Source organism: Xenorhabdus mauleonii (assembly GCF_900113945.1).
Lineage (GTDB): Bacteria > Pseudomonadota > Gammaproteobacteria > Enterobacterales > Enterobacteriaceae > Xenorhabdus > Xenorhabdus mauleonii.
Window position 1 is genome coordinate 1 of sequence record NZ_FORG01000024.1, and the last position, 56,760, is coordinate 56,760.

The window sequence follows — 56,760 nt, forward strand, 5'->3', positions numbered from 1 at the left end:
CGTTGAGTTATCGGAAGAGGCCGAAGAATGGCTACCCTCAGTGCCTGAGTGTCGAGATTTTAAATCGCCTATATAAAACTTTGGGCTTTAGGTCTGCATTTCATACATCACTTCAATTATCTGTCTGTATTTAAAAGAAAATAATAGATGTATAGTTATTTTTTAGCTATACATCAACTCTACATTCTCTTCATGAGTGTAAAAAGTGGGTGAACAGATGATACAGTCAGTGAATATCATATTAATTGCATCAAACCCAGATGTAGTAAGGCTTTCAGGGGATTGTGCAGAGGGTGCATAACTAAGGGGGTGAAAAAGATTTTCAGGGGGGCTTCTGGCAGGCAAATGAAATCAGAAGCAAATACCGTACTCAATCCGGTTTTTATTTTCTGGTACTACCTCAAATTAAAATGATGTAATCATCTGATTTTATTTAAGAATAGAAGTTAATCACAATTTCATTGATGGACTTTTATTCACACTGGTATAGATAAATAATTCTGTTATATCCTGTTTCATTACGCATTTATCAGAAGTGCTGTTACAGGAGACAAGAATGTCACACATCATTTACTTGTCGTTAAAGGGCAAGAAGCAGGGTTTAATTTCAGCAGGCTGTTCAACGCCTGAATCAATTGGAAATCGGTATCAAAAAGGGCGTGAAGATCAAATACAGGTATTGAGCCTGAATCATTCGATGAGCCGTGACCAGAACGTCAATCATCAACCTGTTAGCTTTGTGAAACCCATTGATAAATCCTCTCCCCTGTTAGCGATGGCAATCGACGGAAACGAATTGCTGGATGCCAGTTTTGTGCATTACAGGACAAGCCAGATGGGGCAACTGGAGTTCTTTTATGAAATTAAGTTGACCAGTGCCACTATTGTGGATATTTCCTATAATTATCCGCATTCAATCAATGACAACGGAGCAATACCGCATGAAGTTGTAATGCTCGATTACAAATCCATTTCATGTAACCACATCGCCGCAGGAACTTCGGGCTACAGCATTTCACAATTAGCGGGGCGTGAAGAAGCAAAACCACTTTTATCCGGATTCTCTAATATTAAGCCACTGGTTAATGAGGAACCGGTGAAAAATTCACAACACCATGCGCGCTATCGTTGTACGGATGATGAAGGCAATCTTTTAATTGAGCGTAAATATCGGGTTTGCCTGCCGGATGGCCAGATAAAAACAGGGACGACTGATAAACAGGGTTTTACCCAATGGCATCTCACGGATGACAAAAAGAACCTTATTTTTCATATTTTAAAGGATTAATACCATGCCAACCTATACCGTTCAGACAAAAATAGAATCCAACGTACCTGTTGAAAACCTGCTTTATGACTTAACCATTTATCGTAAGGATGCAAAAGGCAATTTCCATGTATTGCTTGATGTTTTTCAGGAGAAACTACAGAGTAATTATGAAACTCAACAGCATATCACGCAGGAAACAGACGACGATCTTTCTGTAATTTATATCATGCAAATTATGCTTCACCGCAAACATGGCTCAAATATATTTCCGGCACTGCAAACCCATTTTAAGAAAATGTATACACTCGGTGAATTAACATCTGGTAAAGCCTGTTCGGAGAAAAAACGGGAAAATGCCTGTTATTTTGAAAGTACGGTTGAAACAAAACCGGTCAGCGACGGGGATAATACCGTCGAATTAAAAATCACCATTCCTGAACGACCTTTTATTGCGAAAGAATATCCCATTGGTCATGAAAAAGATCCGTTCGAGAAAAACAAAATTGAATCGGAAATTCAAGGTAGACTATCTAAAAGCACTTATCCGGATCAACGTGGTGCTAGTCTGTGTGGCCCTGCCGCTTTTTTCTATTGTTTGCAAATAGACAGGCCTGATATTTATGAGCAGGCTGCCCGTGAGTTATGGCAATATGGACGAACTAAAATCGGTCAGTTGGAAATAAAACCAGGTGAGGGTTGTCGACATCCGAAGGGTTCATTTTATAAGACATCTCCTCGTGGCGAATATCAAACAATTTTAGGTTTAGATTGGGTAACATTAGCGAGTCTAAGAGATTCAGAAAATATGATTTTTAGCTACGATGAGGTAGATGATGAAGTAGCAGGTATTACAATGTGGGAAAAATTAACAGAATGGTTTGAAAAAGCAGGGTATGAGAAGGTTTTTGACAATATAAGTGTATTCTCACATAGTAATGTGAACGATATAATAAAGTTAAATCAATATATAAAAAAAGGATATAGAGTTGTAAGTTTAATATCTGCCGGAATGCTAGATAGTATCTATGGTGACACTTCAATGAAAAACCACTGGGTTGTATGGGAAGGCGAAGTTAGCTCAAAAGGAATACCAATAAATTTAGATGATGTAAATAATGATAATATGGTTAATTTAAATATGTTTTCTTGGGGTAAAATTTATCAACAAGTTAAAGGAGGAAATGATTTGAATTATTTTCTTAAGCATACATTTGGAGGGTTGGTTTTCAAACCAATAAAATAAATATGGGTAGATTGTTTTTAATTATATCTTTTTTATTTGTTTCCGCTTGTTCAAAGCAAACTGTCCATATCTATCCTCATGGGGATTATCTAAAAAATGCTAAGGTTGGTCAGCCATATAATGAGTTAATAAAAATACCAGGCGTTATAGATATTAGCTTTTTTGCAGAGATAACACCTTCAAATTCAGGTTTAACATGGACTCCTAGTGACTATACTGTCCCTGTAAAACCAATAACAGCAAAGGATTATAGTCGTATTAAAATACAAGGAACTCCTACACATGCCGGAGAAATACGAATAAAGGTAGCAGGTGGAATTTATGGAACAATGCTGAATGGGGCAAATGAATTTGAAAAGACATACACTATAAAAGTGAATGAATAACAATCAGTAAATAATGGCGATCTAAATCGTCATTATTTATTTTAAAATATTATCCTCTCATTACTTGTATGCTCGCCCAACATAATAAGAACTATTTATTATTGTTTTTCATGATGTTAAAAGATTTATTGAAAAAATAAATTAACTACAAAACACCATGAAAAAATTACTCGAATTACGCCAACAAAAATCCGATTTAACCCAACAAATGCGTTCTCTTCTCACCAAAGCCGAAAACGAAAAACGCTCACTCAATATCGACGAAGCCAAACAGTTCGACGAATTTCGCAGCCAGTCTGACACGCTGAATACTGAAATTGCCCGTTATGAATCACTGGCGAATGAAGAACGCAATCAGGCAGAAATCCAGCCAACCCGTGAAAAACTCAGCAATGATGAACTGCGCCACTATGTTCTGACAGGTGAAACCCGCTCCCTATCCACGAGTGTTCCGTCTGAGGGTGGCTATACCGTTATTCCTGAACTGAACAAACAAATCATGCAACAACTGACTGATGAGTCAGTCATGCGCCGGATTTGTACAATTAAGACCACACGCAGTAACGAATACAAACAGTTAGTTTCAGTCGGTGGTGCAGCCGTGGCACACGGAGAGGAAAGCAAAGCACGCAGTGAGACTGCCACGCCGAAGATGGAGGAGGTCAGCATTAAGCTGTTTCCCATCTACGCCTATCCTAAAACAACCCAAGAGATTATCGACTTTAGCGACGTGGATATCTTAGGTTGGCTGACTTCCGAAATTGCCGACACATTCATTGATACCGAAGAAACGGATCTCGTCAGCGGTGACGGCAGTAAAAAAGCGAAAGGCTTCCTGTCTTATCCCCGTGATACCCAAGCTGATAAGATTCGCGCGTTTGGTACATTACAAAAATTGGAAGTTACCGCGCTTTCAGCGGATAACCTGATTGACCTGAAATTCTTACTCAAAAACAAATACCGTAAAAATGCCGTCTGGGTGATGAATTCCACAACTGCCGCCCAAGTACAAAAACTGAAAAATGGCAATGGCGATTATATCTGGCGGGAACGCTTGCAAGCGGGTGATCCGGATATGCTGCTGGGCTTGCCTGTCCACTACCTCGAATTTATGCCGGAGGGTGTGATCGGTCTGGGTGACTTCAAGCGTGGCTATTTCATTGTTGATCATGAAACCGGCATTCGTACCCGTCCTGACAATATCACTGAGCCGGGATTTTATAAGGTACATACCGATAAATATCTGGGTGGCGGGCTGGTGGATTCCAACGCAATTAAGGTACTGGAAGTGAAAGCGTCCAGCAACTAAGCAGAAGGGGGTTGCGCCCCTTTCCAAGTCTTGGAGTCCATCAATGAAGAATGATTTTGAAATCCGCACCGCCTCACTTTCTGCCAGCAATAAGACGCTGACAGGCTATGTGATTAAGTGGAACAGCCGATCACACGTGCTGTGGGATGAATTTATCGAACAGTTTGCCCCGAATGCGTTTAATGCCAGTTTAGCGGCAGGGACTGATATCAGGGCGTTGTACGAGCATGACCCGATAAACCTGTTAGGCCGTACCACGTCCGGCACGTTGCGACTTAGCGAAGATGCCACCGGATTACGTTTCGAACTAACCCCGCCAGATACTCAATTGGGGCACGATGTACTCACGTTGGTTGAACGGGGCGATATACAAGGGATGTCCTTTGGTTTTCGTGCCATTAAAGATGAGTGGGATACCAATCAGACACCCTATATCAGAACCGTATTAGAAGCCGAATTACGGGAAATTACGATCACCAGCTTACCCGCCTATCCTGAAAGTGGCATAGAGATTGCCAAACGCTCACTGAATGCCGCTAAGCCCTGCCCTGTGGACTTGCGTCATTACTGGCTGCAACTGTCTGAGGTGTAATGATGTGGCCTTTTACACGCAAAGCCCCTGAAACCCGCAGCATGACGCTGGATGAATTTCTTTCTCTGGCAGGCATGGCTAATACTAAATCGGGCGAGCATGTTTCTCCGTCTACAGCGGAAGGCTTACCCGCTGTGATGAACGCCGTTACCGTGATTAGTGAAGCGGTGGCCTCCATGCCTTGCTACCTCTATCGGGTTGCGCACCAGAACGGCAAGGAATCCCGCGAATGGTTGAGCGATCACCCCGTTGATTACTTGCTGAATGAATGCCCGAATGACTGCCAAACACCGTACCAGTTTAAGCGAACCCTGATGCGTCATTGCTTATTGAATGGCAATGCGTATGCGGTGATTGTCTGGGGGCGGGATGGTCAGCCACAGTCATTACACCCTTACCCGCCGTCAGCGGTTGTACCACAACGATTATCTGATCACCGGTTCGCCTACACCATCACCGAGCCTTATAGCAGCAAGGTAAAAACCTATTTACAAGAAGAAGTGCTGCATCTGCGTTATGCCACCGAAGACGGCTTTCTTGGGCGCTCGCCTGTCACAGTTTGCCGTGAAACACTGGGCTTGGGGCTGGCACAACAACGCCACGGCGCAAGCATTATGAAAGATGGCATGATGGCGGCGGGGGTGATTAAAGCCGCTGACTGGCTGGACGGAATCAAGGGAAACAAAGCACTGGAAGCCCTCGAACGTTATAAAGGTGCGCGTAATGCCGGAAAAACGCCGATCCTTGAAGGCGGGATGGAATACCAGCAATTAGGCATGAGTAACCAAGATGCCGAATGGCTGGCCTCCCGTCGCTTCACCATTGATGATATCGCCCGTATGTTCAATGTCAGCCCGATCTTTCTGCAAGAGTATTCAAACAGCACCTACAGTAACTTTAGCGAGGCATCTCGCGCCTTTCTGACTATCACCATGCGCCCGTGGCTTGCCAACTTTGAGCAGCAAATCAAAGCCGCCTTGCTGATGACCTCGCCAAAACGGGGGATTCGTTATCAGGTGGAATTTGATACTGCCGATTTGCTGCGCGCCAACCCGAAAGAACGTTTCCAGAGTTATGAGACGGCGATTAAATCCGGTGTCATGTCACCGAACGAAGCCCGCGAACGCGAGGGTTTATCGCCCCGTGACGGTGGTGATGAATTCAGTCAGACATGGAAGCAAACCGTAGAAGTGAAAAAACAAACGGAGAACAAGGAATGAGAGCAGGCAGATTGAGACACCGGATCACCCTTCAAAAAAACAAAAGTACACGGGATAAGTTTGGTGGAGTGATAAACAATTGGGAAGATGTTGCCGATGTTTGGGCGGAAGTCATCGCAATTAGTGGCCGGGAACTGGTGGCTTCTGGTGCCGTGTTATCCGAAGCCACGGTGCGTATCTGGCTACGTTACCGTGATGATATCACCACAACAAACCGCATTGTCTATCAAGGTGCCAGCACCCACGGCAAGACCTTTGGCATCGTTGCCGTTATTCCTGATCCGAAACACTCCCGTCTGGAACTGCTTTGCAAGGGGGGCGTGAAATATGCCTAATATTGAAATTCCCCTAAATGAAATAAAACAACACTGTCGGATTGATGAAAGCGATGCCCTTGATGATGCGTTATTAATGGCTTACGCCGAAGCCGCACTGGAAGTCTGCCAGCAACATATCGATAAGCGGTTTGATAATGGTCTGGTTTTCACGCCAGCAATCAAGGTGGGTTGTCTGCTTTATATCGGCTTGCTGTATGAAAATCGGGAAATGGCAACGGACATTGAGCTTAAAGAAGTCCCGTTCACCATTAAATCATTATGGTCTGTCTATCGTGACGTGGGAATTTACTGATGCCGTGGCAGCCATTAAAGCGCTGTAGCTATCCGAATTGCCGTGAGCGGGTGAAATCAGGCCGCTGTGAGCAGCACCAACGGGAAGCCAGACGAGCGCAGGATAAGCAACGCGGCACCCGAACCCAGCGCGGCTATAGTAATCGATGGGGACGCTATCGGCTGCACTACCTGAAAGCTAATCCGTTATGTGTGATTTGCCTGAAAGCCAATATCTATACGTTTGCAATAATTGTAGATCACATTATCCCGATACAGGGTAACGCTGATGTGCTGTTCTGGCCTGCCTCCAATCATCAAGCATTATGCCAGACCTGCCATAACCGTAAGACCGTACAGACTGACCCCATAACCAAAGCAAAGCGCAAACAGGGGATCTATCGGCAGCAGGAAACCGCAGCGGCAAGGTATCGTGACTGGTTATCAAAAGAATAATAACGAAACGAAATAACGGGGTGGGGGTATCAAAAATGACAAATGTCCCTCCCAGCGGAACCGCCCCCTCCTTCAATTTTTGCGCACGGTACTTTTTTTGAAAATAAAACAACAAGGAAAAAAATCATGGCAAGAGCGCCAAAACCGCCAACCTACCTTAATGATATCGCTGCCAGTCAATGGAAGGCCAAAGGTAAAATTTTAAGTGAGCGAGAAGACCTGAATGCCGCTGACTGGAACAATTTAGAACTGTATTGCGTGAACTATGCCATTTACCGAAAAGCGGTGGCAGACCTTGATATCAGGGGCTTTAGCATCGTTAACAGTCAGGGCAGCGAGAGCCGAAATCCGTCATTGAGCGCTAAAGCCGATGCTGAAAAAATCATGATAAAAATGTCGTCATTGCTGGGTTTTGACCCCGTATCACGGCGTAAAAATCCGGTGGAAACCGAGGAAGAAGACGAGCTGGATCGCTTATGAACGCATGGGAACAGTACGCATTTGATATCGAAAACGACAAAATTCCGGCCTGTAAACGGGTAAAACAGGCTGTGAAACGCTACTATAATGACCTGAATAACCCGCTTTATGTGTTTGATTCGGCAATAGTCGAGCGTTTTATTGTCTTTTCCCGTGTCTGTCCCCATGTCAAAGGCCATTTGCGCGGTAAACCTATCATTCTTGAGCCGTGGCAACAATTCGCCTTTGCGAATCTGTTCGGCTTCAAAGTGAAAGCGACCGGACGCCGAAAATATCGCAGTGCTTATATCCAAGTACCACGCAAAAATGCGAAATCGACGGTGGCTGCGATATTGGCTAACTGGTTTTTGGTAATGGAACAAGGGCAGCAGGATATTTACACTGCCGCTGTGAGCCGTGATCAGGCGCGGATTGTATTTGATGATGCCCGCCAAATGAGCCTGTTATCTAAACCACTCAAAAAACGGGTGACTATTCAGCAACACAAAATCACTTATCCGAAAACTAACAGCCTGTTAAAACCGCTGGCCGCCAAAGCTGCCACGATTGAGGGTACAAACCCCAGTCTGGCGATTGTCGATGAATATCACTTACACCCTGATAATGCGGTTTACTCTGCACTGGAGCTGGGAATGGGTGCCCGTCCCGAAGGTATTCTGTTTGCCATTACCACAGCGGGCAGTAATGTTATTTCGGCCTGTAAGCAGCATTATGATTATTGCTGTCAGATATTGGATGGTGAAGAACAAAACGAATCGTTGTTTGCCCTGATTTACGAATTGGATGACGAGCACGAGATTGATGATGAATCCCTTTGGATTAAAGCCAATCCCAATCTGAATGTATCCGTAGACAGTGCCGCTTTGCATGACACTATCCAGAAAGCGCGGGGCATTCCCTCCCAATGGACGGAAATGCTAACCAAACGTTTTAATATCTGGTGTCAGGGTGAAACGCCGTGGATGGGGGAAGGCGCGTGGAAAGCCTGCCAACTCGATTATGATGAAAACGACCTCAAAGGGCTGGAGTGTTACGCCGGACTGGATTTATCTTCAACAGGCGATATCACCAGTATTTGCTACATGTTCCCTGTGGATAATGAACTGTTATTACTGACCCGCCATTACTTACCCGAAGCGCAATTGCAGAACCCCGCCAATAAGAATCGGGCGGTTTATCGGCAGTGGGCACAAGCGGGCTGGATACGTACCACTGCGGGTGACTGTATTGATTATGACCGTATTCGTGATGATATTCTCAACGACAGTCAGCAGTTTGATATCAAGCTGGTGGGTTTTGATACATGGAACGCCACGCATCTGCGTACACAATTACAAGGTGCAGGGCTGGACGTTGAACCATTCCCGCAAACCTATATGCGCTTTAGTCCTGTGGCTAAATCTGCTGAGGTATTCGTGAATCGTAAAGTCATTCGTCACAATGGCGATCCAGTGCTCGCGTGGGCAATGTCCAATGTGGTGATGGAAACCGATGCAAATGCCAATATTAAACCAAACAAGAAGAAATCTGCGAACAAAATTGACCCCGCAATTGCGTTTTTGATGAGCTTTGGCACATGGCAGGTAGAGCATGAAGAATTTGCGTTTAGCTTAAGTAAAGAGCAGCAACTGCGCCTGAACGCGTTCAATGGGATATAACGTAAAAAGTTAAGCTGTTTTACTGATTCGCTTATTGAACCAGATAAAACAATTCGTTAAAGTGGCGTTGCCATTGGCAAATACCAATGGTCAAGGCGTCGCGGCCTTGTGCGCTTATACACTGGTAAGAATCTTTACCAGTGTGCCTGCTATCGCCTCTTCTATGGTGGTTCAGGCAGGGGAGGCTATGCCTCGCCGGAGTAAGCGCCGGTCCGCGAACCCTGTCTGAATCGCCACCATCAATATTAATTAATGGAAGGGGTAGCAGGAATGAATAACGTTAGAAATGACTGGCATCAAGCCGATATTATTGCTGCATTACGTAAGCGCGGTACAACTTTAGCGGCTGTTTCCCGTGAAGCAGGACTCAGTTCATCTACACTGGCAAATACTCTCAGCCGTCCGTGGCCTAAAGGCGAATGGATAATTGCTGATTACCTCGGAATCCATCCTTCGGAGATTTGGCCTAGTCGATATTTTGATGGCGATGGTCAGCCTATTGAACGGACAGTACGTAAAGTTTCCATTGAATAGTTCTATTTCAGTGAAATCAGCCATGAGATAAAATGATACTTGTAATTATAATTTGATACTCATGGCTAAGTATCTTTATATTTATTTCTTGATTTTTTGTGTTCTGTATTGGTCGGGGAGAAAAGCAGCAGCATGTATTATGGTATCTTAGGTAACTCCGCCTTGTGTATATTATTGTTCATTCATTTACAATTAGACGAAAATAGTATTTAGGCCACAAGATAAGTTAATCAGGTAATTTATCTGATTAACTTAACATAATTAATCATAAGAATGATCTATAATTTAGAAAGTTTCACTTTTATTTGAAAATAAGATAATTTTATGCAGGTAATGAATTTATAACCTGTGATGCAGTGATTTGAAATTATAGGAGTTAATATGCTAATGGGTAGCATAACTATCAGAAAAATAAGAGAGATATAATATATTGCGTCAGGCTGTTGTATTATGCTTACTATAAAAAGAATAAAAATACAAATTAGCATCATTCTTGATGATGAAAAAGAAGCATCGGAATCTATTATTATCCAGGCAAGAAAATTTCCATCAGTTGTTTCTCTTTCAAAAGAAAAAGTTCTAATTAAAGCCAATTGTTCTTTAAATGTAAACGTTTTTATAATTAATTCTCTTAGTTTAGGGTTTTTCTCTATATGGATTTTTTTTCTTTTTTTATTTATCGGTTTACTAGAATTGTGTTCTGATCGAGGCTTGAAAAATATTCTGTTAGTGAGAGCGAACAAAAACAGTTTTATACCTATGGAATAACTGTAACCGATGTTTTTAGCTTGTTCTAATATTCTCAAAAAGGAAACGGATAAATAGATAAAGAAAAGGTAATTTAACCAATTAGTTTTGGAGGTCATTATATATAATGCAATGGCGATTATAATAAAAAATAGAGTGGCTCGTTTTACAGATTCCATATTTTCATAGGCCAGCCATTTTATCCAAGCGGTAAAATCATCGGATGTTTCATTTTTTACTAATGCAAAACTTTTGAGTAAGGTAACTTGTTCTGTAAGTGTAAATAGTTTAATTATTGACTTCCTGATTTTTTTGTCATGAGTAAATCGCATAGCTATCCCAAATTTATCAGATTAAATCGAAATTTATTTTTAATTCAGAATATTAAAATAAGTAGTGGTACTTACTCAAGTATGACAATTAAATGGACTTAAAAACAGAATTTAGTCACGCATTAAACCCATTGATTAGCACTCTGGCCTCATTTTCTCCCTGTGGGGTAATCCGTTTCCCCACGCTTCACGTTCTCTTTAGCCTACATTTACGCTTTTTAAGATGCTATAACAGCACTTACTTTGTTACTATGCTTTATTGTGTTTTAGTGCTCGTGCAATGATTTGTGGGGTAATTCGTGGGGTAATAAATTGATTTATTCGCCTTATGTGAAACTAAAACTTATTAAAAATCAATTGGAAATAAATTAATGTTAAGTTATCGTCACAGCTTCCATGCCGGCAACCATGCTGATGTGCTGAAGCACACGGTGCAAAGCCTGATCATTGAGTCACTTAAAACAAAAGAAAAGCCTTTCCTGTATCTGGATACCCACGCTGGCGCAGGTCGTTATCAATTGAGCGGGGAGCATGCAGAGCGTACGGGAGAGTATCTGGAAGGTATTGCCCGAATTTGGCAGCGTGATGATATTCCCGAAGAGTTGGCCGCTTATATGGATGCCGTGAAGGCGCTGAATCCTAATAATTCTCTGCGCTATTATCCAGGTTCTCCGCTGATCGCCCGCCATTTATTGCGGGATTATGATGAGCTGAATCTGAGTGAACTGCATCCCAGCGATTTTCCGCTATTGCGTGCGGAATTTTCCCGTGACAGACGTACCCGTGTTCTGCGGGAGGATGGCTACCAGCAATTGAAATCCAAATTGCCACCAAGAAGTCGCCGGGGTTTTATTCTGATCGACCCTCCTTATGAATTGAAATCAGATTATCAAAAAGTCGTTCAGGGCATTCAGGAAGGATATAAGCGCTTTGCAACCGGAACTTATGCGTTGTGGTATCCCGTTGTACTGCGTCAGCAGATTAAACGTTTAGTCAAAGATCTAGAAGCAACCGGTATCCGCAAAATCTTGCAGATTGAGCTGGGCGTGCGTCCTGACAGTGATCAACGCGGTATGACGGCATCAGGCATGATAGTCATTAATCCGCCGTGGAAGCTTGAACAGCAGATGAAAGCGGTGTTGCCGTGGTTGCAGCAGGTACTGATTCCTGAAGGTACTGGGCATACCTCAGTCGAGTGGATCGTTCCTGAATAAACGGCGCTTGAATAAATTGTGCCTGAATATGGGAAAGTTCAGCGGGACGTAGCGACTTAATAGCTGTGGCCTATGGCAATAACAGCCACAATCATCCACAGTTGATGGTCACTTTCTGCAATAATAAACGCCAGGTTGAACTTTACCCAGTAAGTTAATTGATTAGACGGAAATTGCCTAAGATGAATAAACATTACGATTATATTGCAATTGGTGGCGGCAGTGGCGGCATTGCTTCTATTAACCGTGCAGCCATGTATGGGCAGAAGTGTGCTCTGATTGAAGCAAAAGCATTGGGCGGAACATGTGTTAATGTGGGTTGTGTACCGAAGAAAGTTATGTGGCACGCTGCCCAGATTGCGGAATCTATTCATCAATATGGTCCTGATTATGGTTTTGATACCACAGTTAATCGTTTTGACTGGAAAAAATTGATAGCCAGCCGCACCGCCTATATTGACCGTATCCATCAATCGTATGAGCGTGGATTGAATAACAATAAGGTGGATGTTATTCAGGGATTTGCCCGTTTTGTTGATGCACATACTGTTGAAGTTAATGGCGAGAAGATCACCGCGGATCATATTCTGGTTGCCACAGGCGGCCGTCCATTGCGTCCAGCGATCCCCGGCGCAGAATATGGCATCAATTCAGATGGTTTCTTTGAACTGGATGAGCTGCCAAAACGTGTTGGTGTCGTGGGTGCTGGTTATATTGCGGTGGAAATCGCAGGTGTTTTAAATGCATTGGGCAGTGAGACACATCTGTTTGTCCGTAAGCACGCGCCATTGCGCACTTTCGATCCAATGATCGTCGATACGTTGCTGGAAGTGATTAAAAACGAAGGGCCAACACTGCATACGGAAGCACTTTTAAAAGCTGTGATTAAAAATAGTGATGGCAGCTTAACCATTCAGTTGCAGGATGGCAGGGAGCAAACGGTTGATGTGTTGGTCTGGGCAATTGGCCGTGAACCGATGACGGATAACCTGAACCTGTCTGTTACAGGCGTTGAACTGGATGAGAATGGTTATATTCAGGTCGATAAGTATCAGAATACCAATGTGAAAGGGATCTACGCTGTTGGTGACAATACCGGTGCGGTGGAACTGACGCCAGTCGCGATTGCGGCGGGTCGTCGCTTGTCAGAGCGTCTGTTTAACAATAAACCGGAAGAGCATTTGGATTATGCCAATGTGCCGAGCGTAGTATTCAGTCATCCACCAATCGGTACAGTGGGTTTGACGGAGCCACAGGCAAAAGAACAGTATGGGGATGATCAGGTTAAGGTTTATACCTCTTCATTTACCGCCATGTATACCGCAGTGACACAACACCGTCAGCCGTGCCGCATGAAATTGGTTTGTGCCGGAGCAAACGAGAAAATTGTCGGTATCCACGGTATTGGCTTTGGTATGGATGAGATCCTGCAAGGTTTTGCTGTTGCGCTGAAGATGGGAGCAACGAAAAAGGATTTTGATAATACGGTTGCGATCCATCCGACTGCGGCGGAAGAATTTGTAACGATGCGGTAATGCCGCTGTCATGATATAGAATGCCGTGGGATAGAAAATATCACGGCCATTTTATGGATAAAAAAGAGCCGGTTCGAACATTAAAAAGTTCGAGTCGGCTTTTTTATATTAACGGGTTATGTTCGCTGAATATTAGTTGATACCCGCGTAGCGCAGTAGTGCTGTTACACTGGCTGCGACCATAATCACGACAATCAACGGTGCTTTTTTCCAGGCAAGGATCATGGCAACCGCAACGCCCAATACACGCGCCACTCCCGCAAAATGTGTACCTTCGTAGAAGGTTGCTGCCAGTGCTACGGCGAATAACAATGTGGTGGCTGAATCTTTAAGCAGTGCTTGTTTGTGTTCTGATAATGCCAGGCTATTGCCCAGTTTTGTCCCACTGAGACGCATCAAATACGTACCGATTGACAGTAGTGCGATGCCGATAAGGATTAAAGTATCACTCGCCATTATTTTTTCCTCGCCAATAATCCTAACAATGACATTAAGACGGGTAATCCCACCGGGGTAAAAGGAATGGCTGCAAGTGACAGGGCTGCACCGCTTGTAGCCCGAGTCAGTGTCGTTCTGTTTTTGAGTGATGGAATGACCAAAGCCAGCAAAATCGCAGGGAAGACGGCATCCAAGCCAATGGCTTCTGGCGCAGGAAGCAATTTACCGAGCATGCAGCCAATAATGACGCCAAGTGGCCAAAATATCACGACGCCGATACCGCATAACCAATAAGCCGCTTTGCGTTGATCGGGGGTCTGCTGCGACAGGCCGAAAACGACGCTTTCGTCATTCATAATGTGGCATCCCAAATACCCCATTATGCGATTGCCAACCAATTCGCGTACCGCTAATCCGAATGGGAAATGGCGGGCATTCACCAGTAAGCCAGCAACAGCAGCGGCGATTGGATTGCCTCCGCTGGCGACAATGCCGATAAACATAAATTCTGATGCCCCTGCGACGACTAATGTGGAAAGCAGCAGAGGAACCCATAAGGGAAAACCGTATGCCATGGCCAATGAACCATAGGAAACACCAACTACACCGACAGCCAGGCAGACTAAAAATATCGCCTTTTTGATATCACCTGTCAGGCAGGAGAAAGAGTGAGCAGACATATAACCTTATCCATATCGAACAATTTTCCATTATAATGAACACAATTTAAGGTTACATCAAGTCGAACGTTATGTTCTTTTTAATGAACACTGAGTTAATGAATACTGGAGTAGAGGTATGACGCAGCCAATCAGTGTAATCTCAAAAAGTTTAGCTCGTGAACGTGCAAGAGCCGGACTTTCATTAACAGAAGTTGCCCGGCGCGCTGGGATTGCTAAATCCACCTTGTCACAACTCGAAGCTGGCAGTGGCAATCCGAGTTTGGAAACACTCTGGGCATTATGTGTGGCGCTGAATATTCCTTTTGCCCGTCTGCTGGAGCCACAGAGCAACAAAACGCAAGTGATTCGGTGTGGTGAAGGGACGAAAGTTGTCGCGGAGCAGGCAAATTTTCAGGCGATTTTATTGGCAACCTGTCCACCGGGCGCACGGCGTGATATTTACTTATTGATGGCGGAACCGAACGCTGATCGAATTTCTCATCCACATCCTCCTGGCTCTGTGGAGCACATCATCATCACCCGTGGCCGCGCGTTGGTTGGCTTGACAGAAGCGCCAGTTGAGTTGGGGGAAGGTGACTATATCTGTTATCCCGCGGATGTGGAGCATATTTTTAAGGCACTGGAGCCGGATACGCTGGCCATTTTGGTTGCCGAACAGAATTAACATGATCTGTGTGCCAAGCTTGGCGAAATTGGCCTCTTATCAGTAAAGAGGCCATCCTGAAGATTACAATCCCGGTGCCTTCCACAAGGAAGTCGTCAAACCATCGTCCACCAAATGCAATTGATCCGCATACACAGTCTGCCAATCTTTTTTCGCTTTCTGGTAAATTTCACGATGTTCCAAATTTGGTTGGTATTCCCGCTCCCAACGAACCAATCTTTCGCCTGTTGCCGACATGGAGTCATATAATCCGACGCCAACGCCGGCCGCAATTGCGCAGCCCAAAGCGGTGGCTTCCTTGACGACAGGAACCCGAACCGGCAATCCGGTCACGTCAGAGAGAATTTGGCTCCAGAGCTTGCCTTTCGATCCCCCGCCAGCGAAAACCAATGAATCCGCTTTGACACCTGAGAATGTCGAAACCATGTCGAGATTACATGCTGAAACGATAGCCGCGTTCTCTTCCAACGCCCTGAATAAGGTGGCTTTGTTGCATTTCTCCGGATCAATTGAGAGATTGAGGAAAGATGGCGCGGCGTGATACCACGATTTAAAGCGCATCACATCGGAGAAAATCGGCATTACCCCATGTGCCCCGGCAGGAACCCGTGCTGCCATATCTTCCAGTAAGCTGTAGGCATCGACTCCCAGACGCTCTGCCAGTAATTTTTCTTCTGCACAGAAAGCATCGCGGAACCAGCGCATGGTAAGGCCGGTAAAGAAGCTGATTGATTCAGCCTGCGCCATGCCGGGAATAACGTGTGGATTGATGCGGATGTTCATATTCGGATCGGTAACGGGTTCTGGCAAGTTGACGACTTGCTGCCAGAATGTTCCTCCGAGTACCGCCGTTTGGGCGGGTTTGACAACACCGATGCCGAGGCAGCCGAGCTGAACATCACCACCGCCCATAATGACGGGGGTTCCGCTGTTCAGGCCACACTCTGCCGCGGCTTTTTCTGTGATATAACCGAGCAGGCTGCCTGTTTCTTTGACGGGGGAAAGAATATCAGAGCGCAGCCCCGCCATTTCCAGCAAACTCGGGCGCCAATCCCGGCTGACTAAATCCAGCATGCCTGTGGTGCCGGCGTTGGAAGGATCCACGGCTAATTCATTGCTTAACATATAAGCAAGCCAGTCGCTTATCATCGTTAGCGTGCTGGCTTGCCGATAAATATCGGGGCGGTGATGAGCCAGCCAAAGAAGGCGTGGCATGGCGCCCAATGCCAGAGTCTGGCCGGAATAACGATAGACGTCATACTCAAAAGTATTGTTGTACAGTTCCTTGAGTTCACTGACTTCATGACTGGAGCGGGCATCTACATTGGCGCATGCCCAGATGGGATCGCCATTGCGGTTATAAAGGACAATGCCTTCCCGCATTGAGCAGGCGGCAACGCCTTGTATCGCCTCGGCGGGCAGATCTGCTTTTTGCAGTGCTTGCCGGATACATTGGCAAGCCAGTTGCCAGTTGTTTTTCAGGTCAAACTCCATCGAACCAGCAACATTCGGCACAGGCTGATGTACCCATTCAGCCTGTCCGACGGCTATCTGATTTCCGTCGAGATCAAATATAACTGCACGGATACTGCCAGTTCCTGCATCAAGCGCCATCAGATACTTCCCTGATGGTTGGGCATGAGTGCGTTGAGTCATGATACTATCCTCATCTGTCGTTATCTTCTTATTTGATATGGCACAGGGGATGGATAGTTATTTGTCGATCAAGTCAACATAGCTCTTGCGGTCTGTTCTTCTGTTACCAGTGAATTGATGTATCCGGAGCACATGATTGTTGTTTCTGGTTGCAGGCAGTCTGCCCGCATTATTTTCTGGGTAGTGGTGACTTAAATAGCCAATGTCATCGGATAATACAATCCTTTCTGATAATAGTTGTTTCTTGATTGATTTAATCGACATAACAACTTCTTTATCCACAAAGAAAGGATAAGCGCGAAATACTATTAATGTAATAGGAATTAATCGTAAAGTTTTGAACATATTTTAATATGATCTTATTTTTTTCACAAAATGTGATCTGACTACTAAAAAAATATTAATTTTTTAATTAACTCATTGAATAAACATTATTTTATATAAATAATGTTTCATATAACTATATGGTTGGATGAGTGAACGTCGTTAACAGAGCTGTAACTAGAAAGGCGGCAGGTATAAGTATTAAAAATGTCATGAAATCTACATGATGTTACTGAGCAATACTGTTACCAACTTAGATAGTTTGTTAAGGGAGTATGGAGTGTTAGCCGGAACTGCGTATAGGCTCAATGGGCTATCTTCTGGCATGATTGTATTGAAACAAATTAATTGCACGTTGGTGTTGAGTCTGGTTTACGCTCTGCAATCCTGGATGGGTTGGTGGAATGTTATTGTTCAGTATCAGTAACTTTATCTGTACTAGAATTATTGCCGTTCCTTTAGCTTTATTTGTTGGTATGCAGTATAGCTCGTTTAATACCGTCCTGATTTTCTATACGCGTTATGATGTTATTCTTGTGAATAAATCCTTCGCCTGTTTTATATCTTGACTGTGCCGATTTTGATAATAACAGTGATTATTTTTGTTGTTATTTGGTGTTTTTCTGATTGCAGTGTTGAAGGGCATTTTGTTTTGCTACATCGCTACCAAATTCGTGAATTGGTGGTAATGTTGAAGGGCTTCTCTTTCATGGCAATATATTTTCAAATCAGAAATGAAAAAGAAGCTCCTGAAACATAAATGATTTTAGGACAAGAATAGATGGAGATAGGCATGAAAGCGCCAACAATAAAAAAACTGGTTTTAGCTGCTGCATTAAGTCTGGTATGGGTTTCTGGGGGACTGGCGGCAGAAAAGATAGTATTTATCCCTAAACTGGTTGGTGTTGAGTTTTTTACTGGTGGCGCTAGAGGTGCGATAGAGGCTGGGAACGTATTGGGTGTTGAAGTCATTTATGATGGCCCAGTGGAATCAAATATGGTGGAACAGGTTCATCTTATCAATACATTCGTTAATCAAGGTTATAACGCAATTGTAGTGTCAGCTGTATCAAGAAATGGACTGTGCCCCGCTTTAAAACGTGCAATGAAGCGGGGTGTTAAAATTTTGACGTGGGATTCAGATACTTCACCAGAGTGCCGCTCTATCTATATCAACCAAGGAACGCCAAAACAGTTGGGCGGGCTACTGATCGACATGGCAGCCAATCAAGTGAAAAAGAAAAACGCAAAAGTGGCATTTTTCTATTCCAGCCCAACGGTGACGGATCAAAACCAATGGGTAAAAGAAGCCAAGGCCAAGATTGCGGCTGAACATCCTGATTGGGAAATTGTTACCACTCGGTTTGGTTATAACGATGCCACGAAATCGTTACAAACGGCAGAGGGCATTTTGAAAGCGTGGGACGATTTGGATGCGATCATTGCGCCAGATGCCAACGCGCTGCCGGCAGCGGCCCAGGCAGCAGAAAACCTGAAACGTAAGGATGTGGCAATTGTTGGTTTCAGCACCCCGAATGTTATGCGTCCTTATGTCGAAAATGGAACGGTCAAGCAATTCGCTCTGTGGGATGTGGTCAAGCAGGGCAAGATAGCGATTCATATCGCCAACGAAATATTGCAAAAAGGCGATTTGAATGTAGGCGATAAATTGACGATTCCAGATATTGGCAATGTTGAAATCTCTCCCAACAGTGTACAGGGATACCGTTATGAAGCGGAAGGTAATGGTATCGTTGTCATGCCAGAGCGAGTGGTTTTTACTAAAGACAATATCAATGAGTACAACTTCTAACCAATGTGATTTCTGATTGATGGGCTGCTGTGCAGCCTGTTTCTGACACCTTTTTGGAGGGCAAAATGGCAGATTTAGATGATATCAAAGACGGTAAAGATTTTGGCCTTGATACGCCACAGAAGAATACTTTGTTTGAACTGAAAGGGTGTGGTGCACTGGATTGGGGGATGCAATCCCGCCTGTCACGGATTTTTAATCCCACGACCAATAGAACTGTCATGCTGGCGTTCGATCATGGCTATTTTCAAGGGCCAACGACGGGTTTAGAGCGCATTGACATTAATATTGCCCCGCTATTTGAACATACCGATGTGTTGATGTGTACCCGTGGGATCTTACGCAGCCAAGTCCCCCCTGCAACCAATAAACCCGTGGTGCTGCGTGCGTCTGGTGCCAATTCCATGTTGACTGAACTATCGAACGAAGCTGTCGCGGTCGCGATGGAAGACGCCCTTCGGCTCAATGTTTGTGCGGTTGCCGCCCAAGTTTATATCGGTTCGGAATATGAGCATCAATCCATCAAAAATATCATTAAGCTGGTGGATCAGGGCACGCGCTATGGTATGCCAACGATGGCGGTGACGGGAGTCGGTAAGGACATGGCTCGTGATCAACGCTATTTTTCGCTGGCAACCCGCATTGCGGCAGAAATGGGTGCGAACATCATCAAAACCTATTATGTCGAGAGTGGATTTGAGCGGATTGTCGCCGGCTGCCCTGTGCCGATTGTCATTGCAGGTGGTAAGAAACTGCCGGAGTTGGATGCACTGGAAATGTGCTATCAAGCTATCGATCAAGGAGCGTCTGGAGTGGATATGGGACGAAATATCTTCCAGTCCGAAGCTCCCGTTGCGATGTTGAAAGCGGTACAGGCTGTGGTACATAACAATGAAAAACCCGCACAGGCGTATGAATTGTTCCTGAGCGAAAAAGCCAAGGGAGAATAATATGCACGTCACATTAGTTGAGATTAATGTCAAAGCTGACAAGATCGACGAATTTATTCAGGTATTCCGGGATAATCACCTTGGTTCGGTGAAAGAACCGGGTAATTTGCGTTTTGATGTGTTGCGTGATGAAAATATCCCGACTCGCTTCTATATCTATGAAGCCTATGCCGATGAAGCGGCTGTGGCTGCGCATAAGAAAACGCCGCATTACTTGCGTTGTGTCGAAAAGCTGGAAGCGTTGATGACTGGGCCTCGTAAAAAAACAACGTTTGTTGGTTTGATGCCGGAAGGAAAGTAAAAGGCAGAGGTTGCTCATGAATCCCCCGGGAACATAATCATGTGACCGGGGAGAGCGGGATGGTTCAGAAAGTTGCGATAGCCAGGGGTTAAGAGTGAAAAAATTTACTGTTCGCCGTGTCAATGAGAGCGATCTGGAAGATTTCAGAAGAGTAAGATTAGAAGCTTTGCGGCTTCATCCAGAGGCTTTTGGCGCATCTTATGAGGACTGGAACCAGAAGCCAACACAGTTTTTTGGTGATCTGTTACGGGACAATCATATTTTGGGCGGATTCGATCTTCATAACAACTTACAGGGCATTATCGGAGTTAATTGCAGCACCTCACCAAAGCTGAGTCATGTGGCGACTATCTGGGGAGTTTATGTCCGATCCGAGATGAGAGGTTCGGGGCTATCAGGAAAGCTTATGGAGGCGGCACTGGAGGCAGCATGTTCAGCCAGAACCGTAAAACTTTCAGTAGCTACAACCAATCATGTGGCGCGTGCGCTTTATCGTTCTTATGGATTCACTGAATGGGCAATTGATACCGCTGTGTTATGTGTTAATGGTGTGTTCCATGACGAATTTCTTATGAGGCGAGAGTCTGAGTTTAGTTCGTGAGCGGGATGCTATGCTTAACTGGATAAGTTCTGTTCCGCTGCCTAGCTGCCTATAAGACAAGGCGGTAATATAGCATCCTTGCCTATTCACACATTAACAGGTTAGCTTTCACTCTGTGTCGACTGACAGGTTTAATCGTGTTCTAACACACAACCTGTCAAATCTAAGCTAATGCATTTTATTTCATTGGCATTGCTTTTATTTCTTCGATGGCGGTGGCAATTGCTGCCAAGCTGCGTTGAATATCATCTTCTGTCGTTGCCCAAGAGCTGACGCTGAGACGAATGGCCTCTTTTCCCTGCCACGTTGTTTGCCCGAACCAGCATTCACCGGATTGCTGCACTTTTTGCAGCATTGCACGCTGTAAGTTGATGTCAGGCAAACAGGCGACGACCTGATTAAGAACAACCTCATTGAGGACAGTAAAACCGAGTGTTTTCAGCCCCTCAGCCAGCATTTTCGCATGTAGGCAGCAGCGCTCAACCAGCGCCTCTATTCCTTGTGCACCCAGCTCCGCAATTGCAGCCCATACTTCAACCGCTCTGGCTCTGCGGGAAAATTCAGGCAGCATATCTTTCGATTGCCACATATCTTGCGTTTCCACATAAGCGGCTGAAGTTGTCATGATTTCCCTGAGCGCTTGCTTATGCCGCACGATACACATGCCGCAATCGTAAGGAGTATTTAGCCATTTATGGGCATCTACAGCCCATGAATCTGCGGCTTCAACGCCTTCGACCAAGGTGGATTTTTCCTTTGATGCCCGCGCCCAAAGCCCGAAAGCGCCATCGACATGCACCCAGCAGCCTGCTTTTTTGGCTTTTGGGATCAGAGAATGAAAATTATCTGAGCTACCGGAGTTCAAATTTCCCGCCTGTAACACCAGAATCATATTGGCTGAAAATTCAGGAACGGCACTTTCAATAATACGGCCTTGACTATCACATGGCACAAAGATGCATTGTGAACGGCCAAAACCGAGCAGCCTCAATGCCTTTAAAACGGAAATGTGTGCTTCTTCAGGTAACACAACTTTCAATTCTGGTGCATTGTGCAACCCCTGTTCCGCAATGTCATAACCCTGCTTCTGGTACAGATAATGCCGTGCTGTGCTCAGGGCACTGACATGGGCCATTGTCGTGCCCGTCACAAAACCAACGAACGCATCGGATGGCAAACCCAGTAATTCTAATACCCAGCGCCCGGCAATTTTTTCTAATTGGTTGGCGACTGGTGAAGAGGATCTCATCAAGGCGATTTGGTCCCAAGCACTGGTAATGATGTTGGCGCCCATAGCGGCAGGGGTTGAGCCTCCAACAACCAGGCCAAAGTACCGGCCGCCGGTGGTTGCGACTGTGGCGGGCGAGCCATATGTGTGGAGCTGTTCAAGGACTTGCTGACAATGAGTGCCCGTTGTGGGTAACGGTTTATCGAAATATTGCAGGTTCGATAAGGCTTCTGCATCTGGGTATACCCGCTGGTTCCGGATTTCACTGACGTAGTCGTATGCTATTTTGCTTGCTGTTTTAACCGCTGACAACGAAGAGTCACGGATAGGATCTTTCATGGTGTGGCTTCCTGTTATATCGATTTTCCGGTGATTTGATGTAATTTTTTTATTGGGATAGCTAATCATCGTGATGGCCACTTATCGGTATTGCTATTTATTTGTATAGCCGCGTTATTTGTATAGCCACGTCGAAATAAATGCTGCGACTTGTTCTGGTTGATTGATGTCAAGCTGCGGCAGTGATGGTGCCAGTGGAATATCACTGGCAATGGCTATCACATGGGGATCCAGCAGTTCATCGACGGTATGGTTCATGCCATCTCGATAAAGGGCAATTTTGGGGATAGGTTCGTGTTTAAAACCTTCAACCAGAATCAGATCCAGTGAATTTGCATCAAATCGGCTGGCGAGGTAGTGAAGATCCAATTCCGGAAGTTCTGGCGTTTCTGTCATCAATGCCCAACGTTGCTGGCTGGCGACCAATGTCTGGCTTGCTCCGGCCTTGCGCAGTTCATAGCTATCTTTGCCGGGCTTATCAACATCCATATTGTGATGAGTGTGTTTAATCAATCCAATACGGATATGTTGCTGGCGCAATAGTGGAATAACCTGTTTTAGTAGCGTCGTTTTTCCGGTTCCACTATAAGCAACGATGCCCAGTATAGGCAGTGCTGTGTCGTCTAAGCGATGGGTCATGCACTCTCCTGAAGAAATTCCCAATGCCGGAGTTTCCAGTCATGGCACTCTTCCGGTGTATTTAAGTTCGTAAAAGCATTGGTATCGGGGAAATAAACGGCTTTCGCCTTAATCATCTGCATAAAGAACATCAGCTTTCTATCTCCCAGCGCAAGATAACTTTCCAACCGCGGGATCAAACTGCGGTGCATTAATACCAGAGTAGGGTGGGCGCGTTCGCAGTCGTGTACATAAGCGGCTCTGGCGTATTGTTTGTAACGCCACAGTTTTTCAACAAGATCTGCGGGAAAATCGGGAACATCACAGGGAACAAATACCACCCATTCATGAATGGCGTTCTTTAAGACCGACAGCATACCCGCCAGCGGCCCAGAAAAATCGGTAATGATATCCGGTATGATGGGGTAGCCACTTTGCTGATAAACGCCAAGATTGAGGTTGGCATTGATCAACAGTTCATGCACCTGTGGCTGCAATCTTGTCGCAATATGTTGATAGAGTGGTGTGCCGTCGAATTGCAGCAGTCCTTTGTCATTTCCCCCCATACGGGTGGATAACCCTCCAGCCAGAATTGCGCCACTGATTTTTGGATGCGTCATGTTAAATTACCTGATATTGGGCAATGAAATGTTTGAGTATATATAACCATTGTGAATCAATATCTAACGATGCTGCCTTGAGGGGGAAGTATAACTTTACGCTGATTGACAGACCAATTCTTTCTAAGAAGCATTAACCCTGCTAATTTATATAGTTATTTATCAAGGAACTAAAAATGAAGCACCACCGTCTCAATGAAGTTATCGAACTTTTACAACCAGTGTGGAAGAATGAGCCGGATTTAAGTTTGGCAGCGCTTTTGCAGAAATTGGCTGATGAAGCGGGTTTTACAGGTCAATTGTCTGAACTGACAGATGATACCCTGATTTATCACTTAAAAATGCGCGGTACTGATAATCACGCAGAAATCCCCGGATTGAAAAAAGACTATGAAGATGATTTCAAGACTGCGTTATTGCGCGCCCGGGGCATTATCAAAGATTGAGCGAGAGAGAATTGTGTTGTGACGGAATCTAAGGCTTTTAATTTTCAGAATATTACCCCAGATTTGATTATGGATGCGTTAGTTCAGTCCGGTTTGCATATCGACTCTGGCCTGACGGAACTGAATAGTTACGAGAATCGTGTTTATCAGTTCATGGATGAAGACCGCAAACGTTATGTTGTGAAATTTTATCGCCCTTTACGTTGGAATCAGCAACAAATCCAAGAAGAGCATGATTTTGCACGCGAATTGCAGCAGGCTGATTTGCCGGTTGCTGCCCCGCTTATGTTTGATGGGCAAACTTTGCTGAATTATGCCGGGTTCTTTTTTGCCATTTTCCCCAGTGTGGGCGGGCGTCAGTACGAATCAGACAATTTTGACCAACTGGAAGACGTCGGGTGCTTGCTGGGAAAAATGCATCAAATTGGCCGCCAAAAAGCTTTCACTGCCCGCCCAACTATTAACCTTGATGAATATCTGTACCAGCCCTATCACTATTTGGCTGAGTGTGAACTGTTACCTGCTAAACACAAGAAAGACTTTCTTGCCGCGCTGGATGAATTGAATAAAGTGGTGGCGGGGCAATGGCATGATAATTGGCAAGTATTGAGACTGCACGGTGACTGCCATGCTGGTAATATCTTGTGGCGTGATGAAGCATGGTTTGTTGATCTTGATGATTCCCGCAATGGCCCTGCGGTTCAGGATTTGTGGATGTTGCTCAATGGGTCACGGCAGGAACGGCTTATCCAATTGGACATTTTACTTGAGTCATATGGGCAATTTACGGATTTCGATCCAAAGGAATTGGCGTTGATAGAACCCCTGCGTGCGATGCGGATGGTCTATTATTTGGCTTGGATTGCGCGTCGTTGGCAAGATCCCGCTTTCCCGAAAGCATTTCCGTGGATGGCTGACAGTGATTTTTGGTTTCAGCAAAAAAAAGTTTTTTCTGAACAAATCAATCTGTTACAGGAAAAACCTTTACAGCTTAATCCAATGTATTAGTTTTCCCTATAAATTCATGTTTTCTATGTATTAATTTCTCTGGAGACCGCTATGAAAAAATTTTGGCTAGTGCTGGTAGGGGCGTTTATGGCATTTTCTGCGTCCGCTGCCAATTTTTCTGAAGGTAAGCAGTACGTTGCATTAAAAAAACCAGTTGAGAACCAACCGCAGGTCGTCGAGTTTTTCTCTTTTTATTGCCCTCACTGCTATCAGTTCGAAAATGTTTATCATGTTCCTTCTACGGTAGAGAAAAACCTGCCAGCAGGTGTGACTCATGAACGTTATCACGTTGATTTCATTGGGCCACTGGGTAGCGCGCTGACCGATGCCTGGGCAGTTGCCATCGTTATGAAGATTCAAGATAAAGTAACGCCAATTTTGTTTGATGGTATTCAGAAGAACCAATCCATTCATACTAAAGCTGACATTCGCAATGCTTTCATTAAAGCGGGCGTATCGGGTGAGGATTATGATGCGGCATTGAATAGTTTTATCGTGCAATCTGTTGCCGCTAAAGAGCGTCAGGCAGCCAATGATTTTGCACTGCGCGGTGTTCCGGCTGTTTTTGTGAGTGGTAAGTATCAGATTAATAATGGCGGTATTGATGCTACGTCAGCAATGGATTATGCGCCGAAATTCTCTCAGGTAGTGAATTATCTGCTGACCAAAAAATAAGAACATTAGTTAAATGTTAGTATTAATATAAAATAACACAGGTATTGAGCCGGCTGCGATAAAGCTGGCACAATACTTGCTGAAATGCCACTTTCATAACATAAACTCCGGTAATATCCACAAGTCAGTGATTTTTAAGTAGTTGCAATATTTCTGTAATATTTCCCGTAATTCATTGATTTTTACCCTCTGTTATTCATTATCTATCGTGATAAACATAAATCGGTTTTATGTGCCATTTTTTTGTGCACAAAGTTATCCACAAAACATTCATCAGAATATTTGTCATGAATTGCGTGTTGTTACGAGAAAATTCTCGCAAAATTCGTCTATAGCGACGCAGTATGGCATTCTATTCTTTATTCATCCCTCAGAATGACGAAGAAAATTTTATGGCACAGATAGCAGATAATCCCCTGATTTTGGTTGATGGTTCTTCATACCTTTATCGCGCATACCATGCGTTTCCTCCGCTGACAAACAGTGCAGGAGAACCAACGGGCGCCATGTATGGCGTGCTGAACATGCTGCGCAGTTTGATTGTGCAGTATAAACCCAGTCATGTGGCGGTCGTGTTTGATGCCAAAGGTAAAACATTCCGTGATGAATTATTCGCTGAATATAAATCCCATCGCCCACCGATGCCGGATGATTTACGTGCGCAAATTGAACCGCTGCACAAAATGGTCAAGGCAATGGGGCTGCCTGTTCTGGTTGTGCCGGGTGTAGAGGCTGATGATGTGATTGGTACACTGGCGTTGCAGGCTGAAAAAGAAGGCCGCTCTGTTTTGATCAGTACCGGTGATAAGGATATGGCCCAGTTGGTCACGCCGAATATCACCCTGATTAATACCATGACCAATACGATTCTGGGGCCGGAAGAAGTTAAAGAAAAATATGGCATTCCACCGGAATTGATCATCGATTTTCTCGCCCTGATGGGAGACTCTTCCGATAATATTCCTGGTGTACCGGGGGTGGGTGAGAAAACTGCGTTAGGATTATTGCAGGGAATTGGCGGGTTGGATGAGATTTACGCCAAACTGGATGATATTGCCGCTCTCGGTTTCCGTGGTGCCAAGACACTGGGCGGGAAAATGGAGCAGCACAAAGAGGTCGCTTATCTCTCGTATCAGTTGGCAACAATTAAAACCGATGTTGAGTTGGACAGGAGCTGTGTACAGCTTTCCGTTGTTCCACCCGATGCAGATGAACTGCTGACACAGTTCAGCCACTATGAATTCAAGCGTTGGATCAGCGACGTGCAAAATGGCAGTTGGCTGGACGGAAATGGGCAGAAAGCCTCTTCCTCTTCTTCCTCGGCTTCGACTGTTTCCAAGACAGCGCCGGCGGCAGTTAAACCAAACGCGGCCAACATTTCTCCGGAAAGCTACCAAACTATTTTGGATCATCAATCCCTTGCCGAGTGGATTGAGAAACTTAAACAGGCACCTGCATTCTCCTTTGATACCGAAACTGACAGCCTTGATACTTTAACCGCCAATTTGGTGGGAATGTCTTTTGCTCTTTTAGTTGAAAAAACCGACGTTGAAAAAACAGACGCTGAAAAAGCAGCAGCGGGAGAGCCGGAAGTGGAAGCGGCTTACCTGCCATTAGGGCACGATTATCTCGACGCCCCGCAACAGCTCGATCTGCATGAAGTTTTAGCGGCATTAAAACCACTGCTGGAAGATGCAAACCTGCCGAAGATTGGTCAAAACCTGAAATTTGATCGTGGTGTTCTGGCGCGTTATGACGTTGCCTTAAATGGCATTGTTTTTGACACCATGCTGGAATCGTATGTTCTGAATAGCGTAGCAGGCCGACATGACATGGATAGCCTTGCAGACCGTCATTTAAGCTATAAAACCACGACGTTTGAAGAGATTGCGGGTAAAGGCAAAAAACAACTGACGTTCAATCAGATCCCGCTGGAGGAAGCATCAAAATATGCAGCGGAAGATGCGGATATTACGTTGCGATTGCATCAGGCGATGTATCCGCAGTTAGAAAGTGTTCCCACGCTGAAAGATGTCTTCCATAGAATTGAGATGCCGTTGGTGCCTGTTCTGTCCCGCATGGAGAGAACCGGGGTATTGATCGATGCCAAGACATTGGCAGAGCATTCAAAAGAAATCACTGCGCGTTTGGATGAGCTGGAAAAATCCGCTTATGAGTTGGCAGGTGAAGAATTCAATCTGGCTTCGCCAAAGCAGCTTCAGGTCATTTTGTTTGAAAAAATGAACTTGCCGATACTGAAAAAAACGCCAAATGGTGCGCCTTCAACGAATGAAGAAGTGCTGGAAGAGCTGGCGGAAGAGCACGAATTGCCGCGGGTTATTCTGGAGCACCGTGGCTTGGCTAAATTGAAATCCACTTATACGGACAAATTGCCCCAAATGGTCAGCCCTCTGACCAATCGCGTCCATACGTCATATCATCAGGCGGTAACTGCCACGGGACGCCTCTCTTCCCGTGATCCTAACCTGCAAAATATCCCGGTACGTAATGAGCAAGGGCGACGTATACGTCAGGCATTTGTGGCACCGGAAGGCTACCAAATCATGGCGGCGGACTATTCGCAGATAGAATTGCGCATCATGGCGCATTTATCGCAGGACAAGGGTTTATTGGACGCGTTTGCGCAGGGCAAGGATATCCATCGTGCCACGGCTGCGGAAGTGTTTGGTGTGCCATTGGAGCAAGTCACCAGCGAGCAGCGCCGTAGTGCGAAAGCCATCAACTTTGGCCTGATTTACGGCATGAGCGCGTTTGGCCTATCCCGCCAGTTAGGTATCCCACGTGGTGAAGCACAGCGCTATATGGATCTCTATTTTGAACGTTATCCCGGTGTGTTGGCTTATATGGAGCGTACGCGCCAACAGGCTGCCGAGCATGGATTTGTTGAAACACTGGAAGGCCGCCGTTTATACCTGCCGGAAATCAAATCACGCAATGCCATGCGCCGCAAGGCTTCGGAACGTGAAGCCATCAACGCGCCAATGCAAGGTACAGCGGCGGATATTATCAAACTGGCGATGATCGCAGTAGATGATTGGATTGTCCGCGAACAGCCTAATGTTCGTATGATCATGCAGGTTCACGATGAACTCGTGTTTGAGGTACATGGTTCTGAATTGGCCGCCGCAGAGCAGAAAATTCGGGAACTCATGGAACAAAGCATGTTGCTCGACGTGCCGTTAAAAGTGGATGTTGGAGTAGGTGAAAATTGGGATCAGGCTCATTGATCGGCTGATAATATAGGCGATTTTGCCAATCAGGCTCACATCCACTTTTTACCTTCACTTCTCTACTCAAATACAAATAAAAACAAAAGGGTCGCAAACATGCGGCTCTTTTTTTTCTTTTTTTTGGGGCGAAAGGGAAAATATTTTTTTTGTGTAAAAATGATTCTTAATTGAATGATTTTTATGGAATGACTGCTTTTTTAATGAGCTGAATTCAGGGCTATGACATCGCGGATGGGCATGTAACAAGAATTTTAGTTAGGTTTTATATTAGATCTAGATCTCACTAATATGTAATAAAACTACATAAAAAAGTGCATAACAACCTAATTTGATTAAAAAACAGTGGCTGAATCGAGGTAGTTAATGAAAATTAATTACAAAAAAGTCTTTTTTTGATGAAAAGAATAGGGTAAAGTTGTCGGCGTAGGGTACAGAGGTAAGATGTTCTATCTTTCAGACCTTTTACTTCACGTAATCGGATTTAGCTGAATATTAGCTGCCCCAGTCATTTCTTTTGACTGGGGCGTTTTTTTATCTTTTATTCGGGGTCTGTGGGAAAGTTGGCGGAAATTATTCCATCTCAACGGCAGGCTGGTTAAACCAAAGATCAAGTTTCTGCTCAAGCTTATCGATGCCTATCTTTTTCAGGGAAGAAAAGTTTTCTATCTGAATATCGCCATCCAGATTCGCCAGTTCCTGACGAACTTTCGCCAATTGGCTTTTACGGGCGCCGGATGCCAGTTTATCGGCTTTAGTCAGCAGTACCATAACAGGCACTTCCATCACAACGGCCCACTCAATCATCTGCATATCCAGATCTTTCAGCGGATGACGGATATCCATCAAAACTACTAATCCCAGCAGGCATTCACGTTTCTGGAGATATTCCCCCAACGCTTTTTGCCATTTGCGTTTCATCTCTTCTGGTACTTCTGCGTAGCCATATCCCGGTAAATCAACCAGACGGACACCGTCTTCCACTTCAAATAAGTTGATCAATTGGGTGCGTCCGGGGGTTTTACTGGTACGCGCCAGACTTTTTTGGCGGGTCAACGCATTCAATGCGCTGGATTTACCTGCATTTGACCTACCGGCAAACGCGACCTCAATTCCCACATCTTGAGGCAGGTGGCGAATGTCAGGTGCACTCGTGACAAAGTGGGTCATATGATAGTTGTAGTGTTTGATGGTCAAAATGGTTATCTCCAGAAGAATACACAAAAATAGCGTAGGGATTATAGCGGGAGCAATGGCTTGTGGACAGGTGTAACTTTATTGCGGTGAATTTATTCCAGTGAACGGAATTAGTGGCAGAAGGTGGCGCTATTTTGGTTTTATTAATTTGCAGCGGGAAGCGGTTTTGCCCTATTTATGACGAAATATTTCCGGAGCACGCTTCAAATGACGCTGATTTTGGGGGATTAACCCGCTCCAGAGCCTTTTTTTGTTAGATAGAAAAAGTATCAATATGTGAGGTTATTCTTAAATTAATCTCTTCCCAAATATGCGAATATAAAAATTGTATAGATTGATTTCGTCATTACTCATCTAAAATACTCGTAAATGTAGGTAAATCTTTGGAAGTTATTCCTATTGGGAATTAAACTTAATGAGTTTTGTTGTTATGAGTTTTATTGTTGACCTCAAAAATAAAGGAACCATCAATGTTTAAACGTATTTTTGTGTCGCTTATGACTGCATGTGCTATCGGCGTGATAGCTACCCCAGCATTGGCCGCCGGAACTCACGTCAAGCTGGTTACATCAGCTGGGGAAATTGAGCTTGAGTTGGATAATACTAAGGCACCCATTTCTACCAAGAATTTCGTTGAATATGCCAATGAGGGTTTTTATAACAACACTATTTTTCACCGTGTGATTCCTGGTTTTATGGTTCAGGGTGGCGGCTTTACAAAAGATATGAAGCAAAAAGCGACCAAAGCGCCAATCAAAAATGAAGCGGACAATGGGTTGCGTAATCTTCGTGGCACGATCGCGATGGCACGTACCGCTGATAAAGACAGTGCCACCAGCCAATTTTTTATTAACGTTACCGATAATGCATTCCTTGACCACGGTCAGCGCGATTTTGGCTATGCCGTCTTTGGCAAGGTGGTAAAAGGCATGGATGTGGTTGATAAAATTTCTCAGGTCAAGACAGAAAATGTTGGCCCTTATCAAAATGTACCGGTGAAGCCTATTGTGATTCTGTCGGCTAAAGTTGAGTCTTAATCGTTCGATATACCTTTTATCTTTCAAGTTGTTGCTATGTTGTCTACGCCCACTGACGGCAATATTGTCAGAGGTGCTTCTGGGAGTGGTTTTCCTTTCTTCCGCCTTGCTGCAACTTGAAACCTGCTGGTTTTTTGAAATCTATAGATTTTCGGCCGTCAACGGCCGGAAGCACATTGAGTTTTCGTTCCCTCCCTGTTTTTCCCTTGCTCTGTCGCCACTATTTTAAAAGTGCTTATGTGGTATGATGAGTGCTTCGTTGCCATTGGTACTGTTTTGCCTGATTTTTACGTAATACAAAATGCATAATACCCTTACGGGGTAGGGCAACTTATAAAACTATAAAATCAGTAGGATATACTCCTATGTTATTAATAATCGATAATTACGACTCTTTTACATTCAATTTATATCAATATTTTTGCGAGTTGGGGACAGAGGTTTTAGTTAAGCGTAATGATGAGTTACAGCTTGAAGATATCGAAAAGCTGGCTCCTACACATTTAGTGATCTCTCCGGGTCCTTGCACACCCAACGAAGCAGGGATCTCGCTGGAAGCGATTTCGCATTTTGCGGGAAAAGTGCCTATTCTTGGCGTGTGCCTGGGGCATCAGGCGATAGGGCAAGCCTTTGGTGCCAGTGTGGTTAAAGCCCGGGAAGTCATGCATGGAAAAACCAGCCTGCTTCACCACAGCCAGCAGGGTGTGTTTAAGGGATTGGATCACCCATTAACTGTTACACGTTATCATTCTTTGGTCATTGCGGCTGAGACGCTTCCAGCTTCATTTGAAGTAACCGCATGGAGTCAGCGTGATGGCAACGTGGATGAGATTATGGGGATACGTCACCGTACTTTGCCGCTGGAAGGTGTGCAGTTTCACCCTGAGAGCATTCTCAGTGAGCAAGGGCATGAGTTGTTGAATAATTTCCTTAAATATTAGCTACATATCAAGATTTCCCCTCACAACGTTGTTTTTTTATTTGCCACCATCTGATTTTTTATTCATATTTTATGATTATTATTTCATTTTGATATGGCAAATATAAAAACAAGGTGAGGGAAATGGCAGAGCATGCGGGAAAAAATCTAAATACCTTCAATCAGGTGATGTTGCCAGTTTATGCACCGGCAAGTTTTATTCCTGTTCGCGGGAAGGGCAGCCGAATATGGGATCAGCTAGATAACGAATACATTGATTTTGCTGGCGGTATTGCTGTTTTGGCCTTGGGGCATTGCCATCCAGCCTTGGCTGAGGCCCTGAAACTGCAAGGCGAAAAATTGTGGCATGTTAGCAATGTTTTCACCAATGAATCCGCTTTAACTCTGGCGCAAAAACTGATTGATGCAACGTTTGCACAAAAGGTCTTTTTCGCCAATTCGGGTGCTGAGGCGAATGAAGCTGCATTTAAACTGGCTCGCCGTTATGCCATTACCCGCCATCATCCTCATAAAACCAAAATTATCGCTTTCCATCAGGCGTTTCATGGACGCACATTTTTTACCGTTTCAGTCGGCGGACAACCGAAATACGCCGATGGGTTCGGCCCTAAGCCCGCTGATATTATCCATGTTCCTTTCAATGACTTGGATGCGGTCAAAATGGTAATGGATGATGATACCTGTGCCGTTGTTCTGGAACCCATTCAGGGAGAAGGTGGGGTGACGCCTGCGACGGCAGAATTTTTGCAGGGTGTGCGTGAATTGTGTGATAAACACCAAGCCTTGTTGGTGTTTGATGAGGTTCAGAGTGGAATGGGGCGTACTGGTAAGCTGTATGCGTACCAGCATTATGGCGTCATTCCGGATATTCTGACTACAGCAAAAGCCTTGGGAGGCGGTTTTCCAATCAGTGCAATGCTAACCACAGATGCTATTGCGGCGGCAATGGAAATCGGATCTCATGGAACAACCTATGGGGGAAACCCACTGGCGTGCTCTGTGGGAAATGCCGCAATTGATATTATCAATACACCGGAAGTGTTGGCGGGAGTGGAAAAACGGCATGATTTGATTATCCATGCTCTGGAAAAACTGAACCAAAAATATGGCATCTTTCACGAATTTCGTGGAAAAGGGCTGTTGATTGGGGCTGTATTGCAAGCTGAATATCAGGGGAAATCCAAAGAAATATTGCAGCACGCGGCGGAGCAAGGTTTGATGCTGTTGAGCGCCGGAGAGAGTATTTTACGTTTTACACCATCATTAATCATTCCTGAGAATGATATAGCAGAAGGCATGGCTCGGTTGGATCGTGCGATAGCGCGTTGGTTGAAATGGGGCGAATAAGCCGGCGAGCAGAAAGAAAAACGAACAAAAAGAAGAAGAGAGAATAAATCGGCAGACAGCAGGAAGATAATAAAGCAGCCAGTGTGGGATCGAGGGATGACACTGGCTGAATTTAGACGTTCAGGAACTAACGGGTTCCATAAACAACAATAGTTTTACCATGTGCAGAGATCAGGTTTTGATCTTCCAGCATTTTCAGAATGCGGCCAACCGTTTCACGGGAGCAACCAACAATCTGCCCGATTTCCTGACGTGTAATTTTAATTTGCATACCATCAGGATGGGTCATTGCATCGGGCTGTTTGGCCAGGTTGAGTAAAGTCTGGGCGATACGGCCAGTAACGTCCAGAAAGGCTAAGTTCCCCACTTTTTCAGAAGTCGTTTGTAGACGACTTGCCATCTGAGCAGATAAACGCATCAGAATGTCAGGGTTAACCTGAATTAACTGGCGAAATTTCTTGTAGGAAATTTCAGCCACTTCACAGGCACTTTTAGCTCGTACCCATGCCGTACGCTCTTGCCCTTCCTCAAACAATCCAAGTTCACCAATGAAATCTCCCTGATTTAAATAAGAGAGAATCATCTCCTTGCCTTCTTCATCTTTTATTAGAACAGCAACCGAACCTTTAACAATGTAGTAAAGCGTCTCTGCTTTCTCACCTTGATGAATAAGCGTGCTCTTGGATGGATATTTGTGAATATGGCAGTGTGACAAAAACCATTCAAGAGTAGGGTCTGTTTGTGGCTTGCCGAGAACCATTCGCTTTATCCTCTGTTGTTATTTCCGCCTTTATGCAGTGAGAAACTGACTGTTTCCCTCTAGGCTGGCTTTATAAAGTCAATAGATTAACATATTAACTTGCTGAAAAACTGACAAGCGGAAATTTTATATGGATGATAAGAATTTCAATATGCTGGTGTATTGATCTTCGCCCATACTTCTTGCCAGTCTCGCTTGTAACCTAGTTTGTAACACAGGAAAACGTTTCTGTCTTCTCCTGTATCGCTTCAGCATATTAAACTGGTCGCTAGATTACCAGAAATTAGCCTGATGAAGCGGTTTTATTGATTTTGTATTTATCAAAAAGGAAAAAATAAGGCTAGGCGCCGCGCCTGAAATGTAAAGTTTCATCCTATTTGGACTTATTTAGGGAAAGGTTTTTTATCGTGAGTTTATTGCGACATAAATTGGTTAATTATTTAAATAAAACAGGCAGCATTATTTTTTGTTACCTGTTTCATTAAAAATAAAATGAACTTTAGATCATGAGATCTTTTTGCCTTCCAGCAATTGTTTCACCAGCGGAGCCATAATTAATTCCATGGCCAGGCCCATTTTCCCGCCAGGGACGACGATGGTATCGATGCTGGAAATAAATGACCCCTGAAGCATCGCGAGTAAATAGGGGAAATCGATTTGGGTTAGGCCACGGAAACGGATCACGATAAAACTTTCATCCAGCGAAGGAATCGCTTTGGCAGAGAATGGGTTGGAAGTATCAACCGTAGGAACTCGTTGAAAGTTAATGTGGGTACGTGAAAACTGTGGGGTGATGTAGCGGATATAATCGTCCATTGAACGGACAACAGAATCCATGACGGCTTCTCTGGAATGTCCGCGCTCACTCGTATCACGGATCAATTTCTGTATCCATTCCAGGTTGACGATGGGGACGACCCCAACCAGCAGGTCAACATGGCTGGCAACATTGTGCTGGGGAGTCACGACACCCCCATGCAGCCCTTCATAAAAGAGAATATCGGTGTCTGAGGGTAAAGGCTCCCACGGCGTAAATGTGCCAGGAAGTTGATTGTAGGGCATGGCTTCATCATAGGTATGCAGGTATTTCCGGCAGCGGCCATTCCCCGTTTCGCCATAGCCAGAGAAAGTTTGCTCCAGCATACTGAAATCATTGGCTTCTGGCCCAAAGTAACTGATATGCCTGCCCTGTTCTTTTGCTTTTCGAATTTCAGCATCCATTTCAGGACGCGTATAACGATGGAAACTATCCCCTTCAATGAGTGCGGCTGTTGCACCAAGTTGCTGGAAAATCTTGCGGAAAGCCACACTGGTTGTTGTTGTTCCTGCTCCACTGGAACCAGTGATTGCAATGACAGGATATTTGGCAGACATGAACAAACTCCTTATCGATAAAGCTTTAAATTGTATTTTTAATCAGAAAGTTATCATGAGAAACCTAAGCCAAACCTTATGAACGGAACATCTCCTTAGGCATGATATTGACTGTTTCATGTAATTCAGACCATACCAGCAGAACCTCACCTCGTTCAAGTTGGCGTTTAATGTCCTGTACTTTTTGTTCAAGTGTTTTTTCTTGTTCGCCGTAATCTGTCCCTTCGCGCAAAACAAAACTTTCTATTAAATTAAGCAGGGTGTCTGGCTCAAGTTGTTGCCACGGTATCATCATTGTAATGGCTCCTGATGATGTTGGGATTGCGCTGTAGCCGGTTGTTTTTCGGATACTTGTTGTTGAGATAACGGTCTTTGAGGCGATTGCTTTAACTGGGATGGCTCTAAATAAGGCATCAGCCAGTCAGGAATTCGTTGCTCCAGCCACATTTGCGGTGTTTTCAAGGAACCACTGACAAAACCGACATGGCCACCATGTTCGGTCAGTTGATATTGAATATTGGCCGGTAAATGGGCCAGGTCAGGGATCACTTCCGGTGCCATAAATGGATCATCTTTAGCGTGGATAATCAACAGCGGCACCGTGATATCCGGCAAACGGGGCAGCGCGCTGCACTGGTGGTAATAATCTTCCGCATCTTTAAATCCGTGGAGCTTGGATGTGATGGCATTATCAAACTCCCGCAGTTTCTTCATTGAATTCAGTTGGCTAAGGCTCAATGGCAGGGAGTTAGGATAACGCAGTAACTTACGCGTGGCGTTGTTTTTCAGCTTATTGAGCAGGTAATGTTGATAAATTTGGGAAAACCCTTGCTCCATCCGTCTGGAACAGGCTTCCAGCAGAAATGGGGCCGAGACGATGATAGCGGCATCCACCTGCGCCCGTTCTTGTTCTTCGGCTAAATAACAAGCCAGCATATTGCCGCCAAGGGAATAGCCGACCGCCGCAGTAGGGGCATCGCCATAAGTGGTTTTTAACCAATTCAGGAAATAGCGTGCATCATTGGTTTCCCCTGAGTGGTAAATGCGTTGCTGGCGATTCGGCTCACCACTGCATCCGCGAAAATGCATCACAACGCCGAGCCAGCCTTTTTCCTTACAGGCGCTGATAAGGCCGTGTGCGTAAGGACTGCTGAAGCCCCCTTCCAGGCCATGAAAAAGCACTAACCGTGGTTTATGGGAGGCTGTTTCAGGATCTTCGCTCCAGGCTAAATCCACAAAATCATCATCGGGCAGGTTGAGGCGCTGCCAGTGTGGTTGCAGTTTGGGATGGCGTCGGAGCAGGCGAGGTAAAATCGTTTGTAAATGGGGGTTACTCGCCCCCCTCAGGGGATAAAAGTTCTCACTCATAATGAATTGATTTCGTAATCAGTTATCTTGTTTGTGAAATAACATATTGCTATCTTTTTAGAAAATAAACATTAACAATCTCATCCGGCGGAAGAAGTTTATGACAGTAAGTTTGATATTCTCTCTTAGTATCTTTATCTTTATTTCTGCGATAACACCGGGTCCTAATAATATATTATTGACATCCTCAGGGGCTAATTTTGGTATTCGTCGTTCTATGCCATTGTTCTTGGGCATTATTTTGGGAATACAAACAATTTTATTGCTGTCTGCTTTTGGTATTGCAGCGTTGTTGCTCATTTATCCTATCATGCATACTGGTTTAAAAGTGCTGGGGAGTCTGTATTTATTGTGGTTGGCTTGGAAAATGGCTACATCACATTATAAGCGTTTGGAAACAGGCAAGTCGGTAGACGCAGCACTTAAAATTCATCAGGGCTGGCTATTACAATTTTTAAATCCGAAGGCATGGTTGATGGGGGTGGGAGCTGTCAGTAGTTATAGTCTGACAGGGGAACAATATTACCACTCTATTTTGGTCATCAGCCTGGTATTATTCATTGCCAATATTGTCACGGGTTCAGTTTGGTTGATACTCGGCTCAATGATTAGCCGCCTATTAAGTCATCGCCGTTCATGGATTATATTTAATACTATCATGGGCATTGCGACAGCGACTTGTGTACCTTTAATCTGGCTTGGCTAATCATTGATTGGATAGAATTAACTCAGGTCAATATTTTTACTGCCAAAGAATAATGTCAGGATAAAGCCTGCGATATAAGCGACGAGCAACCCGGCTGCATATACTGCCATCCCCGTGAAAATGCCACTATTGGACGTCATCAGGGGGAGGGCCACCAGCCCTGAAGGGCCGAATACACTATTTAATCCGACGGGCAATCCCCACCACGCAATCAAACCAATAAAAAATCCACCAATGGCACCGCCGAGACAGGCAGTGACAAAAGGCTTAACACGGGGCAGCGTGACACCATAAATTAAAGGTTCCCCGATCCCGAGAAATCCCGGAATAATGGCGCCTTTGATTTGAGTTCGCAGCAGCGAATTTTTGGGGGATTTCACATACAGCGCCAGTGCAGAACCGACCTGACCGGCTCCGGCCATGGCGAGGATCGGAAATAACGAGTTGAAGCCCTGTGCATCCATCAAAGCAAAATAGACGGGGACGAAACCCTGATGAACGCCGAACATAACGGCGATCAAAAACAGCCCTGCCAGAATGGCTGTGCCGAATGGATTGCCATTCAAGTGAATGAACAGCCATGACATCGCCGTAAATAAATAACTGCCGATAGGCATAATGATGACAAAGGCGATGGCCCCCATGATGAGCAGGGTAATGGCGGATGTCAGGATCATATCCAGATCAGACGGCATTATTTTGCGGATCTGTTTTTCCACCCAAGCGCCAAGGATACAGGCAATCAAGACACCAATGATATTGCCTCGGGGATCAATGGCGAAACCAAAGAAATTGCTGATGCCAGAATAAAATCCGCTGGTGGCTTCAGCGTTATAGCCCAGTACGAACAGAGAAGCGATAATGGCTCCATTAACGCCAGAACCGCCGAAGGCTTTTTGTGCATTGTAACCAATCAGAATACTCAGGAAGCTGAACATGCCTTTGCTGAATATTTTCATGTAACCGAGTAGTTCAACCAAAGCTGCATTGGGATCTGCCACGCCTTTGACAAAAATTTGCTCCAGTAATGTAGCGAAGCCCAATAACAGGCCAACGGCAATGAAACCGGGGATCAGCGGTGTGAAAATAGTGGCAAACTTCGCTAGAAATTTATGGATTGAGCTGGTTTGTTTTTCTTTGAGATGTTTTTTATTGGAAGAAGCGATGTCTTTTAGATTGTCGGAATGAAGTTCAGCAGAGCCCGGTGTTGGTTCATTGGGGTGATGTGATTCACTTGGCCGAGTATTTTCACTGAGTAGAGTATTCATCAAGTCTGCGGCAGCCTGGGCTTTGCCGGGACCAAGAACAATCTGGAGCTGGTCATCACTTTCGATGATGCCCAAAACTCCTGCAATTTTCTTTAATCTGGCTTTATCAACAAGTGAATCATTGCGTAGAGTCAAGCGCAGGCGGGTCATGCAATTGCCGCTGTGTGCAACGTTGTCAGCCCCGCCAATGGCACTGAGTATTTCGACCAACATTTCCTGATTAATTTTGGCCATTTATAACCCCTTCAGAGAGGTAATGATTATCGGTCTTTTAATATATACCCTTCGTTTTTCAAGTTTCAGCTTTGTTGGCTTACACTCACCCCAGTCACCTAGTCACCTAGGTTCCCGGGGATTATGAAAGGCTTCTGCCTCTCACCGGAGGCCAGCCTTTGGCTGTTCAAATTCGTTCGCGGCGAATTTGTCATTCCCTTACCGTTGCGCTGAATCTTTAAATCCATTGGGTATCGCTGGCCGGATAAATCCTTGGTTTTCTGCCAATAATGCGCTGGCTTCCTCGGCATTCACGCCCGATAAAATCATCACGATTGCGGTTTTACAATGACCACCGCAGGCATTCAGTGCGTGTTCCGCTATTTCCCTGCTGCACTCAGTGGCGGCCATGACAATGTTTTTCTGACGTTCAATTAACTTCGCATTGGTCGCTTCAACATCGACCATTAAATTGCCATAGACCTTGCCAATCCGGATCATGGCACCGGTTGTTATCATATTCAGTACCATTTTTTGTGCGGTACCGGCTTTCATGCGGGAAGAGCCTGTTACAACCTCCGGCCCGACCACGGGGATGATGGCGATATCTGCCGATTGCGCCATTGGGCTGTCTGGATTGCAACTGATGCTGGCGACGGTAGCCCCGACGGATGCTGCATATTCCATCGCACCCAAAACATAAGGAGTCCGGCCACTGGCGGCGATCCCGACCAATACATCCCGTTGATTAAAGTGTAGTCCTTTAAGATCATCCATGCCCAATTGCCGATTATCTTCTGCATTTTCGACAGCTTTCAGAATTGCCTGATGCCCTCCGGCGATCAAACCGATCACTTGTTCTGGCTTGGTACCATAAGTCGGTGGGCATTCACTGGCATCTAAAATTCCCAGCCGACCAGAAGTGCCGGCTCCGCTGTAGATCAAGCGTCCTCCTTGACGGAATGCATCAGCAACTTTATCAACCACGCTGGCAATTTGAGGCAATGTTTTTTCAACAGCAAGGGCGACTTTTTTATCTTCGTCATTGATAACGCGAAGCATATCGTACGTTGATAATTGATCGATGTGAGAGCTGGCGGGGTTACGACTCTCCGTCACCATATTGGTTAGGTCTATTTTCATTATTTTCTGCCGTAAGTCATAGGAGTTTATAATGAGTTATATTATATACCGTTCGTCTTTCAAATTGCCGCCTTTGTTGGCGGGAAAATGCATCCCTGACGAATGAGTCATTCTCTTTTCGCCGCACTGTAAATTGCTTTCCATTGAATCAAGTGCAAATAACCAGTGAAAGCCCTAAGAGATAAAACAGTTTTGTGTATTTGGATAATTAAATACTGTTAATTCTATAATGTCATTATGCTTTTTAACCTGTTTAATGCCAGAGTTATTTTTATGTAATACATGATGTTTAAAAAATGAAATTTAAAATAGTTATCAATTGATAAAAATATTTCATTACACATTATGGGAAAATTCCCTAATGTATTTTAGATGTATATATTTTATTGGGTTGTTCTTAGATGAAATCATTTCACAATGAAAATTAGTGAATTCAATCTTAATAGATATTGGATTGAATCAGCGTGGCAATAAATAAAAGTAATAAGCAACAGAAATAAAAGGAATTATCAAATGCACAGGTAACCGTATATACGCAATAGATTTCAAATTGCATCGCGGCGAAAAGAAAATGACAAATTCGCCGGGAACGAATTTGGACAGCCAAAGGCTGGCCTCCGGTGAGAGGCAGGAGCCTTTCATAATCCCCGGGAGCATAGCTAACTAGGTGGCTGGGGTGAATGAGGGCAGCCAACAAAGAGGCAATTTGAAAGACGAAATATATATCTATAAAAACGGGGACTGGGGTAAGTGAGCGTAGCCCGCAAAGCTGTAACTTGAAAGCTGAAGGGTGTATATAAATTATGGGGTGTTCAAGTATGGACTCGTATGCTTACGGTAAGTTCGTTCGTGGTTTTATGTTAATATGCACGTTGATTTTTTTGTTTATTTCCATGGATGCATTTGCAAAAGATAAAGAAATCTATAATCATCATGCAGATAAAACACCTATTTACCCACAGAATAATAAAAATGAAGATGGGTTTAATATAATTTCTCAAAATATTCATACGGTTGGTAATTTACTTGTTTCTTCGCCTTCTCAAATTGCTGATCAAACTAAATCTTATGCCGTCAGTAAGTTAAATAGCGCGGTGGTAACAGAAACACAAAAATGGTTATCTCAATTTGGTACAGCAAAAATTCAATTCTCTCTTGATAGAGAAGGGAAATTGGATAATAGCTCATTGGATTTATTGTTTCCGCTTTATGATAATAAAGCGGAATGGTTATTTTTCTCTCAAGTCGGCTATCGAAATAAAGATAGTCGTAATACGATTAACTTTGGTTTAGGTGGACGTTATTTCACTCCTGGCTGGATGTATGGGCTAAATACTTTCTACGATTACGACTCGACGGGTAACAATAAACGATTCGGTTTAGGCGGAGAAGTCTGGGCTGATTATATTAAACTGTCTGCCAATACCTACTGGCGCTTGAATGGCTGGCATCAATCTGTCAAAGAGAAGGACTATGATGAGCGCCCTGCCAATGGCTTTGATCTCAATGGCGAGTTTTTCCTGCCATCCTATCCGAATCTTGGGGGAAAACTGAGTTATGAGCAGTACTTCGGTGATAACGTGGCTCTGTTTAACCGAAACACCAGACAGAAAAACCCCAGCCTTGGCAGAGTCGGCCTGACTTATACGCCAATTCCATTGATGACCGTCGGAATCGATTACAAATACGGAAGTAGCGGGCACAGTGAAGCGTTATTTCAGGCCAACATAAACTATCGGTTTGGCGTACCGTTTGGTGTGCAGATTTCACCTGAGCATGTGGCTTCTATGCGTACACTGGCTGGAAGCCGTTACGACTTGGTGGAAAGAAATAACAATATCGTGCTGGATTATAGAAAAAAACAGGAGCTGAAAGTTACCTTGCCTGCCTCCCTCAATGGATACAGCTCTCAGATGAAATTAGTGATGCCCCATATTGTCTCGGAAAAACCCATCAAGCAGATTACATGGCGGGCAGGGGGTAACTTGAGAAAAAATGGGGGAGATCTGCCGAATATCAGTGGTACGAATCCAATCGGCATTATCCTGCCGAATTATATCCTCAATGGGATAAACACGTACCCGATTTATGCCATAGTGGAAGATGAGAATGGCAGAAAATCGAAAGAAGCTGAAATGCTTGTCACGGTTGAACCTTTTGTTGTTAAGGGTGAACCGCAAATTACTCCATTGACCGATGGCTATACATTGGCGAGCACGATCACGTATGGCCATAAAGAGAATGCTCCTCTGTCCAATATTGCGTTCCAAAATATTAAATGGAGCGTTGAACTCCCTGAAGGCAGTTCAACCGATCTGAAAAAGGCGGTGAAATTAGAAGAGATCGGCTCCGGTACAAGTAACGATAAAGGGCAGTTACTGGTGAACATCACCAGTAAGAAGCCCGTTGGAAACGTTGCGGTTTACCTTGAAATGACAGGAATGCCCAAAACCAAGATTCACACAATCAATTTCAGTGAATCTCAGTACCAGATCAGTTCGATAGATGTTTCACCACACGGACCGCTTGCCTTGGGCAATAGTTATACCTTTACTGCAATCATCGTTGATGACAAGAACAATCCAGTTGCAGATAACGAAGATCTCACGCCCAAGTGGGCAATAGAAAAAGGGGTTAGCGGGATGGTGTTAACCGCGGGGCCGACAAAAACAAATGGCAAAGGGGAATTGACGGCGACCGTGATGAGTACGGCGGAAATCAAAGATGCCATAATCTCTCTTTCACTCCAGAATGGCGCAAAGATATCATCACCGGGCTTTACCTTTGTTCACGCAAAATCGGTTGATATTGACTTCAAGGATCAAATAGAAGTTTCTCCTCCCGGGCCTCTTTTAGGTAATAAACAAGATGCATATACCTATAAAGTCTTGGTTGTTGATGATAAATACAAACAACCCTTACGGAATTGGAGTTTTGAAAACGTCACTTGGAGTATTGTCGATAAGAATTTGCCGGATGATTTAATTTTTAAAGAAATTCAGAAAACGACGGATGATGGTGGTTATTTAACGGCTTTATTAGTGAGTAATGTGGGCATGGATGATATTCAAGCCAAAATAAGCGTCGTCACTAATGACAAGAAAGAAAAATCCGCTCTCGCAAAAACGCTGGTCAGCTTTAATGCCGTACCTCAAAATGCCGGAATTATGGTTATGGATCAGCATGAGCATTATTTTTACATTCCTTCTGATCAGCAGAAAAAACCATACAATGTCCATAATAAGTTACGTATTTTGTTAACCAAGGATTCTGAAACAGCATCGGACGGTCAACCTCTGCATCTTCTTGGCGAAGTCAAATATTCCACTTCGGGGCCTGTTGTAAAAGTAGACGACTCCAGAGGACATATCTCTTTCCCGCCTAAACAGTTTAGGGCATTAAAGGAGCCAACCACTGTTACAGCAACAGTAACCAATAGAGATACGAAAGCTAAGTACATCTATCAATACCATTTTCACCCACGCAGATATGTGTTTAGCCCGGATGTTGAAAATGATGGCTATGTGAAATTGGGAGAACAAACCGGGAATAGCACATGCGAAACGCTTGCCCCCCAATATTCATTGGGGCTGAGCAATGTGAAATCAATGACGGACTCTGATGTTGGAACTTCGGCTTCAACTGACACAGATAAATCTTTCTTGCATGAATATGGTCATGTTCTGGGATTAGGGCTTTTACCTTATGGAAGTGACCCAGAGGAAGTTATTAATACAAAAATAAAAGTGGCTTTCAGCCATAATCCATCCCAGTTTTTCCTATATGATTACGAGAACAAGAGAAAAATAGACGCTAATCCTGAGGATACAGCCAGATTATTGTGCAAATTGCCTGATTAAATAGTAAGGTAAAACAAAGGCTCAGGTTTCTGAGCCTTTATTATTTTTAGCCATATATGGTTTATTTAAATTATGGTAATGGTTTTCTTTAAATTTATTATTATGTTGGTTCTTTTATCGTCAGTAATGTGTTAATTCTCGATGAAAATTATCACGCCTTTATCATAAAATATCATATCAATACAGAATATTCCGATATAAAAAAGAACAGAAAATTGAAATAAGAGTATCTGTATTGTTGCAGTTACAAGAAATGAAATTCACCATCTACCCATCATTATTTATTACTGTTTGAATTTTATGCCATTTTTCTTAATTTATATAATGAATAAAAAATAGGCTTTATGATGGTATTCATTGTTATTGTTGCACTTTATTCTATTTTTAAAATTTAAGGTTATTTATTAACACGTAATGGGTGTAAATAATAAATAGCTCATAAAGTGAAACTTTATTTAATTGCCGAAACTAGAGTTAATATGAATTTTGGTTGTTTATTACGGATTACGAGTAATTCAGATATAATATTCTTATTTTTGTGTAATAACAAAATACGGAGTAATTAAATTAGCTACACAATAGTTTCACGATATGATATTTTTATTTTCATGGTTTAGCCTTTGTAAAAGTTAGTTACCAATAAATAAAAGTTATCGATTGATAACCTTAAGACCATTATTTGGATCTTGGTGCTACTCCTAACTTTACGATGTGGAATAATCATGATTGGATTGTTTTTATGATGCTTTTTCCAATTTTACATGTTAGTTAAGCCGGGATATCTGTAGTTTGCAAAATGGAAAGGGGAAGAAACATGGATGAAAGAGAGTAATTTTTTTCTTGCTTTGCAAAGGAAAATACCCTTGTTGATTTCATGTGAAATTGTTCGTTTAAGTAATCAATTTGTGCGAATAATAAATATTTTGCTAATTGTCCCCTTATTAACTAACATTCTATTAGTTGACATTTTGACAAGTTGAATTGATAAAATCTTTGGCAAAAACACTAAGTTAAAATGCTATCACCATGAATCTGTAATGTTTTGTAGTTATTTAACAATCATTGGGCGAAAGAACATGGATATACGCAATCTTGAAGCTTTTATCGTTTTGGCTGAAACTCTGAACTATCATAAAGCTTCAGAGAGACTTTATCTTTCTCAGCCTGCTTTGACGAAAAAAATACATGGTTTGGAAGACATTCTTGGGGCTTCATTATTTACAAGAGGGCCGAATGGTACGAGGTTAACGAACTTTGGGCAGAAGACTCTGGAAAATACCAGAAAGTTTCTAACGCACTATGAACAGTTTAAAAGTCAGGTACATTTTGATTCAAAAGAAAATTTGGTCAGGCATTTGTATGTCGGTTCCTGCTTTCCCATCCACAACTATTCTCAAATAGAGAAGAAGATTGCCGGAAATAAAGGGAATGTCGTACTGGCATTGGTGACCGGGCTGTCAGTTGAACAGCAGCTAAATTTATTGAATGCAGGAATGTTACATGTTGCTGTAATGCCTATGGCTTCAATTTTACATCTGGAACCCAAAAAGGTATTTACAGAAAAGCTGGTTTATATCTTTAAAAAAAGCAGTCAATTAATATCTAGTTTTAAGTCTGCTCTGAATAAAATTGGGAATGGTTTTTTTTCGGCAGCTTCATCAGAAAATAAAGAAGCGGTTGAGTTAACTGATTTCCTTAATGTTTTCCCCATTTATACCGGTGAAAATATGCATCTGTTATTGCAGACAAGTGATATCATGCTGATTATTGATATGATTACAAAAAATAGTGCTTATACGTGTGTCCCAAAACGGATGATTAGTTCTATTCCTGAATACTATATGGACTCTTTGGAAATTATTGAAACAGATAAGAAAGTTGATCTCGGTGTTGTATGGTCAAATTCAATAGATGAGTGTTTAATTAATGATGCCGAAGATTTTTCTACATGGGTTGCGAATGTATAACTCGGTGTAGTTGTTTCTTTAAAAGCATTTTTTCTTTTTACTCTTTATATGAGTGAACTTTATTGTATATGCGTCGTACTTCAAGGTGCATGTATTATCATCCCGCGACGCGGGATGATAATACGTTGCTTCCTGAAACTTGGAGTTAATAGGGTATATGTCTTGTAAACATTTTCTCAGTAATAAATGAGCAGTGAGGTTTCTTGGCATTTTCCGTTCTGTAAATAAGGAATCATATTTTCAATATTTGAGTAATTGCTTGTTTGGGCTATTGATTGATTAAATGGTGATTAAATAGACGGTAATTGAACAGACGGCGGGATATAACCGGGCATAGTATCATTATGCCCGATTATATACCCGAAAAATGGGCGTTTAATCAGCACCTTGAGCCGCATTAAATGCGTCAGTCATTTGCTCAAGTTGTTCCTGAATATCCATCCATTCTATTTCAACATCTTCTAGTTTGGATTTTGTTTCCGTCTGTTGTTGCAGGCATTCTGTTAATTCAGTTTTGCGCTCATTTTCGTAGAGATTATTGTCTGACAATTTCTCTTCTAATGTCGCCAATTCAACCCCCAATTTATCCATCTGCTTTTCAAGGGTGGCAAGTTTTTTACGCAACGGCTGAGTTTGATTGCGGAATTCCGCTTCACGCCGCTTTTGATCTTTGCGCTCTTGGGCACTGAAATTTTGGCTTCCATTTGCCACGGATTCAGTGCCCGCTTTCATTTTCTCTTGGCTGTCACGCATTTGTTGGCGCTGCAATTCTGTCAGCCATTGCTGGTAATCTTCGAGATCACCCGAGAAAGGTTCCACTTCACCGTCATGTACCAAATAAAGTTCATCTGTAGTGGAGCGCAGCAAATGCCGATCATGCGATACCACAACTAAAGCGCCCTCAAAATCGATGACAGCTTCGGTCAGTGCCTGCCTCATGTCGAGATCAAGGTGGTTGGTCGGTTCATCCAGCAGCAAAAGATTGGGGCGCTGCCAGACAATGAGCGCCAATACCAAGCGCGCTTTTTCACCACCGGAAAAACGGCCGCTGGGATCGGTCACTTGATCGCCTTTAAAACCAAAACCGCCCAGATAATCCCGAAGTTGTTGCTCAGTTTCTTGTGGCGCTATCCGGACTAAATGCTGTAATGGCGATTCATCTGCCCGCAGGTATTCCAGTTGGTGCTGTGCGAAGTACCCTAATTTAATGCCTTTTGATAAGGATATCGTTCCCTGTTGTGGCTCAAGCTCTCCTGCCAGCAGCTTGATCAGTGTCGATTTACCTGCACCATTGCGACCTAACAGGCCGATACGTGAACCCGGCACCAAGTTTAATTTAATGGAATCCAGTACGGTTTTGTCGCCATAACCCGCACTGACTTTTTTCATGTTCAAAAGCGGATTTGGCAGGCTGTCCGGTTGGCGAAAACTGAAATGGAAGGGATTATCCACATGGGCCGGGGCGATGAGCTCCATCCTTTCCAGCATTTTAATGCGGCTTTGCGCTTGCTTTGCCTTGGTGGCTTTGGCCCGGAAGCGATCAATGTAGCTTTGCAAATGTGCCACTTTTTCCTGCTGGCTTTGGTACAGCGCCTGTTGCTGGGCGAGCTTGGCTACACGTTGCCGTTCGAAAGAGGAGTAGTTGCCAGTGTATTCATACAGGCTCTGTTGCTCAATATGCAGCACTTTATCAATGATTGGATCGAGGAAATCCCTGTCGTGGGAGATCAGAATCAAAGTGCCGGTATAGTTTTTTAGCCACTTTTCGAGCCAGATAACGGCGTCCAAATCAAGGTGGTTGGTCGGTTCGTCAAGTAAGAGTAAATCGGAACGACAAATCAGTGCCTGTGCCAAATTAAGGCGCATGCGCCAGCCACCGGAAAATGAACTGACAGGCTGTTCCAGTTGGGCTTGGGAGAACCCAAGCCCATGCAGCAGACTGGAAGCCTTGGAACGGATTGTCCATGCCTGAATAGCATCGAGCAAGCCATGAATGTGGGCAATGGCGTGCCCATCATTTTGCTCGTTGGCGAGGTTCAGCTTCTGTTCCAGTTGGCGGAATTCACGATCGCCATCGATCACATATTCTAGCGCTGAGGTTTCGAGGGCTGGCGTCTCCTGATTAACCCATGCCAATGACCAATTGGAGGGAAATGTGACTGAGCCTGCTTCAGCCTGAAGTTCATTTTTCAGTAATGCCAGCAGAGTAGATTTACCGCAACCATTTTTGCCAACCAATCCTATTTTCTGGCCCGGATTTACGGTTGCGCTGGCATTGTCCAGAAGGACACGAATGCCACGGCGGATTTGCAATGAAGAGAAAACAATCATAGATGTTGTCTACTTAATATGTGTTAAGTTAATAATTAGATCATATGTATTCAATTTGATAGCTTGGCGTGCATGGTAGCGGAAAATATGTGTTCTGACACGCCTTGGGGGGATTGATGTCTTTATCACCTAATATATCGCCACCGAAAGTATTACTGTTATATATCCATCCTGAACCCCTGAATTCAGTTGCGAATAAAGCTCTATTGCGGTTTGTGCGGGGGCTGGAGCATGTGACTGTTCATGATCTCTATGGTTGTTATCCTGATTTTTTCATCGACATTGCTTTTGAACAGCAACTTCTGCGTGAACACAAAGTAATTGTCTTCCAACATCCTTTATATACATACAGTTGTCCGGCTCTATTGAAAGAGTGGATGGATCGTGTGCTGAGCCGTGATTTTGTCAACGGTGCTGAGCAGGCGTTGAGGGGCAAATACTGGCGTTCCGTCATTACGACCGGGGAGCCGGAAGGTGCCTATAAAAGAGGTGGCTCGAATCGCTACCCGATGGAGGAAATCCTCCGGCCTTTCGAGCTGACTGCATCAATGTGCCAGATGCATTGGTTATCACCGATGATAATTTATTGGGCCAGACGCCAAAAGCCTGAAGTGCTTGCGAGCCATGCCAATGCTTATCACGAATGGCTGAAAATGCCATTGTCTTTGGGAGGGTTGTGATCATGGAGACGTCAGCGCTGTTAAATGTCGGAACACTGTTCTTGTTTGCTGTTGTTGTGGCGGTTCCCCTTGCACAAAAAGCCAGGATTGGCGCGGTGTTGGGCTATCTTATTGCCGGCATTGCGCTTGGGCCGTGGGGAATCGGATTTATCAAGGATGTCGATGAAATCCTGCATTTCTCTGAGCTTGGTGTTGTTTTCCTGATGTTTATCATCGGCCTTGAGTTGAATCCGACAAAGCTCTGGCAACTCAGGCGATCTATTTTTGGTGTGGGTACGGCGCAGGTGATATTAACGGCGCTGGTGCTGGCCCTGTTGCTTTATCTGACGAATTTCTCTTGGCAGGCAGCGGTGATTGGCGGCATTGGATTGGCAATGTCATCAACGGCAATGGCGTTGCAATTAATGAAAGAGAAGGGAATGAAAGGCAATGAAGGCGGAAAGCTCGGTTTTTCTGTCTTGTTGTTTCAGGACATGGCTGTCATTCCTGCGTTAGCTGTGATTCCTTTGCTGGCTGGCGGAGCCGGCTCCAGTGACTGGTATCGCATCGCACTGAAAATCATGGCCTTTGCAGGCATGTTGCTGGGTGGGCGATATTTGCTGCGGCCACTGTTCAGGCTGGTAGTAAAATGCGGCATCAGGGAGGTGTTTACGGCCGCTTCGCTGTTGGTTGTATTGGGGGCAGCGATTTTCATGGAAAAATTGGGCTTTTCAATGGCACTGGGTACGTTCATTGCCGGTGTTTTGCTGGCAGACAGCGAATATCGCCATGAGCTGGAAATTGCCATTGAACCATTCAAAGGATTGTTGCTGGGCCTATTTTTCATTTCTGTCGGCATGTCCTTGAATATGGGTGTCTTGCTAACCAATTTATTTAGCGTCCTATTGAGCGTATTAGGCTTGGTGCTGGTAAAAGGACTCATACTTTATCTGCTCGGGAGGATATCCGGTATGAGGAAATCGTCGAGCCTGCAATTCTCCGGGGTGCTAAGTCAGGGAGGGGAATTTGCATTCGTGCTATTTTCTGTCGCGCTCGGACAAGGGGTACTGGAGCAGAATCAGATGTCGCTTTTGCTGGTTGTCGTGACATTGTCGATGATGACAACACCTCTGGTCATGCAACTGATTGAAAAACTGCTGGCACACCGTTATAACGCACAAGAAGAACACGGCGAACAACCATTTGTGGAAGATAATGACCCACAGGTGATTCTGGTGGGGTTTGGCCGTTTTGGACAAGTGGTCGGGCGCTTGCTGATGGCCAATAAGATCCGCATTACGGTATTGGAACGTGATGTGAGTGTCATTAGTACGATGCGTCGTTATGGTTATAAGGTGTATTATGGCGATGCGAGCGAATTAGAATTATTGCGTTCAGCGGGAGCCGAGAAAGCCAAGGCGATTGTTGTTACCTGTGATGAGCCGGAAGATACAATGACAATTGTGCGCCTATGCCAAAAACATTTTTCTCACCTGCATATTATTGCTCGCGCCAGAGGGCGTCTGGAAGCTCACGAACTGTTACAGAGCGGTGTGAAGGATTTTAACCGGGAAACATTTGCCAGTGCCTTGGATTTAGGACGCAAGGTTTTGATCCGGTTGGGTATACATCCACATCAGGCTCATCGTGCGCAGCAGCATTTCCGGCGGTTGGACATGCGAATGCTGCGTGAGCTTATGCCCCATTTACACGGCGATTTGGCGCAAATAACCCGTGTGAAAGAAGCCCGCAGGGAATTGGAAGAACTATTTGAACGAGAAATGATGAATGAACGTCGCCAACCGGAAGGATGGGACGAATATGAGTAATGTCGGGGTGAATTATGTCAGTAAGTCGTAAGCGTTTTATTGCGGGAGCGGTTTGTCCGAAATGCCAGTCACAGGATACGCTGGCAATGTGGCAAGAGAATAAGGTTGATATTGTGGAGTGCGTTAGCTGTGGCCATATACAGAGACAAACAGATGAGGCCGTGACGTCGCACATCCGAGGGCAAGAGCAGGTTATTGGTATTTTTACACCACAATAATTATCCCCTTTGCCTTTCAGGTGGCAGCTTTCGGAGCTGCACTCACTCCCGGCCGCCGTTTTTATCAACATGCGGTGAGCCATGTATTCGGGATAAATGAGAGGCTTTTGCCTCTCGCCGAAGGCCAGTCTTTGGCCGGGTGAATTCGTTCCTGGAAAATTTGCCATTCCCTTATTGCTGCGATGCAATCCAAAATTCATGGGAGTAAATGAACCCATTAATCTTGGTTCTAATTTATCTAGGCTCTTATTAATAAATGTTCTTATTAATAAATGTATTAACAATAAATCATGGATAAATTTCATCATTCCTAGGTACAGCGACGTAGAATTCCGTTACAATTAACGGCATTTTTTAAGCGGTAAAAAACTTTCCCTTACGGATTTTTTCCTCGGGTATGTAGGAGTTGTCATGAAAGTAGCAAAAGACGTGGTGGTAAGCCTGGCTTATCAAGTAAGAACAGAAGATGGTGTTTTAGTTGATGAGTCCCCGGTGAGCGCACCGTTAGACTATCTGCATGGCCGTGGTTCTCTGATCAGTGGATTGGAAAAAGCACTGGAAGGCCGTGAGGCAGGTGAACGTTTCGACGTAAGTGTAGAAGCGGGCGATGCATACGGTCAGTATGATGAAAATCTGGTTCAGCGTGCGCCAAAAGACGTATTTGTCGGTGTTGATGATATTCAGGTTGGCATGCGTTTTCTGGCTGACACAGATCAAGGGCCTATCCCAGTTGAAATCACTGCGATTGAAGGCGATGAAGTTGTTGTTGATGCCAACCACATGCTGGCTGGCCAAGACCTGAAATTCAATGTTGAAATTGTCGCAATCCGTGAAGCGACTGAAGAAGAATTGGAACATGGCCATGTGCATGGCCAAGGTGGAGAGCACGATCATCACCATGAGCACGATGAACATGGATGCTGCGGTGGCGGCTGCCATTAATTGAAGCGACTGAGCATTTTTAGCTGACAGCCTGAATAAACCGGCAAGCTGAAAAATCAGTAAGCAGAAGAAAAAGGGAGGCTCGCATGGGCTTCTCTTTTTTTTTTTATTTTTATCCTGTTGTTCTTCAGCCTTCCTTGGCTGATATTTTCCACCATTAATCATACTGATGCACATTAATCATGAGCATCAATAATGAGGAGGCGGAGTTTCCTCAGAAAGTGGGGCAATAATCGACGATTGGTGGGTTTTCAGACGTTCAGCCATTAGCCGTAGCTGCTCTTTCAATCTGTCGGTTTCAATTTGCTGTCTTCTGACTTCTTGGTTCAATTCTTCAATGGTGGCTTCCTGATAGGCCAGTTTAGTTTCCACCTGCTCCATTCTTTGTTCAAAATCGGATAATTCCATTACCTTTTCTCCTGCGTCTGTTTAATTAATTGCATCGTGGAACAATTGCTCGCACTAAGTAACACTATCATTAAATAACACTATAATATTCAATTCATTCAGTAAAAGCAGGTCTTGTGAAACCTCTCTACGTTAATGTTGTCTCAATGGTTTTGGAGCAAAATATAGCAAATATTGTCATAAGTTAATGTAGACAGTTATAGTAGGCGTTGCGTGTAGCTTGTGCTGACGCTGACCCCAAAAAATTATTGGAGAGTAGGATGAAATCATTGTTTAAAACAACTTTGCTGGCGACGACTCTGGCAGTAGCATTTAGTGTACCTCAAGCTTTGGCAGACAACACAGCAACCAAAAGCGACGTAAAACTGAATAGTGCATTTAAAACGGTAGAACAGCAAAATTCTTATGCTCTGGGTGCTTCTTTGGGGAGCTACATGGATAACTCACTGAAAGAGCAAAAAGCACTTGGTATCAATATCGAGAAAGCACAATTGCTGGCTGGTGTTGAAGATGCCTTGAATAGCAAGAGTAAACTGACAGATAAAGAGATTCAGCAAACGCTGATCGCTTTCGAAACCAAAGTGAAAGAAGCTGCACAAGCTAAAGCAGAGAAAGAATCCAAAGAAAATGGCGAAAAAGGTGCTAAGTATCGTGCTGAATTTGCCAAGCAAGCAGGAGTAGTGAAAACTAAGACTGGCCTGCTTTACAAAATTGAAAAAGAAGGTACTGGCAAGGAGCCTAAACCAAGCGACACCGTGGTTGTTAACTACAAAGGGACTTTGATTGATGGTCAGGTTTTCGATAACTCTTTTGATCGCAAAGAACCACTGTCCATTCGCCTGGATAGCGTGATCCCTGGCTGGATTGAAGGTTTACAGCATGTGAAGAAAGGCGGAAAAATCACTCTGGTCATCCCACCAGAATTGGCTTACGGTCAAGCCAGCGTGCCTCAAATTCCTGCCAATTCTACCTTGATTTTCAATATCGAATTGTTGGATATCAAACCAGCTGCAAAACCAGCGGCCAAAGCAAAATAATTTCTGGCGATAATTCAGAAATACACTGTCGGGGGCTTAATTGCCCCTGATTTATATGTATTTCTTTCATTTTTCATCTTCCTATGGTTATTTACTTCTGTTTGATGAGTAATAAGTATTGAATAAAGATGAATGAATTTGTCTGCTTATTATTTCCCACGGTACCACATAAAATATTATTTCTTATTTCAGTCGTAATTTCAGGCATATTAGTCGTAAAGCTGTGATAAACCCCCGTGGTATGCGCAGCAATAGCTTGACGTAAATTCAATGTAGTTTTAACGTCAATGTAGTTTTAACATTATCACCCCGAATAGAATATAAAACATTCTGCCTGCGACAGTAGAAGTTTACTGAGGCAGACACTCGGTTGTCGTAATGTGATTTTATAATAAATCTCGCGTTGAGATTTTTGGTAAGGCAAAGTTTGAGCTTGAAGGATGGTGCATTACATGTCTACCCCGTTATTAACTGGTGATAACAGTGATCTTGATTTACTGGAAAACCAACCGTTTACTGAAATAGATCATGAAATTTTAAAATCTTACGAAGCTGCTGTTGATGGCCTGGCTATGTTGATTGGTGGGCATTGTGAGATAGTTCTTCACTCACTGGAAGATCTTAAATGTTCAGCTGTCAGAATAGCTAATGGTGAACATACGGGCCGTAAAATTGGATCTCCAATTACCGATTTGGCGTTACGGATGCTGCATGATATTACAGATGAAGATAGCAGCGTCTCCAAGGCATATTTCACACGGGCGAAAAGTGGCTCGTTGATGAAATCTGTCACAATTGCTATTCGTAATCGCCAGCGTCGGGTTATTGGGCTTTTATGTATTAATATGAACCTTGATGTACCTTTCTCTGAGATTATTCAGACCTTTATCCCAGAAAAAACACACGAAGTTGCTTCAAACGTTAACTTTGCTTCTTCTGTCGATGATTTAGTGGCACAAACGTTGGAATTCACGATCGAAGAAGTGAATGCTGATCGCACGGTTTCCAACAATGCGAAAAACAGGCAGGTGGTACTAAACCTCTATGAAAAAGGTATTTTTGATATAAAGGATGCAATCAACCAGGTTGCTGAACGTTTGAATATCTCGAAGCATACGGTATATCTCTATATTCGCCAGTTTAAAAATGGTGAATATGTGAGTCCGGAGAAGTAATGTCCTCACTGTCTTATTGCTTGCTGGTCACTGGGCCAGCTTATGGTACCCAACAAGCAAGCAGTGCCTATCAATTTGCTCAGGCACTCATCGCTTCAGGGCATACGCTGCGCAGTGTGTTTTTTTATCGCGAAGGAGTCCAAAATGGCAATCAGTTGGTCTCCCCTGCCAATGATGAATTTGATCTGACCAAAGCATGGCAAACCTTGGCAGCCGAGCACTCGTTCAATCTGTATATCTGTGTTGCTGCGGCATTGCGGCGTGGGGTCGCGGATGAACAGCAAGCCCGTGAACTGGCGCTTCCTGCGGCAAATTTGGCGCAGGGTTTTGAGCTGGGTGGGTTAGGATCGTTGGCAGAAGCCATGATGCTCAGTGATCGGGTTGTACAATTTTAGGGCTGCGAGTATTTGATGAAAAAAATAGCTTTTGTATTTACTGAAGCCCCCCACGGCTCTTCTGCTGGTCGGGAAGGGCTGGATGCACTACTCGCAACATCAGCATTGACCGAGCAAATTGGTGTGTTTTTTATTTCTGATGGCGTACTTCAATTACTGCCCAATCAGCAACCGGATAAAATTTTGGCGCGTGACTATATCTCGACCTTTAAAATCCTGCCGATGTATGACATTGACAAGTGTTATGTATGCCTTGATGACCTGCTGAGTCGTGGAGGCAATCCGGCAAATGATTTTGTGCTGAAGGCTGAATTTCTTTCCTCTGGAGCCTTGCGAGATCTATTGGCGGGATATGATGTCGTGGTGAAATTTTAATCTATTGCAGGTAGGTAACATGTTATATACTGTTAGTCATTCACCTTATCATATCGACTTCAATGCAATGCTTAGCCTTGTCACTGATATTGATGATGTTTTGCTCATCCAGAACGGTGTGTTATTGGGCATCAATAATAATCGCAATTTAATGGCATTACTCAATACAGGTGCTGGCATTTATGCCCTGAAAGAAGATTTAGAGGCACGGGGGTTGTTTGAACAAATTTCTGACCGTGTAAAGGTGATTGATTACGCCGGATTTGTTAGCTTAACAGTGAAACATCAGCAAAATTTTGCCTGGTAAATGTGAATCGAACTTTTCTGCTACTTTAGCAGTATAGAAAAACGCTTTACCAGCATAGAAAAACTGTATATTTCTTGACACCTAGTCAAGTCAGCAATAAAATTCCGCGTCCTCTCGTTTTGTCATTATGGCAGGGAGAGGGTAAAATCCGTGTTTACGAAGCAAAAAACCAGGAGCTTTTTTAATAATGGCAACTATTAACCAGCTGGTTCGCAAATCTCGTAGCTCGAAAGTTGTGAAAAGCAACGTTCCTGCTCTGGAAGCTTGCCCGCAAAAACGTGGCGTATGTACTCGTGTATATACTACCACCCCTAAAAAACCAAACTCCGCACTGCGTAAAGTGTGCCGTGTGCGTTTGACTAACGGTTACGAAGTTTCTTCCTACATCGGTGGTGAAGGCCACAACCTGCAGGAACACTCCGTTATCCTGATCCGTGGCGGTCGTGTAAAAGACTTGCCAGGTGTGCGTTACCACACTGTTCGCGGCGCACTGGACTGTGCCGGTGTTAAAGACCGTAAACAAGGTCGTTCTAAGTACGGTGTGAAGAAGCCAAAGGCTTAATGGTTCTCCGTTAAGTAAGGCCAAACATTTTTCACTTTAATGTCAAAATAAACTCGTAGAGTTTTGGACAACCCTGAATTCGAAACGGAGTATTTCCATGCCACGTCGTCGTGTAATTGGTCAACGTAAAATTCTGCCAGATCCAA

The 56,760-nt window shown here is 44.1% G+C and carries 60 protein-coding genes (1 of these 60 only partly in view); 43 read left to right on the top strand and 17 right to left on the bottom strand.

Translation table 11 applies throughout. From position 1 onward, the window contains the following. The first annotated feature begins 556 nt into the window (after positions 1-556). From BM100_RS17655 to BM100_RS17710, 13 genes are all read left to right on the top strand, one after another. Positions 557-1,288: an Hcp family type VI secretion system effector gene (locus tag BM100_RS17655; RefSeq protein WP_244590679.1), complete on the top strand. Its 732-nt coding sequence runs from the start codon at positions 557-559 to the stop codon at positions 1,286-1,288. Between the two features lie 4 nt (positions 1,289-1,292). Further along, positions 1,293-2,513: a hypothetical protein gene (locus BM100_RS17660; protein ID WP_092513354.1), complete on the top strand. Its 1,221-nt coding sequence runs from the start codon at positions 1,293-1,295 to the stop codon at positions 2,511-2,513. A 2-nt stretch (positions 2,514-2,515) separates the two neighbouring features. Continuing rightward, complete coding sequence (locus BM100_RS17665; RefSeq protein WP_092513356.1) at positions 2,516-2,899, top strand: hypothetical protein; 384 nt, start codon at positions 2,516-2,518, stop codon at positions 2,897-2,899. A gap of 157 nt (positions 2,900-3,056) precedes the next feature. Beyond that, on the top strand, positions 3,057-4,208 hold the full coding sequence (locus BM100_RS17670; protein WP_092513358.1) for a phage major capsid protein: 1,152 nt from the start codon (positions 3,057-3,059) through the stop codon (positions 4,206-4,208). A 43-nt stretch (positions 4,209-4,251) separates the two neighbouring features. Beyond that, positions 4,252-4,800, top strand: coding sequence for an HK97 family phage prohead protease (locus BM100_RS17675; protein WP_092513360.1), 549 nt, complete (start codon positions 4,252-4,254; stop codon positions 4,798-4,800). 2 nt (positions 4,801-4,802) lie between these two features. Then, on the top strand, positions 4,803-6,020 hold the full coding sequence (locus tag BM100_RS17680; protein ID WP_420855329.1) for a phage portal protein: 1,218 nt from the start codon (positions 4,803-4,805) through the stop codon (positions 6,018-6,020). Next, a complete protein-coding gene (locus BM100_RS17685) occupies positions 6,017-6,355 on the top strand; it encodes a phage head closure protein (RefSeq protein ID WP_092513365.1) in 339 nt (112 codons plus the stop codon). The genes BM100_RS17680 and BM100_RS17685 overlap by 4 nt, the downstream gene beginning before the upstream one ends. After that, a complete protein-coding gene (locus tag BM100_RS17690; RefSeq protein ID WP_092513367.1) occupies positions 6,348-6,650 on the top strand; it encodes a head-tail connector protein in 303 nt (100 codons plus the stop codon). Before BM100_RS17685 ends, BM100_RS17690 begins: the two co-directional genes overlap by 8 nt. Continuing rightward, a complete protein-coding gene (locus BM100_RS17695; RefSeq protein ID WP_092513369.1) occupies positions 6,650-7,084 on the top strand; it encodes an HNH endonuclease signature motif containing protein in 435 nt (144 codons plus the stop codon). Before BM100_RS17690 ends, BM100_RS17695 begins: the two co-directional genes overlap by 1 nt. Before the next feature lie 126 nt (positions 7,085-7,210). After that, complete coding sequence (locus BM100_RS17700) at positions 7,211-7,564, top strand: phage terminase small subunit P27 family (protein ID WP_086954148.1); 354 nt, start codon at positions 7,211-7,213, stop codon at positions 7,562-7,564. Next, entirely contained in the window at positions 7,561-9,222 is a 1,662-nt protein-coding gene (locus BM100_RS17705; protein ID WP_092513371.1) for a terminase large subunit, read from the top strand. The genes BM100_RS17700 and BM100_RS17705 overlap by 4 nt, the downstream gene beginning before the upstream one ends. A 34-nt stretch (positions 9,223-9,256) precedes the next feature. Continuing rightward, the gene (locus BM100_RS22700; RefSeq protein ID WP_139216991.1) at positions 9,257-9,451 is read left to right on the top strand and encodes a hypothetical protein; all 195 of its coding nucleotides are present in this window, start codon (positions 9,257-9,259) and stop codon (positions 9,449-9,451) included. A 41-nt stretch (positions 9,452-9,492) separates the two neighbouring features. Then, positions 9,493-9,756 (top strand): helix-turn-helix domain-containing protein, encoded by a 264-nt coding sequence (locus BM100_RS17710; RefSeq protein WP_092513373.1) that lies wholly within the window; start codon positions 9,493-9,495, stop codon positions 9,754-9,756. 278 nt (positions 9,757-10,034) lie between these two features. Here the strand turns inward: BM100_RS17710 and BM100_RS17715 are convergent, their stop codons facing one another. Further along, positions 10,035-10,835 (bottom strand): hypothetical protein, encoded by an 801-nt coding sequence (locus BM100_RS17715; RefSeq protein WP_092513375.1) that lies wholly within the window; start codon positions 10,833-10,835, stop codon positions 10,035-10,037. Between the two features lie 371 nt (positions 10,836-11,206). On the opposite strand from BM100_RS17715, the gene BM100_RS17720 reads away from it, so the two are divergent. Then, entirely contained in the window at positions 11,207-12,049 is an 843-nt protein-coding gene (locus tag BM100_RS17720) for a 23S rRNA (adenine(2030)-N(6))-methyltransferase RlmJ (RefSeq protein ID WP_092513377.1), read from the top strand. Between the two features lie 182 nt (positions 12,050-12,231). Beyond that, positions 12,232-13,584, top strand: a complete 1,353-nt coding sequence (gene gorA / locus BM100_RS17725; protein WP_092513379.1) for a glutathione-disulfide reductase — start codon at positions 12,232-12,234, stop codon at positions 13,582-13,584. A 132-nt stretch (positions 13,585-13,716) separates the two neighbouring features. On the opposite strand, the gene BM100_RS17730 is transcribed toward gorA, so the two are convergent. Together BM100_RS17730 and BM100_RS17735 are read right to left on the bottom strand one after the other, a co-directional pair. Then, the gene (locus tag BM100_RS17730; protein WP_092513381.1) at positions 13,717-14,040 is read right to left on the bottom strand and encodes an AzlD domain-containing protein; all 324 of its coding nucleotides are present in this window, start codon (positions 14,038-14,040) and stop codon (positions 13,717-13,719) included. Further along, positions 14,040-14,702: an AzlC family ABC transporter permease gene (locus BM100_RS17735; protein ID WP_092513383.1), complete on the bottom strand. Its 663-nt coding sequence runs from the start codon at positions 14,700-14,702 to the stop codon at positions 14,040-14,042. Before BM100_RS17735 ends, BM100_RS17730 begins: the two co-directional genes overlap by 1 nt. Before the next feature lie 118 nt (positions 14,703-14,820). Between BM100_RS17735 and BM100_RS17740 the strand changes: the two genes are divergently transcribed. Continuing rightward, the gene (locus BM100_RS17740; RefSeq protein WP_092513385.1) at positions 14,821-15,369 is read left to right on the top strand and encodes a helix-turn-helix domain-containing protein; all 549 of its coding nucleotides are present in this window, start codon (positions 14,821-14,823) and stop codon (positions 15,367-15,369) included. A 63-nt stretch (positions 15,370-15,432) separates the two neighbouring features. On the opposite strand, the gene lsrK is transcribed toward BM100_RS17740, so the two are convergent. Together lsrK and BM100_RS22705 are read right to left on the bottom strand one after the other, a co-directional pair. Further along, complete coding sequence (lsrK, locus tag BM100_RS17745; RefSeq protein ID WP_169924745.1) at positions 15,433-17,025, bottom strand: autoinducer-2 kinase; 1,593 nt, start codon at positions 17,023-17,025, stop codon at positions 15,433-15,435. Between the two features lie 57 nt (positions 17,026-17,082). Continuing rightward, complete coding sequence (locus BM100_RS22705) at positions 17,083-17,289, bottom strand: hypothetical protein (protein ID WP_139216992.1); 207 nt, start codon at positions 17,287-17,289, stop codon at positions 17,083-17,085. A gap of 340 nt (positions 17,290-17,629) precedes the next feature. Here BM100_RS22705 and BM100_RS23190 point away from each other — a divergent pair, with 340 nt between their 5' ends. The 5 genes from BM100_RS23190 (at position 17,630) to BM100_RS17770 (ending at position 21,014) form a co-directional block, all read left to right on the top strand. Then, a complete protein-coding gene (locus BM100_RS23190) occupies positions 17,630-17,776 on the top strand; it encodes a hypothetical protein (RefSeq protein WP_169924746.1) in 147 nt (48 codons plus the stop codon). A gap of 366 nt (positions 17,777-18,142) precedes the next feature. Further along, positions 18,143-19,162, top strand: coding sequence for an autoinducer 2 ABC transporter substrate-binding protein LsrB (gene lsrB, locus BM100_RS17755; protein WP_092513390.1), 1,020 nt, complete (start codon positions 18,143-18,145; stop codon positions 19,160-19,162). Positions 19,163-19,227: 65 nt separating this feature from the next. Beyond that, positions 19,228-20,112 (top strand): 3-hydroxy-5-phosphonooxypentane-2,4-dione thiolase, encoded by an 885-nt coding sequence (lsrF, locus tag BM100_RS17760; protein WP_092513392.1) that lies wholly within the window; start codon positions 19,228-19,230, stop codon positions 20,110-20,112. 1 nt (position 20,113) lies between these two features. Continuing rightward, positions 20,114-20,413 carry a (4S)-4-hydroxy-5-phosphonooxypentane-2,3-dione isomerase gene (gene lsrG / locus BM100_RS17765; RefSeq protein WP_092513394.1) on the top strand — a complete coding sequence of 100 codons (300 nt, stop codon included), beginning with the start codon at positions 20,114-20,116 and terminating at the stop codon, positions 20,411-20,413. A gap of 94 nt (positions 20,414-20,507) precedes the next feature. Further along, a complete protein-coding gene (locus BM100_RS17770; protein WP_092513396.1) occupies positions 20,508-21,014 on the top strand; it encodes a GNAT family N-acetyltransferase in 507 nt (168 codons plus the stop codon). 178 nt (positions 21,015-21,192) lie between these two features. On the opposite strand, the gene BM100_RS17775 is transcribed toward BM100_RS17770, so the two are convergent. From BM100_RS17775 to mobA, 3 genes are all read right to left on the bottom strand, one after another. Then, positions 21,193-22,581, bottom strand: coding sequence for a pyridoxal phosphate-dependent decarboxylase family protein (locus BM100_RS17775; RefSeq protein ID WP_092513398.1), 1,389 nt, complete (start codon positions 22,579-22,581; stop codon positions 21,193-21,195). Between the two features lie 114 nt (positions 22,582-22,695). Beyond that, positions 22,696-23,220 carry a molybdopterin-guanine dinucleotide biosynthesis protein MobB gene (gene mobB, locus BM100_RS17780; RefSeq protein ID WP_092513400.1) on the bottom strand — a complete coding sequence of 175 codons (525 nt, stop codon included), beginning with the start codon at positions 23,218-23,220 and terminating at the stop codon, positions 22,696-22,698. Next, positions 23,217-23,819, bottom strand: a complete 603-nt coding sequence (mobA, locus tag BM100_RS17785; RefSeq protein WP_092513402.1) for a molybdenum cofactor guanylyltransferase MobA — start codon at positions 23,817-23,819, stop codon at positions 23,217-23,219. The genes mobB and mobA overlap by 4 nt, the downstream gene beginning before the upstream one ends. A gap of 176 nt (positions 23,820-23,995) precedes the next feature. Here mobA and BM100_RS17790 point away from each other — a divergent pair, with 176 nt between their 5' ends. The 5 genes from BM100_RS17790 to spfP all read left to right on the top strand — a co-directional run bounded on the left by BM100_RS17790 (position 23,996) and on the right by spfP (position 29,688). Continuing rightward, positions 23,996-24,265, top strand: a complete 270-nt coding sequence (locus tag BM100_RS17790) for a YihD family protein (RefSeq protein WP_092513404.1) — start codon at positions 23,996-23,998, stop codon at positions 24,263-24,265. An 18-nt stretch (positions 24,266-24,283) separates the two neighbouring features. Beyond that, complete coding sequence (locus BM100_RS17795) at positions 24,284-25,273, top strand: serine/threonine protein kinase (RefSeq protein WP_092513406.1); 990 nt, start codon at positions 24,284-24,286, stop codon at positions 25,271-25,273. A gap of 51 nt (positions 25,274-25,324) precedes the next feature. Further along, entirely contained in the window at positions 25,325-25,948 is a 624-nt protein-coding gene (dsbA, locus tag BM100_RS17800; protein ID WP_092513408.1) for a thiol:disulfide interchange protein DsbA, read from the top strand. Positions 25,949-26,340: 392 nt separating this feature from the next. Beyond that, positions 26,341-29,196 (top strand): DNA polymerase I, encoded by a 2,856-nt coding sequence (gene polA / locus BM100_RS17805; RefSeq protein WP_092513460.1) that lies wholly within the window; start codon positions 26,341-26,343, stop codon positions 29,194-29,196. A 444-nt stretch (positions 29,197-29,640) separates the two neighbouring features. Further along, positions 29,641-29,688 carry a small protein SpfP gene (spfP, locus tag BM100_RS24170; protein ID WP_438361642.1) on the top strand — a complete coding sequence of 16 codons (48 nt, stop codon included), beginning with the start codon at positions 29,641-29,643 and terminating at the stop codon, positions 29,686-29,688. Positions 29,689-29,769: 81 nt separating this feature from the next. Here spfP and yihA read toward each other — a convergent pair whose 3' ends face one another. Continuing rightward, positions 29,770-30,393 (bottom strand): ribosome biogenesis GTP-binding protein YihA/YsxC, encoded by a 624-nt coding sequence (gene yihA / locus BM100_RS17810; RefSeq protein WP_092513410.1) that lies wholly within the window; start codon positions 30,391-30,393, stop codon positions 29,770-29,772. Positions 30,394-30,863: 470 nt separating this feature from the next. Between yihA and ppiA the strand changes: the two genes are divergently transcribed. The 3 genes from ppiA (at position 30,864) to BM100_RS17825 (ending at position 33,717) form a co-directional block, all read left to right on the top strand. After that, the gene (gene ppiA, locus BM100_RS17815) at positions 30,864-31,430 is read left to right on the top strand and encodes a peptidylprolyl isomerase A (protein ID WP_092513412.1); all 567 of its coding nucleotides are present in this window, start codon (positions 30,864-30,866) and stop codon (positions 31,428-31,430) included. A 365-nt stretch (positions 31,431-31,795) separates the two neighbouring features. Then, positions 31,796-32,371 (top strand): aminodeoxychorismate synthase component II, encoded by a 576-nt coding sequence (locus BM100_RS17820; RefSeq protein WP_092513414.1) that lies wholly within the window; start codon positions 31,796-31,798, stop codon positions 32,369-32,371. Between the two features lie 122 nt (positions 32,372-32,493). Then, positions 32,494-33,717, top strand: a complete 1,224-nt coding sequence (locus BM100_RS17825; protein WP_092513416.1) for an aspartate aminotransferase family protein — start codon at positions 32,494-32,496, stop codon at positions 33,715-33,717. Between the two features lie 127 nt (positions 33,718-33,844). On the opposite strand, the gene crp is transcribed toward BM100_RS17825, so the two are convergent. The 4 genes from crp to BM100_RS17845 form a co-directional block, all read right to left on the bottom strand. Continuing rightward, the gene (gene crp, locus BM100_RS17830) at positions 33,845-34,477 is read right to left on the bottom strand and encodes a cAMP-activated global transcriptional regulator CRP (protein WP_004240730.1); all 633 of its coding nucleotides are present in this window, start codon (positions 34,475-34,477) and stop codon (positions 33,845-33,847) included. A 504-nt stretch (positions 34,478-34,981) separates the two neighbouring features. After that, on the bottom strand, positions 34,982-35,851 hold the full coding sequence (locus BM100_RS17835) for a phosphoribulokinase (protein ID WP_092513418.1): 870 nt from the start codon (positions 35,849-35,851) through the stop codon (positions 34,982-34,984). A 76-nt stretch (positions 35,852-35,927) separates the two neighbouring features. Further along, positions 35,928-36,146 (bottom strand): YheU family protein, encoded by a 219-nt coding sequence (locus BM100_RS17840; RefSeq protein ID WP_092513420.1) that lies wholly within the window; start codon positions 36,144-36,146, stop codon positions 35,928-35,930. Further along, positions 36,143-37,219 carry a hydrolase gene (locus BM100_RS17845; RefSeq protein WP_092513422.1) on the bottom strand — a complete coding sequence of 359 codons (1,077 nt, stop codon included), beginning with the start codon at positions 37,217-37,219 and terminating at the stop codon, positions 36,143-36,145. Before BM100_RS17845 ends, BM100_RS17840 begins: the two co-directional genes overlap by 4 nt. 100 nt (positions 37,220-37,319) lie before the next feature. On the opposite strand from BM100_RS17845, the gene BM100_RS17850 reads away from it, so the two are divergent. Further along, positions 37,320-37,925, top strand: coding sequence for a LysE family translocator (locus BM100_RS17850; RefSeq protein ID WP_092513424.1), 606 nt, complete (start codon positions 37,320-37,322; stop codon positions 37,923-37,925). Positions 37,926-37,942: 17 nt separating this feature from the next. Here BM100_RS17850 and murP read toward each other — a convergent pair whose 3' ends face one another. After that, a complete protein-coding gene (gene murP / locus BM100_RS17855; protein WP_092513426.1) occupies positions 37,943-39,427 on the bottom strand; it encodes a PTS N-acetylmuramic acid transporter subunit IIBC in 1,485 nt (494 codons plus the stop codon). 198 nt (positions 39,428-39,625) lie between these two features. Beyond that, positions 39,626-40,549: an N-acetylmuramic acid 6-phosphate etherase gene (gene murQ, locus BM100_RS17860; protein ID WP_092513428.1), complete on the bottom strand. Its 924-nt coding sequence runs from the start codon at positions 40,547-40,549 to the stop codon at positions 39,626-39,628. Positions 40,550-41,367: 818 nt separating this feature from the next. On the opposite strand from murQ, the gene BM100_RS17865 reads away from it, so the two are divergent. Beyond that, complete coding sequence (locus tag BM100_RS17865; RefSeq protein WP_169924747.1) at positions 41,368-44,409, top strand: inverse autotransporter beta domain-containing protein; 3,042 nt, start codon at positions 41,368-41,370, stop codon at positions 44,407-44,409. Between the two features lie 1,076 nt (positions 44,410-45,485). Continuing rightward, entirely contained in the window at positions 45,486-46,376 is an 891-nt protein-coding gene (locus BM100_RS23195) for a LysR family transcriptional regulator (RefSeq protein ID WP_092513462.1), read from the top strand. Positions 46,377-46,751: 375 nt separating this feature from the next. Here BM100_RS23195 and BM100_RS17875 read toward each other — a convergent pair whose 3' ends face one another. Beyond that, positions 46,752-48,707, bottom strand: coding sequence for an ABC transporter ATP-binding protein (locus BM100_RS17875; protein ID WP_092513432.1), 1,956 nt, complete (start codon positions 48,705-48,707; stop codon positions 46,752-46,754). A gap of 116 nt (positions 48,708-48,823) precedes the next feature. On the opposite strand from BM100_RS17875, the gene kefG reads away from it, so the two are divergent. From kefG to slyD, 4 genes are all read left to right on the top strand, one after another. Beyond that, positions 48,824-49,387 (top strand): glutathione-regulated potassium-efflux system ancillary protein KefG, encoded by a 564-nt coding sequence (gene kefG / locus BM100_RS17880; protein ID WP_092513434.1) that lies wholly within the window; start codon positions 48,824-48,826, stop codon positions 49,385-49,387. 2 nt (positions 49,388-49,389) lie between these two features. Further along, positions 49,390-51,195, top strand: coding sequence for a glutathione-regulated potassium-efflux system protein KefB (kefB, locus tag BM100_RS17885; protein WP_092513436.1), 1,806 nt, complete (start codon positions 49,390-49,392; stop codon positions 51,193-51,195). 14 nt (positions 51,196-51,209) lie between these two features. Then, positions 51,210-51,413, top strand: coding sequence for a YheV family putative zinc ribbon protein (locus tag BM100_RS17890; RefSeq protein WP_092513438.1), 204 nt, complete (start codon positions 51,210-51,212; stop codon positions 51,411-51,413). A 411-nt stretch (positions 51,414-51,824) separates the two neighbouring features. Beyond that, a complete protein-coding gene (gene slyD / locus BM100_RS17895) occupies positions 51,825-52,355 on the top strand; it encodes a peptidylprolyl isomerase (RefSeq protein ID WP_092513440.1) in 531 nt (176 codons plus the stop codon). Between the two features lie 189 nt (positions 52,356-52,544). Here slyD and BM100_RS17900 read toward each other — a convergent pair whose 3' ends face one another. Beyond that, positions 52,545-52,763 (bottom strand): SlyX family protein, encoded by a 219-nt coding sequence (locus BM100_RS17900; RefSeq protein ID WP_092513442.1) that lies wholly within the window; start codon positions 52,761-52,763, stop codon positions 52,545-52,547. Positions 52,764-53,023: 260 nt separating this feature from the next. Here BM100_RS17900 and fkpA point away from each other — a divergent pair, with 260 nt between their 5' ends. The 7 genes from fkpA to rpsG all read left to right on the top strand — a co-directional run. Next, positions 53,024-53,800, top strand: coding sequence for an FKBP-type peptidyl-prolyl cis-trans isomerase (fkpA, locus tag BM100_RS17905; protein ID WP_092513444.1), 777 nt, complete (start codon positions 53,024-53,026; stop codon positions 53,798-53,800). Between the two features lie 452 nt (positions 53,801-54,252). Then, complete coding sequence (locus tag BM100_RS17910; protein ID WP_092513446.1) at positions 54,253-54,975, top strand: helix-turn-helix transcriptional regulator; 723 nt, start codon at positions 54,253-54,255, stop codon at positions 54,973-54,975. Further along, positions 54,975-55,370 (top strand): sulfurtransferase complex subunit TusD, encoded by a 396-nt coding sequence (gene tusD, locus BM100_RS17915; RefSeq protein WP_092513448.1) that lies wholly within the window; start codon positions 54,975-54,977, stop codon positions 55,368-55,370. Before BM100_RS17910 ends, tusD begins: the two co-directional genes overlap by 1 nt. A gap of 15 nt (positions 55,371-55,385) precedes the next feature. Next, a complete protein-coding gene (gene tusC / locus BM100_RS17920) occupies positions 55,386-55,745 on the top strand; it encodes a sulfurtransferase complex subunit TusC (protein WP_092513450.1) in 360 nt (119 codons plus the stop codon). A 19-nt stretch (positions 55,746-55,764) separates the two neighbouring features. Continuing rightward, positions 55,765-56,052 carry a sulfurtransferase complex subunit TusB gene (gene tusB, locus BM100_RS17925; protein WP_092513452.1) on the top strand — a complete coding sequence of 96 codons (288 nt, stop codon included), beginning with the start codon at positions 55,765-55,767 and terminating at the stop codon, positions 56,050-56,052. A gap of 187 nt (positions 56,053-56,239) precedes the next feature. Beyond that, positions 56,240-56,614, top strand: coding sequence for a 30S ribosomal protein S12 (gene rpsL, locus BM100_RS17930; RefSeq protein WP_010848548.1), 375 nt, complete (start codon positions 56,240-56,242; stop codon positions 56,612-56,614). A gap of 97 nt (positions 56,615-56,711) precedes the next feature. Beyond that, positions 56,712-56,760 carry the 5' portion of a 30S ribosomal protein S7 gene (rpsG, locus tag BM100_RS17935; RefSeq protein ID WP_092513454.1) on the top strand. Its footprint extends 422 nt past the window's final position, so the window shows 49 of its 471 coding nt (coding positions 1-49); the start codon lies at positions 56,712-56,714; its stop codon lies beyond the right edge, outside the window.

Bases quoted from the DNA above. Each gene is read 5' to 3' on its own strand.
- BM100_RS17655 (WP_244590679.1), top strand. From the start codon at position 557: ATGTCACACATCATTTACTTGTCGTTAAAGGGCAAGAAGCAGGGTTTA.
- BM100_RS17660 (WP_092513354.1), top strand. From the start codon at position 1,293: ATGCCAACCTATACCGTTCAGACAAAAATAGAATCCAACGTACCTGTT.
- BM100_RS17665 (WP_092513356.1), top strand. From the start codon at position 2,516: ATGGGTAGATTGTTTTTAATTATATCTTTTTTATTTGTTTCCGCTTGT.
- BM100_RS17670 (WP_092513358.1), top strand. From the start codon at position 3,057: ATGAAAAAATTACTCGAATTACGCCAACAAAAATCCGATTTAACCCAA.
- BM100_RS17675 (WP_092513360.1), top strand. From the start codon at position 4,252: ATGAAGAATGATTTTGAAATCCGCACCGCCTCACTTTCTGCCAGCAAT.
- BM100_RS17680 (WP_420855329.1), top strand. From the start codon at position 4,803: ATGTGGCCTTTTACACGCAAAGCCCCTGAAACCCGCAGCATGACGCTG.
- BM100_RS17685 (WP_092513365.1), top strand. From the start codon at position 6,017: ATGAGAGCAGGCAGATTGAGACACCGGATCACCCTTCAAAAAAACAAA.
- BM100_RS17690 (WP_092513367.1), top strand. From the start codon at position 6,348: ATGCCTAATATTGAAATTCCCCTAAATGAAATAAAACAACACTGTCGG.
- BM100_RS17695 (WP_092513369.1), top strand. From the start codon at position 6,650: ATGCCGTGGCAGCCATTAAAGCGCTGTAGCTATCCGAATTGCCGTGAG.
- BM100_RS17700 (WP_086954148.1), top strand. From the start codon at position 7,211: ATGGCAAGAGCGCCAAAACCGCCAACCTACCTTAATGATATCGCTGCC.
- BM100_RS17705 (WP_092513371.1), top strand. From the start codon at position 7,561: ATGAACGCATGGGAACAGTACGCATTTGATATCGAAAACGACAAAATT.
- BM100_RS17710 (WP_092513373.1), top strand. From the start codon at position 9,493: ATGAATAACGTTAGAAATGACTGGCATCAAGCCGATATTATTGCTGCA.
- BM100_RS17715 (WP_092513375.1), bottom strand. From the start codon at position 10,835: ATGCGATTTACTCATGACAAAAAAATCAGGAAGTCAATAATTAAACTA.
- BM100_RS17720 (WP_092513377.1), top strand. From the start codon at position 11,207: ATGTTAAGTTATCGTCACAGCTTCCATGCCGGCAACCATGCTGATGTG.
- gorA (WP_092513379.1), top strand. From the start codon at position 12,232: ATGAATAAACATTACGATTATATTGCAATTGGTGGCGGCAGTGGCGGC.
- BM100_RS17730 (WP_092513381.1), bottom strand. From the start codon at position 14,040: ATGGCGAGTGATACTTTAATCCTTATCGGCATCGCACTACTGTCAATC.
- BM100_RS17735 (WP_092513383.1), bottom strand. From the start codon at position 14,702: ATGTCTGCTCACTCTTTCTCCTGCCTGACAGGTGATATCAAAAAGGCG.
- BM100_RS17740 (WP_092513385.1), top strand. From the start codon at position 14,821: ATGACGCAGCCAATCAGTGTAATCTCAAAAAGTTTAGCTCGTGAACGT.
- lsrK (WP_169924745.1), bottom strand. From the start codon at position 17,025: ATGACTCAACGCACTCATGCCCAACCATCAGGGAAGTATCTGATGGCG.
- BM100_RS22705 (WP_139216992.1), bottom strand. From the start codon at position 17,289: ATGTCGATTAAATCAATCAAGAAACAACTATTATCAGAAAGGATTGTA.
- lsrB (WP_092513390.1), top strand. From the start codon at position 18,143: ATGAAAGCGCCAACAATAAAAAAACTGGTTTTAGCTGCTGCATTAAGT.
- lsrF (WP_092513392.1), top strand. From the start codon at position 19,228: ATGGCAGATTTAGATGATATCAAAGACGGTAAAGATTTTGGCCTTGAT.
- lsrG (WP_092513394.1), top strand. From the start codon at position 20,114: ATGCACGTCACATTAGTTGAGATTAATGTCAAAGCTGACAAGATCGAC.
- BM100_RS17775 (WP_092513398.1), bottom strand. From the start codon at position 22,581: ATGAAAGATCCTATCCGTGACTCTTCGTTGTCAGCGGTTAAAACAGCA.
- mobB (WP_092513400.1), bottom strand. From the start codon at position 23,220: ATGACCCATCGCTTAGACGACACAGCACTGCCTATACTGGGCATCGTT.
- mobA (WP_092513402.1), bottom strand. From the start codon at position 23,819: ATGACGCATCCAAAAATCAGTGGCGCAATTCTGGCTGGAGGGTTATCC.
- BM100_RS17790 (WP_092513404.1), top strand. From the start codon at position 23,996: ATGAAGCACCACCGTCTCAATGAAGTTATCGAACTTTTACAACCAGTG.
- dsbA (WP_092513408.1), top strand. From the start codon at position 25,325: ATGAAAAAATTTTGGCTAGTGCTGGTAGGGGCGTTTATGGCATTTTCT.
- polA (WP_092513460.1), top strand. From the start codon at position 26,341: ATGGCACAGATAGCAGATAATCCCCTGATTTTGGTTGATGGTTCTTCA.
- ppiA (WP_092513412.1), top strand. From the start codon at position 30,864: ATGTTTAAACGTATTTTTGTGTCGCTTATGACTGCATGTGCTATCGGC.
- BM100_RS17820 (WP_092513414.1), top strand. From the start codon at position 31,796: ATGTTATTAATAATCGATAATTACGACTCTTTTACATTCAATTTATAT.
- BM100_RS17825 (WP_092513416.1), top strand. From the start codon at position 32,494: ATGGCAGAGCATGCGGGAAAAAATCTAAATACCTTCAATCAGGTGATG.
- crp (WP_004240730.1), bottom strand. From the start codon at position 34,477: ATGGTTCTCGGCAAGCCACAAACAGACCCTACTCTTGAATGGTTTTTG.
- BM100_RS17835 (WP_092513418.1), bottom strand. From the start codon at position 35,851: ATGTCTGCCAAATATCCTGTCATTGCAATCACTGGTTCCAGTGGAGCA.
- BM100_RS17840 (WP_092513420.1), bottom strand. From the start codon at position 36,146: ATGATGATACCGTGGCAACAACTTGAGCCAGACACCCTGCTTAATTTA.
- BM100_RS17845 (WP_092513422.1), bottom strand. From the start codon at position 37,219: ATGAGTGAGAACTTTTATCCCCTGAGGGGGGCGAGTAACCCCCATTTA.
- BM100_RS17850 (WP_092513424.1), top strand. From the start codon at position 37,320: ATGACAGTAAGTTTGATATTCTCTCTTAGTATCTTTATCTTTATTTCT.
- murP (WP_092513426.1), bottom strand. From the start codon at position 39,427: ATGGCCAAAATTAATCAGGAAATGTTGGTCGAAATACTCAGTGCCATT.
- murQ (WP_092513428.1), bottom strand. From the start codon at position 40,549: ATGAAAATAGACCTAACCAATATGGTGACGGAGAGTCGTAACCCCGCC.
- BM100_RS17865 (WP_169924747.1), top strand. From the start codon at position 41,368: ATGGACTCGTATGCTTACGGTAAGTTCGTTCGTGGTTTTATGTTAATA.
- BM100_RS23195 (WP_092513462.1), top strand. From the start codon at position 45,486: ATGGATATACGCAATCTTGAAGCTTTTATCGTTTTGGCTGAAACTCTG.
- BM100_RS17875 (WP_092513432.1), bottom strand. From the start codon at position 48,707: ATGATTGTTTTCTCTTCATTGCAAATCCGCCGTGGCATTCGTGTCCTT.
- kefG (WP_092513434.1), top strand. From the start codon at position 48,824: ATGTCTTTATCACCTAATATATCGCCACCGAAAGTATTACTGTTATAT.
- kefB (WP_092513436.1), top strand. From the start codon at position 49,390: ATGGAGACGTCAGCGCTGTTAAATGTCGGAACACTGTTCTTGTTTGCT.
- BM100_RS17890 (WP_092513438.1), top strand. From the start codon at position 51,210: ATGTCAGTAAGTCGTAAGCGTTTTATTGCGGGAGCGGTTTGTCCGAAA.
- slyD (WP_092513440.1), top strand. From the start codon at position 51,825: ATGAAAGTAGCAAAAGACGTGGTGGTAAGCCTGGCTTATCAAGTAAGA.
- BM100_RS17900 (WP_092513442.1), bottom strand. From the start codon at position 52,763: ATGGAATTATCCGATTTTGAACAAAGAATGGAGCAGGTGGAAACTAAA.
- fkpA (WP_092513444.1), top strand. From the start codon at position 53,024: ATGAAATCATTGTTTAAAACAACTTTGCTGGCGACGACTCTGGCAGTA.
- BM100_RS17910 (WP_092513446.1), top strand. From the start codon at position 54,253: ATGTCTACCCCGTTATTAACTGGTGATAACAGTGATCTTGATTTACTG.
- tusD (WP_092513448.1), top strand. From the start codon at position 54,975: ATGTCCTCACTGTCTTATTGCTTGCTGGTCACTGGGCCAGCTTATGGT.
- tusC (WP_092513450.1), top strand. From the start codon at position 55,386: ATGAAAAAAATAGCTTTTGTATTTACTGAAGCCCCCCACGGCTCTTCT.
- tusB (WP_092513452.1), top strand. From the start codon at position 55,765: ATGTTATATACTGTTAGTCATTCACCTTATCATATCGACTTCAATGCA.
- rpsL (WP_010848548.1), top strand. From the start codon at position 56,240: ATGGCAACTATTAACCAGCTGGTTCGCAAATCTCGTAGCTCGAAAGTT.